Raw genomic sequence first — 44,028 nt, 5'->3', positions numbered from 1 at the left:
CCAGCACCACCCGCCACACCCGCCCACCCGGGCACGACAACGCCGCTGCACCCGACCACCCGGTCCGGTCCAGCGGCGTCGTGGCACACCCGGACACCGACGCGGCCCGGTCGCTACCGCGCGAGCCGCCCCAGCAGCCCGGAGGCCGCCGCGATGCCGAGCCCCGAGGCCAGCGTCAGCACCGCGAAGTCCAGCGGAAGGTGCGCGGGGGTGCCGATGAGGAGCCCCCGCAGCGCGTCGACCTGGTAGCTGAGCGGGTTGGCCCGGCTGACCGCCTGCAGCCAGCCGGGCATCAGGTCCACCGGGTAGAGCGCGTTCGAGGCGAAGAACAGCGGCATGGTGATCGCCTGGCCGATGCCCATCAGCCGGTCCCGGGTGAGCACGAGGCCGGCGATGGCCATCGACAGGCACGAGAAGAAGGCCGACCCGAGCACCACCGCGACCACGACGCCGAGCAGCCGCAGCGGGTTCCAGGTCATCGCGACCCCGAGCGCCGCCGCGAGCACCACCACCACGGCGGCCTGCAGCACCGCCTTGACCCCGGCGGCGAAGGCCTTCCCGGTGACCAGCGCGGCCCGCGGGGTCGGGGTGACCAGCAGCTTGGTGAGCACGCCGGAGTCCCGCTCCCAGATGATCATGATGCCGTAGAAGATCGCGATGAACATCGCCGACTGGGCGATGATCCCGGGCGCCAGGAAGTCCAGGTACGGGATCCCGCCGGTCGGGATCGCCTTCAGCCGGGTGAAGGTCTCGCCGAAGACCAGCAGCCAGAGCGCCGGCTGGACCGCCCGGGTGTACAGCTCGGTCCGGTCGTGGCGCAGCTTCTGCAGTTCGACCACGCACATCGCGGCCACCCGGGCCGGCACCACCCGCCACCCGGTGCGGGCACGCGGCGGGACCAGCAGCAGAGCGAGGTCGGGCAGGTCGGCGGCCGGGGCGGGGCCGGCGGGTTCAGCCGACACGGCCGGCCGTGCGACGGGTTCGGCGGACATCGCTGAAGTCTCCTTCCGTGGCCTCGCCACGGCCCAGGCCGCGGCCCGAGAAGTGGCGGAACACGTCGTCCAGACTGGGCTCGGACTGCCGCGGGTCCTGTTCCCGGACCCGGTCCTTGAGCTCTCCCGGGGTGCCGAGCGCGCGGATCCGGCCGCGGTCCATCAGCGCGATCCGGTCGCAGTGCCGGTCGGCCTCGTCCATGTAGTGGGTGGTCACCAGGACGGTCATCCCGGTGGCCCGGCGGATCGCGTCGACGCGCTCCCAGACGCCGGCCCGGGCGATCGGGTCCAGGCCGATCGTCGGCTCGTCCAGGACGAGCAGGCGCGGGGCGCTGACCAGGGCCTGGGCGAGTTCGAGCCGGCGCACCATGCCTCCGGAGAAGGTGCCGGCCATCCGGTCGGCGGCCTCGGTGAGGTCGACGGCGGCCAGCGCCTGGGCGACCCGCTCGGACCGCTCGGACCTCGGCACGTCGAAGACCCGGGCGAACAGGGCGACGTTCTCGCGACCGGTCAGCCCCGCGTCGGCGGACAGCTGCTGCGGGACGTAGCCCAGCAGCCGGCGCACCTGCGTCCGCTGCCGGGCCGCGTCGTGGCCGAAGACCCGGACCATGCCGGCGGCCGTCGGGAGCAGGGTGGTGATCGCCCGGATCGTGGTGGTCTTGCCGGCGCCGTTGGGGCCGAGCAGGCCGAACACCTCGCCGGTGCGGACCGTCAGGTCGACCCCGTCGACCGCCTTGGTGGCACCGTCCTTCCCCCGGCCGCGATGGAAGGAGTACTCCAGGCCGCGGCAGACCACCGCCTCGTCCTCGCCCGACGTCATCGCCGCACCCTCCCCTTCGTCGCCGGCTTCTCCGGCTTCGTCGTCTCCGGCCTCGTCTCCGCTCGGGCGCGCAGACCCACCGCGACGCCGCGCAGCGCGGGCAGCGCGGCGTCCAGCGCCGTCCGCTCCTCGGCGGACAGCCCCGCCACGACCTCGCCGACCAGCGCCGACCGCCGGGCCCGCCAGGCCGCGAGCCGTTCGACCGCCTCGTCGGTGACGTGGAGCAGGGCGGCCCGGCGGTCGGCCGGGTCCACCTCGCGGCGCAGCAGGCCCAGCGCGACCAGTTGGTTGACCAGGGTGGAGACCGAGTTGCCGGCCAGGCAGAGCTCCGCGGCCGCGTCCGAGACCCGCAGGCCCGGCGAGTCGGCCACCAGGCGCAGCAGTTCGACCTGCGCGCCGCGCAGCCGGGGCTCGGTCAGGCCCTCCCGCAGCCGTCGTCGGACCAGGCGCTGGATCCCGACGAGGAGGGTGGAGAACTCGTCGCCCAGGGCGGTGTCGGAGGTGTCCGTGACATCCGCGGTCATGCCTCCATTTTAGCTCTCAGTGAGAGCTATCCGTCCAGGGCGCGGGCGGTGGAACGCCGCTCGGACCGGACGTCCACGTCGGATTCACGCCACCGCCCCGGGGGCTCCGAACGGCCGGTAGACCCCGGCCCGGCGCGCACCCGCCGGGCCGGGCCGCCACTACGGGACCGGCTGCGGTCGGGTGACGCAGTGGATGCCGCCCCCGCCGAGGCCGATGCGGTCGATGTTCAGCTGCTCGACGACCCGGCCGGGGAAGAGCAGACCGGAGCGTCGCCTTCGCCGCGGCGTCGGAGGGGGGAATCCCCGAACTGGGCGGCGCGGAACGTGGGGCCGGGGCCGCTGCTACGGGAGCGGCCCCTGCATCGTGGAGCAGTGGATGCCGCCGACCCCGGCCACCAGGCGGTCGACGTCGAGCTGGACGACCTCGCGCCCGAAAAACGCCTCGGCGAGTGCCCAACGGGTGACCGGTGGCCCGGCCGTGGGCGGTCGGGCCGTCGTACCCGGCGCCACAGCCCCGCTCTCAGTCTGACTGAAAGTTCGATCAAGACCGCGGACACGGGTGTGACCCGCCGAGTCGGGCCCGCTTCCCCGGGCACGAACAGGTCCGGACCGGTCCGGTCCGGACCTCGGCGCCTAGCGGCGCAGCCGCTCCAGCTCGATGTCGATCGCACCGGCCATCAGCTCACGCGCGTGCTCCCCCGGCAGGCTGCCGCTGAGCCACCGGACGCTGAGCCCCTCCATGAGCGCGGTCAGCCGCTCGGCGGAACTCGCCAGCGCGGCGGCCCCGTTCATCGGCCGCACCTTGCCCAGCAGGTCGGCGACCTCCTGCACCCACACCAGCGTCGCGCGGGCTAGGTCCTCCCGCAGGTCCGGGTCGAACACCGCGCTCGCCCGCAGCTCGCCCCAGGCCGTGCTGTTCTCCCGCACCTCGGGGGTGTCCTGGAGCTCCAGCAGCAGGGTCTGCTCCAGCTCGCTCCGGGCGTCCAGCGGCGGGGCGTCCGGAGCGCGCTCGGTCGTGTAGCGACCGGCCCGGTCGTTGATGAACTCCAACGTCGCCCGGAGGATCCCCGCGCGGTCCTTGAAGTGGTAGTAGATCAGCGCGGTGGAGACGCCGGCTTCGGACGCCAGCTCCTCCACCCGCAGCCCGCGGACACCGCGCCGGGCGATGACCCGCGCGGCCGCTTCCATGATCAAGCTTCGACGGTCAGCCACGGGGGATCATCCTATCGGGAGGTCCGCCCGGTGGCTGCCTCCAACCCGAACCTGACTGAAACTACAGTCGGGGGGGATGATCCGGTGCGATTCCGGACACCGGCGCAGCCGTGGGCCCTCCCACCGGGCCGGCGCCGCCACCCCACTCGATCCGCCTCACCCGCTCCGCCTGAGCCGCGGGGCCGGGCCCGGCGGCCCTTCGCGTCACCCGGCCGACCCGAGCACGACCGGGTCCCGGGCGAGGTCGGCCAGCAGGGCGTCCAGCTTCGCCCGGTCGACCGAGGGCATCACGAAGACGTGCACGTAGCTGCGGCGGGTGGTCTCGTCGCCCGGGACCATCAGCACGTCCTGGGAGGACAGCGACCACTTCGCCACCAGCTCGGGGCTCGGCTTGCGGAACCGCACGGTGACCGCGCCCGGGGTGCGGGCCGGCCAGAGTTCGACGCCCGTCTCCCGCTCGATCCCCCGCAGCCGCCGCTCCAGGTACCCGGCCAGCTCCTGGGCCCGGCGTATCCGGTCCACCTGGTCCTGGTAGGAGTGCCGGGACAGGTGGTCCCAGATGACCAGCGGGGAGAAGCCGTTGCGGGAGCCCGCGAAGGTGGTGTCCGGCGCGCCGATGTACTCCGGCTGGGACGGCGGCGAGATCTGGTACTTGACCTTCGTCATGTAGATGCCGCAGGGCCAGGGCGCGCCGGGCCACTTGTGGCCGCTCATCGCGATCGAGGAGACCATGTCCAGCTCGCCGTGCTCCCGGGTGGGCAGCCTCAGGCCGAAGTCGTACTCGGGCAGCTCGACGTCGGGGGTCCAGCCGTACGCCGGGTCCTGGTCGGCCAGCCGCAGGAATGGCGCGTAGCCGGCGCCGAGCGCGCCGTCCACGTGGATCCAGAAGCCCCGGCGCAGGTCGACCAGCGGCTCCCCGGTCCGCGGGTCCGTGCCGTAGACCACCTGGCGCTCGACCAGGCCGTACCGCTCGAAGATCGGCAGCAGCCGCTCGCAGACCTGCCGGACGTCGTCGTGGGCGCCCTTGAAGGTGCTGCCGAGGTTGAGGTTCACGAAGACCGGGTGCCCGTTCGCGGCGAAGAACTCGACCAGCACCGCGAGGGCGTCGACGTCGATCTCGCCCGGGCCGTCCCAGGAGAGGCCCGAGGGGCCGGGGCGGGAGGGCACCTCGGTGGGCCACTCGCGGCGCCCCGTGGAGGGGTCGACCAGCGGGCACCGGTCCGCGTACTTCTCCAGGCCCACGGCGTGGAAGGTCTCGACACCCAGCACCCGCACCGCCTTGGCGAACGAGTAGTGGGTGTCCTCGGAGTAGAAGGCCACCGGCCGGTGCGCGTTCGGGTTGTCCCGGTCGGGCGCGGCCTGCACGTACCGAAGGGCGTCGAACGGGGCCGTCGGCGGCTGGATCAGCGCCTTGCCGCTCAGGTAGTCCCGGGCGTTCCAGAGCGCGTACATGTTGCCCTCGGTCGAGCCCATCGAGAGCATGTAGCCCCAGTAGGACTCGGGGTCGGCGGGGTCGTGCGGCCGCTCGGCGTTCCACAGGGCCGCGTAGTAGTCGAGCACCGCGCGCTCGACCACCTTGGTGTTCGGCTTGTAGCCGCCGCTCTGGAACGGGTCGCCGAGGTTGTTGATGTTGTTCGGCATGAACCGGGCCAGGTCCAGTGCGCAGCCCTGCATGTCCTGGGTGGCCTGGTAGCCCACCAGGTGCCGGCGCTTGCGGGTCAGGTACTCGTCCACGGTGTCCAGGGCGCGCAGGCGCCGGTCGTCGTCCAGCCCGCCGGTGGGGAGCACGAAGTCGCGGCCGTCCAGCTCCGCCCCCGGGTCGACGGCGGTCGCGGCGGCGAAGGTGGCGGTCGGGCTCATGGGCGCGGCACTCCAGGGTGTTGGTGTGGGGGGCGACGTGGGGGTCGCGGTGGGGGCCGCACGGGGTCGCCGCGGGCCGTCCACCGGCGGGGAACGCCGCAGGGGCGTTCGACGCTCGCGGTCAGGATGGAACTTCCCGGCGCCCGGGGGAAGTTCCTCCGCACAAGATTCGGTGGCACGGCCCGAGATCTTGCGGATCGGCGGAGACAGCTGGAATCCTGCCCGGCATGCCGAACATTCCACCGCCCCGCAGAGCGCCCGTCGACGACGTGGACCGGGCCATCCTGCGCGTCCTCTCCGAGCACGCCCGGCTGCCCAACAACGCGCTCGCCGAGGCGGTGGGCATCGCCCCCTCCACCTGTCTGGCCAGGGTCCGCGCCCTCCAGGAGCGCGGGATCATCCGGGGCTTCCGGGCCGACGTCGACCCCGCCGCGATCGGCCTGCCGCTGCAGGCGATGATCTCCGTCCGGCTGCGCGCCCACACCCGGGAGCAGAACGAGAGCTTCCGCGGCACCGCCCCCGACCTGCCCGGCGTCCTGGCGGTGTTCCACATGGCGGGGTCCGACGACTACCTGCTGCACGTCGGCGTCGCCGGGCCCGAGGGCCTGCGCGACTTCGTGGTGGACCACCTCACCACCCACCCGGCGGTGGCGCAGACCCGGACCAACCTGATCTTCGAGCAGATAGCCGGCCGCCGCTACCTCGGCGACCCGCTCCCGTCGACCGGCTGAGCGGCCGAGCCCCCGGCGAGCGGCGGACCGGCCGGTCCGCCGGAGCAGCGGGGTACCGGGGTACCCGGGCCCCGCCGGTGCGGCACGTCCGGCCGAATCGGAGGAGCATCGAGTGCGGGGGCGACCGCGGCGGCCGCGCCCGCCGGTGCGGCGGCACTCGGCGCGGTCGGCCGGGCACGAGGAGGAAGGCCATGATCGTCGACTGCGCGCACTACCGCGACGGACGCCGCCAGCACGAGGGCCCCATGCCGCTGGAGGAGGCGGCCGCGCGCTGCGCGCAGGGCGGGTTCGTCTGGCTGGGCCTGTTCGAACCGGCTTCCGAGGAGCTGGCCACCGTGCGCGAGGGCTTCGGACTGCACGAACTCGCCGTCGAGGACGCCCAGGCCCACCACCTGCGGCCCAAGGCCGAGCGGTACGAGGACGGCACCGAGCTGATCATCCTGCGCACCGCGCGCTACGACGACGACCGCGAGGAGGTCGACTCCGGCGAGATCAGCGTCTTCCTCGCCGAGCACTTCGTGATCACCGTCCGCCAGGGCATCGCCAGCGAGCTGGCCGGCGCCCGCAACCGGCTCGAACGCAGCCCCGAACTGCTGCGGACCGGCAGCGCCTCGACCCTGTGGGCGATCCTCGACCAGGTGGTCGACAGCTACGCGCCCGTCGTCACCGAACTCGAACGCGACATCGAGGAGATCGAGGCCACGGTGTTCTCCGGCACGGTCGCCCCGACCGAACGGATCTACTTCCTGCGCCGCGAGGCCACCGACTTCTACCGGGTCGTCCACCCCCTGCTCGCCGTGCTCGCCCGGCGGCTCCAGCCCGGCCGGTCGGCGCCCGAACTGCTGCCGTACTTCCGGGACGTGCACGACCACCTGCTGCTGGTCAACGAGGAGGTCGCCGCCCAGCGCGACCTGCTGGCCACCGTCCTGGAGGCGAACATCGCGGTGATCTCCGTCGAGCAGAACCGGATCAACCTCCGGCAGACCGCCACCATGGAGCGGCTCACCATCGTCGCGACCGTCTTCCTCCCGCTGTCCTTCGTGGTCGGCTTCTTCGGCCAGAACTTCGGCTGGCTGGTCGACCACATCGGCAGCCTCACCGCGTTCGTCGCGCTCAACGTCGGCGGCCTGCTGCTGCCGTGCCTGCTGCTGTACATCTGGCTGCGCCGGCGGCGCGCCCGCCCGGCACCCCCGGTCCCGGGGGCGAACAGCGCCGTCCGGCACACCCCGAGAGCCCCGATGGGGTAGGGCGGCCCACCGCCCGCGGCGGATACCGGCCACCTGACGCGCGGCCTGTTCCCCACCCGCCCGCCGAGGCGTAGCGTGACCGCGTGAACGCGGACCCGCTCTCCCGGCACGACGTCGTGATCGTCGGCGGCGGCCACAACGCCCTGGTGGCGGCGGCCTATCTGGCCCGGGCCGGCCTCCGGGTGCTGGTGCTCGAACGGCTGGCGCAGGTCGGCGGGGCGGCGGTGTCGGCCCGGGCGTTCGCGGGCGTGGACGCCCGGCTGTCGCGCTACTCGTACCTGGTGAGCCTGCTGCCGCGCCGGGTCGTCCGGGACCTCGGGCTCCGGCTGGACCTGCGGCGGCGCCGGATCTCCTCCTACACGCCCACCGTCCGGGACGGCCGGCCGACCGGTCTGCTGGTGGACGCCGCCGACCCCGCCCGGACCGCGGCGTCCTTCCGGGCGCTGACCGGTGACCCGCGCGAGTGGGAGGCCTGGCAGAGCTTCTACGCGGCGACCGGGAAGCTCGCCGAGCGGGTGTTCCCGACGCTCACCGAGCCGCTGCCCGCCCGGGCCGGGCTGCGCCGGCGGGTCGCGGACGACGCCGTCTGGGAGTCGTTCTTCGAACGCCCGCTGGGCGAGACGATCGAGCGGACCTTCACCGACGACCTGGTCCGCGGCGTGGTGCTGACGGACGCGCTGATCGGCACCTTCACCCACGCCCACGACCCCTCGCTGCTGCAGAACCGCTGCTTCCTGTACCACGTGATCGGCAACGGGACGGGCGACTGGGACGTCCCGGTCGGCGGGATGGGCGCGGTGACGGGCGCGCTGGCCGAGGCGGCGCTGGCGGCCGGCGCGGAGATCCGGACCGGCTGCGAGGTCACCGCCGTCGCCACCGACGGCACCGGAGAGGCCGAGGTGTCCTACCGCCACCGGGGCGGCGAGGCCACCGCGGTGGGCCGCCGGGTCCTGGCGAACGCCGCTCCGGCCGTCCTGGCCCGGCTGCTGGGCGAGGACCCCGGGCCCGCCCCGGAGGGCGCCCAGCTGAAGGTCAACATGGTGCTGCGCCGGCTGCCACGGCTCCGGGACCCGGCCGCGGATCCCCGCGACGCCTTCGCGGGGACCTTCCACATCGCCGAGGGGTACCGGCAGTTGGAGACGGCCCACGCCGAGGCGTCGGCCGGCCGGATGCCCTCGGTGCCGCCGTCGGAGATCTACTGCCACACCCTCACCGACCCGTCGATCCTCGGGCCCGAGGCGCTCCGGCAGGGGCTCCAGACGCTCACCCTGTTCGGACTGCACATGCCCGCGCGGCTGTTCACCGATCCGGCGGCCAAGGAGCTCGCGCTCGCGGCGAGCCTGGCCCGGCTCGACGAGGTGCTGGCCGAGCCGCTCGCCGACTGCCTGGCCACCGACGCCGCCGGGCGGCCGTGCGTGGAGGTCAGGACGCCGCTGGACCTGGAGCGGGAGGTCGGCCTGCCGGGCGGTCACATCTTCCACCGGGACCTCGCGTTCCCCTACGCGACCGGGGAGCCGGACGGCGCCGCCGCCCGCTGGGGCGTGGCGACGGCGCACCCGAACGTGCTGCTGTGCGGCGCGGGGGCGGTCCGCGGCGGTGGTGTCAGCGGCATCCCCGGCCACAACGCGGCACAGGCCGTCCTGGAGGACCTCGGGCCGTAGCCGCCGAACGGCCGCCGGCTCAGCGCACCGGCAGGTCCAGCACGGCCGGGTCGGCCGGCGTGGAGCCGAAGGTCACGGTGGAGCCGGACGGCGTGCGACCGCCGTAGAGGGCGTCCCGGGTGCCGAGCACCAGCGCGAGCCGGTGACCGGCGGGCAGGTCGTAGGCGGTGGCGAAGAGCGTGACGTCCAGCGGGAACGGCTGCCCCGGCGTCCGGTCGGACCAGCTCTGCGGGCCGTGCGAGATCAGCCGGCCCACGCCCAGCGCGTCCACGTCGTAGAGGTAGGCGACGGCCGTGCCCTGCGGGGCGGAGGCGGTCACCGTGGTGTGCACCCGGGCCGCTCCGCGCACCGCCAGGCCCTGCGGCCGGGGCGGCGACTGCCGGACGACGGCGGCGGAGCGGTCCAGCAGCGGGACGGCCGCGGTCGGCGCCCGGTGGAGCACCTGGTCCGCCAGCCCGGACAGCAGGGCGACGCCGCCGCTCGCCCCGAAGGCGTTGCCAGTAGCCGTCGATGGATCACCCCGCCGCCCCGCCCCACCCCCGCCGATCGGCAGGGTCGCCGACCCGCCGAACGTCCGCAATGCGGCGTCCGGTGCCCGGTCATCGGGCATGATCACTTACGCTACTGAGCAGTCATCAGTTCGACGGATGACCGAACAGCACATGAACCATCGAACAACCAGGGGGGAAACCATGCTCCGTCGCATGTCCGCACTGACCGTCTCGGCCGTTCTCGCCGGTGGCCTGCTCCTCGCCGCCGCGCCCGCCCAGGCCCGCGCCTCCGTCTCGGTCAACATCGGTGAGCTGCAGGTCCAGGCCGCCAAGCTGCGCCAGCAGGCCCAGCGCCTGCGCAGCCAGGGCCACTTCCAGGAGGCCAACGTCACGGACGCCCGCGCGGCCGCCATCGAGGCGCAGATCCGCCGCTACGAGGAGTGCGAGCGCAGCGTCCACTGCTGACCGGTCCACCCGGGAGACCCCCGCGACGCGGCGCCCCGGCGCTGCGACGCGGGGGTCTCCCCGCGTTCCCCGCTACGGCCGGCCCGGGGCGGCGGGGCCGCCCGGCCGGCGGGTGTGGGCGAGGAGCGCCGGGACGACGACGTCCCACGTCCCCTCGGGAAAGACCTCGTGCCCGGTGCGTTCGAGGGCGATGAAGCGGGCGCCGGGAATCTCCGCCGCCAGGGCGCGCCCGTGCTCGACCGGGAACAGCGGGTCCTCGTCGCCGTGGAGCACCAGGGTGGGCGCGGTGATCCCGCCGAGCCGGTGGCGCCAGGGGCGGCCGGCATCGAGGAGGTAGGGGTTGGTCGACTGGGCGGCGATGTCGGCGGCGTGGTCCACGACCCGGGCGGCCAGCCGGCGCGCGGCGTCCTCGTCGAACGGCCGCGAGACGGCGGCGAAGGGGCGCTCGCCCTCGACGATCGAGGCGATGACGGCGTCCCGGTCGGACCAGTCGACCCCGCCACCGCCGTCCGCTCCGGCCTCGCCGTCACCGTCCTCCACTCCGGGCCCGGACCCGGCCCCGGAACCGGCCTCGGACTGGGCCTCGGACTGGGCCTCGGACCGGGCGAAGAAGGCCGCGAGCCGGTCCGACATCGGCGGGAGGTCCGCCTGCTCCTGTCCGGGGATGCCGGGCGTGGACGACGCGCAGGTGAGCGTGGCCACCCGGTCCGGATGGTCGAGGGCCAGCAGCTGGCCGACCGCGGCGCCCTGCGACATGCCGACGACGTGGGCCGCGCCCAGGCCGAGGGCGCCGATCAGGACGGCGGCATCGTCGGCCAGGTCCGGCAGCCCGTACGGCGGGGCGCCCACCTGGTAGGTCGTCGATCCCCCCGCGTCGCGGCTGTCGTACCGGATGACGAACCTGCCCCCGTCGGCCAGCCGCCGGACGAAGCCGTCGCTCCAGTTGAGCGCGCAGTGGCCCGCGCCGTGGATCAGGAGGACGGCGGGATCGGCGGGATCGCCGAGGAGGTCGGCGCTCAGCTCCGCGCCGTTGACCTTGAGGATGCGCCGGCCGGTCGCCATCGGGCCGCTCCTTCGCGGATTTCCGTCACGTGTCACGACGACCCTACGGCCAGGCGGGTCGTTCCCCGGCGAACGTCCGCACCCGACCGGTGGGTGGTGCGCTTCGGTCCCGTCGCCCGTGGGCAGCCTTCCCGGGCGGGGACACGGATGCGAGGAGGACGGCATGCGCCAGGACGAGGCCAAGCACTTCGACGAGCGGACGGCGGCGGGTGACACCGCCGCCGAGCCCGGCGGCGCGGCCGATCCCGAGGCCCGCTACCGCCGTTCCTCGGCCTTCCTCATCGACGAGGCCCTCGGCTTCCTCTTCCCCGCCGCCCTCCGCGCCGCCGCCGACGTCGGCGTGGCCGACCACCTCGCGGACGGCCCCCGCACGCCCGCCGAACTCGCCACCACGACCGGCCTGGACGCCCGCAGCCTGCACCGGGTGCTGCGCCTGCTCGCCACCCGGGGCGTGGTGGCGGAGGACGACGCGGGCCGGTTCACGCTGACCGACGCCGGCCAGGCGCTGCGCAGCGACGTCCCCTGCTCGGCCCGGACGGCCGTCCAGATGCTCACCGACCGCACCATGTGGCAGCCGGCCGGCGAGCTGACGAGCTGCCTGACCGAGGGCACCGCGTCGTTCGAGGCCATCTTCGGCATGCCGTTCTTCGACTGGTTCGCCCAGGACGCGCGGACCGCCGCCGTCTTCCACGGCGGCATGGCGGCGATGTCCGACGCCGAGAACGCGGTCATCGCGGCGGCCTACGACTTCCCGGAGACCGGCACCGTCGTGGACGTCGGCGGCGGCCACGGCGGCCTGCTGCTGGAGGTGCTGCGCCGCAACCCGGGCGTGGCGGGCGTCCTCTACGACCGCGCCCACGTCCTGGCCGGCCATCGTCTCGACACCGACAAGGAGATCGCGGGCCGCTGGACCCTCGCGGAGGGCGACTTCTTCGCGTCCGCACCGCCCGGCGACATCCACCTGCTCAAGCGCATCACGCACGACTGGGACGACGAGACCTGCGTGACCCTGCTGACCAGCTGCCGCCGCTCGCTCCACCCGGGCGGCCGCGTCCTGGTCCTGGACGCGGTGGTCCCCCGGGGCAACGCCCCGCACCAGTCCAAGACCCTGGACCTGATGATGATGGCCTCCCTCACCGGCCGCGAACGCACCGAGGCGGACTTCGCCGCCCTCTTCGACCGCGCCGGCCTACGCCTCTCCCGCGTCCTCCCCACCCCCACCGTCCTTTCCGTGGTCGAGGCCGTTCCGGCCTGACGGATCATCATGTACTGCTCGAAGGTGGTGGTCCCGGCTCCCGGGTCGAGTCGGCGGGGAGGAGTTCGGCGGTGCGGTGGGCGACCTCGTGGTGGAGGGCGTCGCGGACGACCCGGACGGCGGGGTGGGTCACCGCCTCGCGCCGTACGGCCAGCGTGATCGGCAGCCGGATGTCGACCTCGTCCGGCAACAGCCTTCGCAGCAGGGCCCGTTCGGCGAGGAAGGCCGGCAACACGCCGATCCCGGCGCCGAGTCGGGTGGCTTCGACCTGGGCGAAGACGTTCGTGGAGGAGAACGCGGGTGTGACGCCCGGCAGATGGCGTTCGATGTCGAGGTCGCCGACCTGGAGCATCGAGTCGATGTAGAAGATCAGCGGATGCTCCCGCAGCTCGGCGACCGAGCCGGGCGGACCGGACCGCGCGAGGTACTCGTCGGCGGCGTACAGGCCCAGCGCGTAGTCGGTCAGGTGCTCGGTGACCAGGCGGCTGCGCGGTGGCCGGCCGATCGCCAGGGCGAGGTCGAAGCCGGTCGGGCGCAGATTCAACTGCCGCGTGGCCGTGATGAGTTCGACGCGCAGTCGGGGGTGGCGCCGGCGTACCCGAGCCAGTGCCGGGGTGGCGAAGACGGTGCCGAAGCCGTCCGGGGCGCTCACCCGGACGGTGCCGTGCAGGGACGGCGCGTCCTGACCGGAGACCGCGTCGACGACCCTGACGAGGGCGTCCTCGATCGCGCGGGCGCTGTCCGCGACGGACCGGCCGGCGTCGGTCAGGCCCCAGCCCTCCGTGCCGCGTTCGATCAGCCGTACCCCGAGGCTCTTCTCCAGCGCGGTGATCCGGCGGGACACCGTGGTGTGGTCCACGCCGAGCGCGTCGGCCGCGCTGACCAGCCGGCCCGTGCGGGCGACGGCGAGCAGGTACCGCAGGTCGTCCGCGCGGAGTGCGCGCGGGTCGGGGCCGCCGTGCTCCGGCCGCGGCGGCGGCTCCGGGTCGTCGCCGACCGGGCGGGTACGGGAGGGCACCGGGGCAGCGTATCTGCATTCGCGCACACCCCGTCTGCACGATTGGTGCTTGAGCGCACGACTCGGGGGCGGCAGAGTCGGGGCACCGTCGGCCGGCGCACCCGGCCGCCGTTCCTCCCCGCGTCGAGAGGGTCCCCCAATGGTCGCCGGCCTGTCCCTGCCCCGGATCGTGCGCGTCGGCCGCGGCGCCGTCGAGGAACTGGGCGACGTCGTCGCCGGACTGGGGCTGAGCCGGCCCCTGCTCGTCACCGACGCGTTCCTGGTCGGGACGGGCGCGGCGGAGCGGGTGACCGCGACGCTGGCCCGGGCCGGGCTGAGCCCTCGCCTGTTCTCCGGCACCGTGCCCGACCCGACCACCGACTCGCTGGCCGCGGGCCTGGAGGCGCTGCACGGGCACCGGGCGGACTCCGTCATCGGGTTCGGCGGCGGCAGCCCGATGGACAGCGCCAAGGCGCTCGCCCTGCTGGGCGTTCAGGGCGGTCGGATGCGCGACTACAAGGCGCCGCGCGTCAACCACGGGCCGGCGCTCCCGGTGATCGCCGCCCCCACCACCGCCGGCAGCGGCTCGGAGGCGACCCAGGTCACCGTCATCACCGACAGCGGCACGGACGAGAAGATGCTCTGCCTGGGCCCGGCGTTCCAGCCGATCGCCGCCGTCGTCGACGCGGACCTGACCCTGTCGATGCCGCCCCGGCTGACCGCCGACACCGGCGTCGACGCCCTCACCCACGCCGTCGAGGCGTACGTCAGCCGCAAGGCCAACGCCTTCTCCGACGGTCTGGCCCTCACCGCGATCGCCACCATCGGCCGCCATCTGCGCCGCGTCTACGCGGACGGTTCGGACGCCGTGGCGCGCGAGGCCATGATGCTGGCCGCGACCCAGGCCGGGATGGCCTTCTCGAACTCCAGCGTCGCCCTCGTACACGGCATGAGCCGTCCGATCGGCGCCCACTTCCACGTCGCCCACGGCCTGTCGAACGCGATGCTGTTCCCCGCGGTGACCGCCTTCTCGGTGGCCGCGGCCCCCGGCCGGTACGCCGACTGCGCCCGCGCCCTGGGCACCGCGAGCGTGACGGACGCCGAGGGCGCGGCCGCCGCCAAGCTCGTCGACGCCCTCCACGAGCTCTGCCACGACCTGGCCGTCCCCACCCCCCGCGCCCACGGCATCGACCCGGCCGCGTGGGCCCGGCTGACGCCCCTGATGGCCGAGCAGGCCCTGGGGTCGGGCTCCCCCGCCCACAACCCCGTCGTGCCCACCGCCGAGCAGATCCAGGAGCTCTACGCCCGGATCTACGCCTGATCACCGCCGACGCCCGCCGGGCTCACCCGTCCGCACGGTGCGGTGGCGCCGGGTCGGCCCAGCCCGGGCGGCCGGTCGAGGCGGCACGGCCGCGTGGTGCCGGCCCCCGGCTCAGTTCGGCGCCGCGGCCACGGCCACCGGCGACGAGCCGCCGGGCACCAGCAGCCGCGGCGCCCCGCCGCCGTCCGCCGGCACGCTCCAGACGTCGGTGCCCTTGCCGCCCTGGCCGGGCAGCGCGTACCCGAGCGTCTCCCCGTCGAGCCAGACCGCCTGGTCGTCCACGCTGCGCGACTCGGCCAGCGGGTGCTCGCCCATCCCCGCCAGCTCCAGCACGTGGAGCCGCCAGGGCGCCGCCGGGTCGGTCGAGACCTTCTTCTTGAAGGCGATCCGGGTGCCGTCCGGCGAGAGCGAGGGGCACTCCACGTTCTCCCGCAGGGTGCGGGCCGACCAGGCCCGGAGGTCCCCCTCGACCAGGTGGGTCCGGCCGCCGGTCGAGACGGTGGCGTAGAAGCGGTTGTCGTCGGCGGCGAAGCTGACGCCCCAGTAGTTGACGTCGGCGGCGTGGTAGCGGGCGCCGTCGACGGTCAGCGGGATGGACTCGATGGACTTGACCAGGTAGCCGGTACGCAGGTCCAGGACCGACGTCCGGGTGGAGAAGGTGCCCGCCGCGTAGGAGTCCCCCACCGCGAAGGCGGTCCAGGCGAGCAGGTGGCCGGAGGCCGACACCCGGGCCCGGTTCGGGATCCCGGGCACCGTCACCGACTGGAGCTCGGTGAACTTCCGGTCGTACACCACCGCCTGGGTCCGGGCCGGGGTGCCGGGCAGCGCGCGCAGGCACAACGCCCGGTCCCCCGCGGCGTGGAAGCGGACGCAGGACGGGCCGTCCGCCACCCCCGGACCGCGGGCGACCCGCCCGGTGGCGGAATCCCGGTAGTAGAGCCCGGGCTCGTCCAGGGTGAACGAGCTCGCGGCGGCCACCAGCCGCTGCCCGCCGCCGCGTTCCCTGGCGTGCAGGACGTACCCCAGGGAACCGCCCAGCAGCACCAGGGCCGCGGTGATCAGCACCAGCGAACGCGCTTTCACGAGACCTCCCTCTCCGGCCGCTCCGGCAGGATCCGCCGTGCCGCGACGAGTGCGGCGGCCAGCGCGAGCGCGGCCGCCGCCAGGGCCGGACGCGGCCCCCACCACGTCCAGGCCGCACCGAAGCCCGCCGCGCCGACCAGCCGGGCCAGCGCCTGACCGGTCTGCAGCACCGCGAGCCCGCTCGCCCGGCCGTCGAGCGGCAGGACCGGCCCGGCGAGTGCCATCAGCACACCGTCCGTGGCGGCGTAGAAGACGCCCAGGAGGACCAGGACGAGTACGGTGGCCGGCCAGCCCGGCGGGGCCATCACCACGAGGTAGGCCGCGAGCAGCGCACCGTGCCCCCAGAGGAACGGGGTGCGCCGCCCGGACCGGTCCGCGATCCGGCCCGCCGGTACGGCCAGCAGCAGGTAGCACGCCGCGGCGCCGAGCGGCAGCAGCGGGAAGAGCAGGGCCGGCAGGTCCAGGCCGCGCTGGAGCAGCAGGTAGAGGAAGGAGTCGCCGATCGTCGCGGCGCCCAGCAGCACGGCGGCCGTGACGACCCGCCGGAACACCGGGTCGCCGAGTGCCCTGGGCTTCTTCCCCGTCCTGCCGCGCTCGCCGGTCCTCCCGCCGGCCGGCCTCGGCTTCACGCCGACCGCCGGCTTCACATCGGCCACCGGCTTCACGCCGACCGCCGGCCTCGCCCCGGCCGGGACGAAGAGCACCAGCACCAGCACGCCGAACAGCCCGGTGGCGAAGCTGACCACGAAGACCGCGTCGTACGCGTCCGCCGTCGCCCACAGCACCACGAACGCGACCAGGGGGCCCAGCAGCGCCCCCGTGGTGTCCATCGCCCGGTGCACCCCGAACGCCCGCCCGAGCTCCTCCGGCGGCGCGCTGAGCGAGATCATCGCGTCCCGCGGCGCGGTCCGCACGCCCTTGCCGAGCCGGTCGGCGGCCAGCGCGGCGGCGATCCCGGCGGCCGCGCCGCCGGCCAGCAGCAGCCCGAGCCGGGAGAGCGCCGACAGCAGGTAGCCGACCCCGGCGACCGTCCGGTGCCGGCCGCCGCCGCGGTCGGCGAGCTTGCCGCCGAGCAGCCGGACCAGTGCCGTCGCCCCGTTGAACAGCCCGTCGAGGAACCCGAATTGAAGCGGCGAGAGGCCGAGCCCCAGCACCAGGTAGAGCGGCAGCACGGCGGTGACCATCTCCGAGGAGACATCGGTGACCAGGCTGACCGCGCCGAGCGCGACGACCGTGCCCGGGACGCGCCGTCCCGCCCCGGCGGGGCGGGACGGCGCGTCCGGACGGCGGCCCGTGGTGGCGAGGTACATCATCAGTGGCAGCTGTACTTCGGGCTGGTGTCCTTGACCTGGCCGTCCGTCCCGACGTAGCTCCAGCCGTAGCCGGAGTCGGTGAAGTCCAGCTTCAGCACGCCGTAGTCACCGCTGATCCGCTTCTGGCTGTTCGGCTGGACCTGCTCGATCGGGTAGGGCTCGGCGCCGCCCATCCCGCCGACGATCTCGACGATCCCGTCCGCGGTCGCCTTCCCGTCCGGGTCCTGCGGGGCGAACCGCTCGTAGTGGTGGTCGTGCCCGTTCAGCACCAGGTCGGCCTTGGCCCCGTAGAGGATCTTCCACACCGGCCGGGAGACCGGGTCGTTGCCGTGGCCGCCGGAGGAGTACAGCGGGTGGTGCCAGTAGGCGGCGATGCACTTCTTCCCGTTGGCCGCCAGGTCGGCCTTCAGCCAGTCGATCTGGGCGCTCTGGTCGAAGGCGTTGGAGTCCAGCGCGACGAAGTGCCAGTTGCCCTCGTCGAAGCTGTAGTAGCTCTTCCCCTGCGGGTAGGCGATGCTGCCGAAGTACGCCTTGTACCCGGCGAGCGACCCGGCCGGGTCGTAGGTCTCGTGGTTGCCCGGCACCGGGTGGGTCTTCGCCTTGAACGCCCCCCAGGTCTTGTCGTAGTAGGCCTTGAAGTCCGCCAACCGGGCGTCGTCGTACTGGCTGTCACCCATCGTCAGGTAGAACTTGGGGTTGATCTGCTGGGCCAGCGCGGCCGTCTTCGGGTGCGCGCAGCCGCTGTCCGCGGCGGTGCACTGGGCGGCGATGTCGCCCGCCGCCACCACGGTGAACGCCCCGCCCGGCGCGGTACCGGTCGGCGAGGGGGTGCCGGTCGGCGACGGAGTGCCGTCCGGTACCCCGTACACCTGCATCTCGAACAGCGAGTACCCGTACGACGTCCCGCGCGCCGTCCCGTACATCCGGACGTAGCGGCCCTTTCCGGCCAGCCCCGTCCAGTCGTCCGTCCCGCCGTTACCGGCCTTCTCCTCGGCCACCGCCGTCCAGGTCACCCCGTCCGCCGACACCTCCAGCCGGTACGCCTTCGCATAGGCGGCCTCCCAACTCAGTTTCACCCGCGAGACGTTGGCGCTCATCCCGAGGTCGACCCGCAGCCACTGCGGGTCCTTCCCCTCCACACTGGCCCACCGGGTGGAGGTACTCCCGTCGAACGCCTTCCCCGCCGCGTACGACGACCCCTCGGTGGAGGAGGCCGTCGCGGCCTTCCCCTGCGAGAGGAGCGGGTCGACCGCCGCCCCCGCCTGCCCGGACCAGCCGAGCAACAGGCCGCCGAGCAACGTGATCACAGCGGCGAACACTCCGACACGAACAGGTCTTGCCGAGACACCCAGACGCATCCCTGAACTCCATGACCTTGAGTAGATGGCGAGAGCTGGACTCCGGTCCACAGCACACGAACTCACCGGGCGAGCGGCAACCGCGCCACCGCAGCGGCCGGGTCAGAGCTCTCGCTGAGCACGTCACACCCCCTTCGAGCCGGGGTGCCGTGCCAAGCCGCCGACCGACAGCCTAATGGATAGTAAAGTTCCCTACCAATAGTTCGGCAGCACCGAACTTCCGCCCGCCCAGCGGATCGTGGCCCTGTCCGAACGCCTCGCCGGACCCGTCTCCACGGCCCCGACCGACCGCCGGAATGCCCGCTACCGCCTCGGACCTGCGGCCGCGTACGCCGCGGCGCCGGTCGCGAACAGGGCCCACGCCGTCCCGGTGGACGCCGCCGTGCCGGGCAGAACGGCCATCCAGTGGAGCACCTGCCCCGCGGTGCCGCCCGGCGGCGGTACGAGGAGGGTGAACGCGAGCCAACCGGCCGGCGGGGTCCAGGCGAACGACGCCCCGCACGGCGCCGCGCCGAGCGCCGCCAGGCCGACCAGGCCGACCAGGCCGACCAGGCCGACGCTGTCCCTGACGACCACCCCGACGAGGCCGGACGCGCCGTCAGCAGCACGTGCACGACCCGGCGGGACAGCCGGCGGATCGCCGCCGTCCGCTCCAGCACCACGTCCTCGTCCGAGCCGCCCGGTGCTCTCCCCCGTGCTCTCACACCAGCCGGACACCCGAAGCCGCAGCCAGGTGCCACCTCCGCCATGACCTGCGTCACCGTTCGGCGCGGGAGTGCGAGGCCCCCGGCCGCCGAGGGAGCGCCGCCGGGCCCCGTCCCGCCGGGAGCGCCCTCGCGCGCCGGCCGGTCAGGCCGTGGCGGCCAGCCCGCGGCCCTGCTCCAGGAACGCCATGGTGCCGATGACGCCGCCGAGTTCGCGGATCGGCCGGGCGGCGCCGAACGGCGCGTTCCAGAACTCGCCCCGCCGCGGGGTGGGCGGGCCGACGTACGCGTACGGCTCCGCCTGGAACGCGTCGCCGGGTGAGACGCCGTAGTTCACGCCGTCGACGGTCACCCCGATGTCGAAGTGCTCGGGCCAGATGACCGGGTCCGCCCCCGCGAACAGCCCGCGCAACGCGGCGTCCCCGAGCGCGAAGCACCGCGCGAGCCGGCGGGCGGCGGACGGGTCCGCCTCGACGGCGTCGTCGGCGGCCACGACCGGTCCGTCCCCGTACAGCCCGGCCGGGGCACCGACCGCGAGTCCGAGGGCCGCACCGAGCGCCGTGCAGGTGGTCCATTCGAGGGACAGCGCCTGCCCGGGCGCGACCAGCTCCGCGCCGATCACCCACAGCCGCGGTTCGGCCGTGGTGGCGAAGCCCCCCGCGCAGGCGCGCAGCCTGATGGTTCCGCTGTCCCGGTACTGCGGCCCGGCCAGGACCAGCTCGGCCACCGCGTGCAGGGCCCGGCGGGTGCGTACGAGAGTCTCGGTGTCCATGAGGGCATGCTCCCGCAGCCCGAGGCACCGCGCACAGCCTGCCGCCGGGCGGCCGCACAGGCCGGCCCCGCCGGTCGTCGCCGGCCCTCGCGCCGCACGCGGTGGCCCCGGTGTGCCGGACCCGTGCGACGGCAGCGGGGCGCGTCCTCAGGCCCGGCCGGTCGGCCGCAGTTCGCGTTCGAGCGCGGCCAGCGCGAAGGCGTGCGCCGAGGCGTGCTGCCAACGGGCCCGCCCGAACATCACGTCCCCGGAGAGCCCGTTGAGCATGGCCACCGCCCTGATGACGAACTCGGTAGGGTCCACGTCGGCGAACTGCCCCAGCGCCCGCCCCTCCCGGAGGACGGCTTCCAGCCGCTCCTCCCAGACGTCGGACAGGTCGGTGAGAACCTGCCGGCCGGCGTCGTCGTGGCACTGGGCCAGCACCTGCGTCCACAGCGCGTAGCGTTCGTCGCCCGGGTGGCGGGGCAGGTAGTAGCGGACGAACAGCGCCAGTTTCTCGGCGGGGGACGCGGCCTCGTCCGCGGCCCGCTCGAACCGGGTGCCGAGGTCCGCCTCGCTCCACGCGAGGACCTCCAGCAGCAGCCGGTCCTTCTTGCCGAAGTGGTAGAGGATGTGCCCGGTGCTCATGCCGGCCCGCGCGGCGATGTCCGACATCCGCACGGCCGCGGTGCCCTTCTCGGCGATGACGCTGATGGCGGCCCGCATCGCCCGCCCCCGCGCTTCGTCGCCGCTGGGCTGGCGCTTCCGGTCGACCGAGGTCGGGGAGGGCTGGGGAGCGGCGCCCGGTTCAGTGCCCGTCCCAGCGCCCGACGCGCCGCCCGCCTCGGCACCCTGCGCGGCACCCGTCACCGGCTCGGTCTCTCGCGTCGACATGGCCGCACCTCGATCCTGGGGGTCTAGATCCGTAGTCTAGACTGAAATTCTAGTCAGTGCGCCGGAGGCGTGGTGGGCCGCGTACGCGCGACCGGCCCGCCGCCCGGCGATCCACCTGCCCGACCCCCACCCAGGAGGCACCCGCATGACGCGCGGATTCGACGTTGTGGAGACCTGTATCGCCGACCTGCGCGAGGCACTGGAGAAGGGCCGGACCACCGCGGTCGAGCTGCTCGACGCCTACCTCGCACGGATCGACGCGTACGACCGGCCCGGCACCGCCACCGCCCTCAACGCGATGGTCGTGATGAACCCGGACGCCCGCGCCGAGGCCGAGGCCTCCGACGCTCGCCGCGCGCGCGGCGAGACGCTCGGCCCGCTGGACGGCATCCCGTACACCGCGAAGGACAGCTACCTCGCGAAGGGGCTGACGGCCGCCGCCGGTTCGCCGGCCTTCGAGCACCTCGTCGCCCAGCGCGACGCCTTCGCCATCGAGCGGCTGCGCGCGGGCGGCGCCGTCCTCATCGGCCTGACCAACATGCCGCCGATGGCGAACGGCGGCATGCAGCGCGGCGTCTACGGCCGCGCGGAGAGCCCGTACAGCGCCGACTGGCTCACCAGCGCCTACGGCTCCGGCTCCTCCAACGGCTCCGGCACCGCGACCGCCGCGTCGTTCGGCGCGTTCGGCCTCGGCGAGGAGACCTGGTCCTCGGGCCGGGCCCCCGCCTCCAACAACGCGCTGTGCGCCTACACGCCCAGCCGCGGCGTGATCTCGGTGCGCGGCAACTGGCCGCTCGTGCCGACCATGGACGTCGTGGTCCCGCACACCCGCACCATGGCCGACCTGTTCGAGCTGCTCGACGTCATCGTCGCCGACGACCCGGAGACCCGCGGCGACCTGTGGCGCGCCCAGCCGTGGGTGCCGCTGCCCGCCGCCTCCCGGGTGCGGCCCGCCTCCTACCCGGCCCTCGCCCCCGCCGACGCCGGGGCGGCGCGGGCCGCGCTCGCCGGCAAGCGCGTCGGCGTGCCCAGGATGTACATCAACGCCGACCCCGAGGCCGGGACGAACCCCGAGGGCGGCATCGGCGGCCAGACCGGACAGCGGATCGACACCCGCCCCTCGGTGATCGCCCTGTGGGAAGCCGCACGTCGCGACCTGGAGGCCGCCGGCGCCGAGGTCGTCGAGGTCGACTTCCCCGTCGTGTCGAACTACGAGTCCGACCGCCCCGGCACGCCCTCGCTGCTCACCCGCGGCCTGGTCGGCCGTGACTACCTCACCGTCGAGATCGAGGACCTCTCCGCCTGGGCGTGGGACGACTTCCTGCGCGCCAACGCCGACCCCGCGCTCGCCACCCTGGCCGAGGTCGACGGCGACCGCATCTGGCCCAAGCAGCAGGGCGAACTCCCCGACCGCTACGACGGCTTCGACGACACCATCGGCGACTACCCGCGCTTCGTCCGCGAGCGCCCGTACGCCTCCTTCACCGACATGCCGCACCTCGAAGCGGGCCTGCGCGGACTGGAGGAGACCCGCCGGGTCGACCTGGAGGAGTGGATGGACGAACTGCGCCTGGACGCCGTCGTGTTCCCCGCGGTCGCGGATGTCGGCCCCGCCGACATGGAGGTCTCCGAGGCGTCCGCCGACCTCGGCTGGCGCAACGGCGTCTGGGTCGCCAACGGCAACCTGGTCCCCCGTCACCTCGGCATCCCCACGGTGACCGTGCCCATGGGCACCATGACCGACACCGGCATGCCCGTCGGCCTCACCTTCGCCGGCCGCGCCTACGACGACAACGCGCTCCTGACCCTCGGCGCCGCCTTCGAGGCGACGGCCGCCCGCCGCACGGAACCGCCGCGCACCCCTCGACTGCCCGCCGAGTGACGTGACGTGACGTGACGTGATGTGACGGGGCGGAGCGGGGCGGGGGCCGGGGTCTCCCCGCTCCGCCCCGCCGCTGGCGTGGGACGCGAGGGCGCGCCGCCCGACATCTCCGCCGACGTCCGAATGTGTCCCGATCGATCAGGAATCGAGAAGCGCGGGCCACGGCGTTGCCCCTAGCCTGCACGCCATGGACATCAGCATTCACACCACCACCCTTCCGCACGACGACCCGGATGCGTCGCTGGTCTTCTACCGCGACGTCCTGGGCTTCGAGGTCCGCAGCGATGTCGGGCAGGGCAGGATGCGCTGGATCACGGTCGGCCCGGCCGGGCAGCCGGGCACGTCGATCCTGCTGGCGCCGCCCGCCGCCGACCCCGGCATCACCGAGGACGAGCGCCGCACGATCACCGAGATGATGGCCAAGGGCACCTACGGCTGGATCCTGCTGGCCACCCCGGACCTCGACGCCACCTTCGAGAAGGTGCAGGCCGGTGACAGCGAGGTCGTCCAGGAGCCGACCGACCAGCCGTACGGCGTCCGCGACTGCGCGTTCCGCGATCCCGCGGGCAATCTGATCCGCATCCAGGAACTGCGCTGAGCCGTACGGGTACCGGCGCGGCTGTGCGAGCCGCCGCGGGACCACCCGGGAGGGGTGCCGGCGGCACGTGGACACGTCCGGGGGGCAGCCGTCTCGGCCACCCCCGGTCGCTCGAAGACGCCGATGGGCAGGGCAGACGGACAGGGCAGACGGAGAACGAGGGGGTTCCCATGTGCAGGCCGGAATGGCGGCGAGCGCTCGTCCAGGCGCAGCGCCTGGCCGACTTCGCGCGGTTGCGCCGCGTCCGCGATCGGATCGACCGGGAGTACGCGCGGCCGCTGGACGTGGCGGCGCTCGCCCGCGACGCGAACACGCCCGCCGGGCAGCTGAGTCGGGAGTTCCGCGCCGCTTACGGCCGGTCGCCGTACGCGTATCTGATGGCGCGTCGCATCGAGCGGGCGGCGGCGCTGCTGCGGCGGGGCGACCTCGGCGTCACCGAGGTCTGCCGCGCGGTCGGCTGCGCGTCGCTGGGTACGTTCACCACCCGCTTCACCGAGCTGGTCGGCATGCCGCCAGGAGCCTTCCGGCGCCGGGCCGCGGACGCGGCGGGTGCGGCGAGTGCGGCGGACGCGGCGGACGGCCGTCCCGCTCCCGCGGCGGGGCCGGCGATCATCCTGGACGGGATGCCCGTGTGGGTGGTGAGGCGGGTCGCGAGACCGGTCAGGAATCGAGAAGCCCCGGCCGCCGGGCAGCGCCTAGCGTGATGGTCATGGCAACCACCGCTTCCACCGCAGCCCACACGTCCCTCTCCTCCGTCACCCTTGAGGTGGCCGACCCCGAGGCCGCCCTCCGCTTCTACCGCGCCTTCGGCGTGGACGCGCACATCCGCCTGCGGGCGTCCGGGGCGCACTCCTCCGGCTTCCGCGGCTTCACCCTGGCGCTCACCGTGTCCGGGCCCGCGACCGTCGACGGCTTCGTCGGCGCCGCCGTGGACGCCGGGGCGACCGTCCTGAAGCCCGCCGCGAAGTCGCTGTGGGGCTACGGCGGCGTCGTCCAGGCCCCGGACGGGACGATCTGGAAGATCGCGACCTCCGCGAAGAAGGACAGCGGCCCCGCCACCCGCGAGATCGACGAGGTCGTCCTGCTGCTCGGCGTCGAGGACGTGAAGGCCACCAAGCAGGTCTACGTCGACCGGGGCCTGACCGTGGCCAAGAGCTTCGGCGGCAAGTACACCGAGTTCGCCCCCGGTCGGGCCGGCACCGTCAAGCTGGCGCTGTACAAGCGCCGCGCGCTGGCCAAGGACCTCGGCGTCCCCGTCCACGGCACGGGCTCGCACCGCATCGTGCTCGGCAGCGACGCCGGGGCCTTCACCGACCAGGACGGGTTCGCCTGGGAGGCCGCCGAGGCGCTCGCCCCCACGCCGTCCTGACGACGGGCCGCGCCTCCGACGGGCCACCGGGTCCTGCGCGCCCAGCCCCGCTCGATCGTCCGCGCCGCCGACGACAGCCGGGCCCGGCCCGGATCGCCGACGCGCACACCCCCACACGTCGCGTACACCTCCACCAGTAGCGCACACACATCCACCAGTACAAGGAGTGAGCCATGAAGGCGCACGTCAGCTCCATCCTCCTCGGCGTCCGGGACATGGACCGGGCCAAGCGGTTCTACACCGAGGGGCTCGGCTGGAAGATCCAGAACGACTACGGCGTCTCGGTGTTCTTCGCATCGGACGGCGCCTCGCCGGTCGGCTTCTACGGCCGCGAGGGCCTGGCCGACCTGGTCGGCACGGACCAGGAGGGCAGCGGCTTCAGCGGCCTGGTCCTGACCTACGTCGTCCGTAGTGAGGCACGGGTCGACGAGATCATGACGGAGGCCCAGCAGGCCGGCGCCACCGTCCTCAAGCCCGCCGGCGCTCTGCCGTGGGGCGGGTACGGCGGCACCTTCGCCGACCCGGAGGGCTACGTCTGGAGCCTCGGCTACAGCGCCCAGGGAACCGACCAGCCCTACGCCGAGTAACCGCGATCGGGCAGGACCCACGAGCGGGTCGCGAGCCCCGTGACCCGCGCCCGCTCGGACGCCCCGCGGCGACCGCTACCGCCGGGACGGCCGCCCCACCCCCGGCGCCTCACGTGATCCGTCTGCCGGTCGGCCCAGACGAGGGACCCGCCGCCGTCGAGCGTCAGCACGGAGCCGGTCGCGAAGGCCGACGTTCCAGCCCCTGGTCTTGGGCGCTCCCGCCTCATGACGGGAGCGCCCAAGACCAGGGGTATCCACTGGGGTCCGGGCCCGACGGTCGCCTCTCGCGCCGCGGTGGGCGGCGCCCTTCGTGGCTACGTGTTGTTGAGGCTGGTGTGGTCCCAGCAGCCCTGGCGCCCGGCGGTGAAGCTGACCCGCGGCTGCCGGATGGAACTGCCCCTGCATCGGCTTCGGCTTCTCGGGATCGATGTAGTCGGAGTCGGGTTTGAAGGTGAGGATGGTCCTTCCGCAGAACGTCCGGTACGGGGCTCCTGCGATGCGCCGGGCCGCGTAGCCGCCGACGGGGCGGACCGCCGATGCCGAGTCGCGGCGGCCGGCAACCACTCGACCCGTCGGACGGGCTGACTTCTGTACGGCCCCATCCGAGCGCCCGCCGGCGACGGGCTCGACCCCCGGCTCGACCCCGGGAGCGACGCCCCGCGCGACTCCGGACGCGTCTGCGCGGGGCCCCCGGTCCGGCCGAGGCGGGTTTCTTCCGGCGGCTGAACATTCGTTGACCTGGTTCGGGTCAGCTGCCAGGCTGTCGGACGTGAGCCAATCCGAGCGCCTTGTGGGCCGCCTGCACGTCGATCTACGACGACACGCGAGCGCCATCTGTGCTGTCTGCCACTGACCGGCGCCCCTTGGCGCTGACGCGCTCCTCTCACCTGTCGGCCTGAACCGGCACGGTCGCCCTACCGGCACGGTTGCCCTGACGTCGCGGCCGCAGTTCCGGGCTGTCGCCGTACCTCGCCGTGCCGTCCTGCGCGGCCTCCGCGCCCTAGGCGCCCCGCCCCGGCCCTGTGCGCCGGGTGCTCCCCTGTTCACCACCAGCCGTTCACCCGCCTCGCCGCGTGACGCGCAGCCCTGCCGCGCGTCCCCGTCGGCGTACCCAGCCGACCCCGCAAAGGACCTCCCCATGCCCGTGACCTCATGGCCCGCTCCCCCACCCACCTCCCGACGCCGGTTCCTCACGCTGGCCGCGGTCGCGGCGGCGGCCGCCGCCTGCGGCCGGGCGACGGCGGCCGGCGGCGCCGAGACGAAGAAGCTCCGCTACCAGGGCTGGGTCGGGCAGGTGACGTTGCCCGAACTCGCCGAGGATCTCGGCTACTTCGGCGACGTGAAGCTGGAGTGGGTGGGTAACACGATCAGCGGCCCGCAGGACATCCAGTCGGCGGCGACCGGGCAGACGGACTTCGGCGGGGCGTTCAACGGCGCCGTCGTCAAGCTGATCGCGGCCGGGGCCCCGGTGAAGGCGGCGATCAGCTACTACGGCGTCGACGCCGCCTCCTACAACGGCTACTACGTGCTGGAGGACAGCCCGATCCGCTCCGCCCGGGACCTGGTCGGCAAGAAGGTCGGGATGAACACGCTCGGCGCCCACGTCGAGGCGGTGCTGGACACCTACCTCCAGCGCAACGGCTTCGCCGCATCGGAGTTGCGCCGGGTCGAGCGGATCGTCGTGCCCCCGGTCAACACCGAGCAGGCGCTGCGCCAGAAGCAGATCGAGGTCGCCTCGCTGGGCGGCATCCTGCGGGACAAGGCGCTGGCGGCGGGCGGGATCAGGCCGCTGTTCAGCGACTTCGACCTGCTGGGCGCCTTCAGCGCCGGCACGTACGTGCTGACCGACAGGTTCCTCACCCAGAACCCGACCACGTCGAGGGTCTTCGTCACGGGGGTCGCGAAGGCGATCGAGTGGGCCCGGACGACGCCGCGCGAGGAGGTGATCGCCCGGAGCACGGACATCATCAAGCGCCGTGGCCGCAACGAGGACGTCGCGGCGCTCCAGTACTGGAAGTCCTTCGGCGTCGCCGAGCCCGGCGGCCGGATCACGGACCAGACCTTCCAGCTCTGGATCGACTGGCTGACCGCCCACGGTGACATCAAGGCCGGGCAGGTCAAGGCGGCCGACCTCTACACCAACCAGTTCAACGGCTACTCGGCCGCCTCGCCCACTCCCACCGCCGGGAGCTGAGCCCGCGATGACCGATCACATCAGCCTCCGCCAGGTCACCAAGACGTTCCCGGTCCGGGGGCGTGCGGGAGACCGCCCACCCTCCGGGTTCATCGCCCTCGATTCGATCGAACTCGACGTCGCCAAGGGCGAGTTCCTGACGGTCGTCGGACCGAGCGGCTGCGGGAAATCCACCTTGCTGGACCTCCTCGGGGGACTGACGGCGCCGACCTCCGGCGAGATCCTGCTCGACGGCCTGCCGGTCACCGGCCCGGGGATCGACCGCAGCATCGTCTTCCAGCAGTACGCACTGCTGCCGTGGCGGACGGCCCAGGGCAACGTGGAGTTCGGCCTGGAGGCCACCGGCGTGGCGAGGCGGCAACGGGCCGCCAGGGCACGGGAGTACCTCGACCTGGTCGGTCTCACCGGCTTCGAGGACCGCCACCCGCACGAACTCTCCGGCGGCATGAAGCAGCGGGTCGCGATCGCCCGCAGTCTCGCGTACGACCCGGCCGTCCTGTTGATGGACGAGCCGTTCGCGGCGCTCGACGCACAGACCCGCGAGTCGCTCCAGGACGAACTACTGCGGATCTGGCGGCGGACGGGCAAGACCGTCGTGTTCATCACCCATGGCATCGAGGAGGCGGTCTACCTGGGCGGTCGCGTCGCGGTGCTCACGTCGCGGCCGGGCCGGGTGAAGGAAGTCGTCCCGATCGACCTGGGTGAGCGTGCGGCCGGTCACGACCTGCGATCCAGCCCGGAGTTCGCCCGCTACCGCCACCGGATCTGGAGCCTGCTGCACGACGAGGTCAGCCGTGCGCAGCAGTTGGAGAGAGAGGTCAGCCGCATATGAGCACCGATCTGAACCCGCGCGCGGCGGTGGACGTGCGGACGCTCCCCGTCGAACCCCGGCCTACGGTCGAACCGCCCCCGGGCGGGGTATCAGCCCCGAGCAGTGCATCACCCCCGAGCAGTGCATCGACCCCGCCACCGGCCCCGGGTGGGACGCCGGCCCGGGGTGGGACGGCGGCCCGGGGTGGGACGGCGGCCCCGGCGCCGGCCCTCCGGTCGAGGGTGCCGCGCCGTCTGCTGCGGCTACTGCTGAGCGGCGCCACGAAATCCGTGGCGATCGTCGCGCTGCTGCTGCTCTGGGAGCTCGCCCCGCGGTTCGAGCTGGTGGACCCGACCTTCCTGCCGCCGTTCAGCGAGGTGCTGGGCGCCTGGTACGGGCTGCTGCAGAACGGCCAGCTGGCCGACAACACGCTGGCCAGCCTGACCCGTTCGCTCAGCGGCTTCGGCCTGGCGGTGGTGATCGGTGTGCCGCTCGGCCTGCTGATCGGCTGGTACCGGCCGGTGGCCGACCTGCTCAGCCCGCTGCTGGAGCTGTTCCGCAACACGGCGGCGCTCGCCCTGCTCCCGGTGTTCGTGCTGATCCTCGGCATCGGCGAGACGTCCAAGATCTCGATCGTGCTGTACGCCTGCCTGTGGCCGATCCTGCTCAACACCATCAGCGCGGTGCGCAGTGTGGACCCGACGCTGATCCGGCTCGCCCGCTCGCTGGACCTCTCCGCGCCCCGGCTGTTCCAGAAGGTGATCCTGCCCGCCTCGGTGCCGGTGGTCTTCACCGGCGTCCGGCTCGCCGGGGCGGTGTCGATCCTGGTGCTGGTGGCCGCCGAGATGGTGGGGGCGAAGGCGGGACTCGGCTATCTGATCAACGCGTCGCAGTACAACTTCGCGATCCCGCAGATGTACGCGGGGATCGTGACGATCTCCGTCATCGGGCTGGTCTTCAACCAGCTGCTGGTCGCGCTGGAGCGCCGGTTCACCGCCTGGCGCGCCCCGCTGGGCGGTTGAGAGGCCTGACATGAGTACACGACAGGAGCTCACGGCCGACGTCCTGGTGGTCGGCGGCGGCCCGGCGGCCACCTGGGCGGCGCTGGACGCGGCCCGCGCGGGCGCGGACGTCGTCCTGGCCGACAAGGGGTACTGCGGGACGAGCGGCTCGACGGCGGCAGGCGGCACCGGTGTCTGGTACGTCGACCCGGAGCCGGTGCGGCGCGAGGCGGCGATGGCGAGCCGGGAGGCGCTCGGCGGCTACCTGGCCGACCGTCGCTGGATGGCCAGGGTCCTCGACCAGACCTACGCCAACATGAACGAGCTGGCGGAAAGCGGGAGTTATCCCTTCCCGACCGGTCCGGACGGCCGCCAGCTGCGGAACGGTCTGCAGGGCCCCGAGTACATGCGCCGGATGCGGATCCGGGTTCGGCGGGCGGGTGTCCGCATCCTCGACCACAGCCCCGTCACCGAACTGCTCACCGCCATCGACGGTTCGGTCGCCGGTGCCGCGGGCCACCGCCGGCAGGCCGGGCACCCCTTCCTGGTGCGGTCGGGCGCCGTGGTGCTCGCCACCGGGGGCTGCGCGTTCCTCAGCAAGGCACTCGGCACCAACACCAACACCGGCGACGGCGCCCTGTACGCGGCCGAAGTCGGCGCCGAGCTCTCGGGGATGGAGTTCTCCAACGCCTACGGCATCGCGCCGGAGCACACCTCGGTGACCAAGACCGCCTTCTACTCGTACGCCAGTTTCACCACGGCGGACGGTGCCCCGTTGGAGGGCGCGGCCAGCCAGGGCGGCCGTTCGGTGATCGCCCGTTCACTGCTGGCGGGGAACAAGGTGTACTGCCTGCTGGACCGCGCCGACGAAGCGGCCCGACGCGCGATGCGCCTGGCCCAGCCCAACTTCTTCCTGACCTTCGACCGGCTGGGCATCGACCCGTTCACCGACCGGTTCGCCGTCACCCTGCTCGCCGAGGGCACCGTGCGCGGCACCGGCGGCATCCGGATCGCGGGCGACGACTGCCGCACCACCGTCCCCGGCCTGTACGCCGCCGGGGACGCCGCCACCCGTGAGGAGATCTGCGGGGGCTTCACCGGCGGCGGCAGCCACAACGCGGCATGGGCGATGTCCTCGGGCACCTGGGCCGGGCGAGGCGCCGCCGGGTACGCGCGTGCGCTCGGGCCCGGTGCCCGTCGTCGTACGCTCGCCCCGGCCGGCCGGGCCGGGCTGCGCCCCACCGGGACGCCCGGCGGGGACGCCCGCGAGATCGTCACCACCGTCCAGCACGAAGTGCTTCCGTACGACAAGAACTACCTCCGGCACGGGGACGGCCTCACCGGGGCGCTCACCGTGCTCGACGACGCCTGGGCGCGGCTGCGGGCCGGGTTGCGGGCCACCGGTGCTGACGCGATCCGGGCCCGGCAGGCGGCGGCGCTCGCCGCGAACGCCCGCTGGATGTACCGCTCGGCGCTCGCCCGTACCGAATCCCGGGGGATGGCCCGCCGGCTCGACCACCCCGACCAGGATCCGGCGCAGCACCACCGGATCGCCACCGGCGGCCTGGACGAGGTCTGGACCCGCCCGCTGCCCCGCACCACCACGGAGGTCACCGCATGATCGAACTCGTCTCCCCGGAACGCTGCATCGCCTGCGACAAGTGCATCAAGGTCTGCCCGACCGACGTCTTCGAGCGGGGCACCGACGGCATCCCGTCGATCGCCCGGCAGGACGACTGCCAGACCTGCTTCCAGTGCGAAGCCAACTGCCCGGTCGACGCGCTGTTCGTCGCCCCGTACACCCACCCGCAGCCGCAGGACCCGGCCGTCCGCGACGAGCGGCGGCTGACCGAGGCCGGGCTGCTCGGCAGCTATCGCGCGCAGATCGGCTGGGGCCGGGGCCGGACCCCGGGCGCGCTGCGCGCGATCGGCCCGACCCTGGGGCCGGCCGCTTCGGCCGCCCCCATCACCTCCTGACCGTCCGTACCGTACCCACCGTCCGAAGGAGATCCCCATGACCAGCACCTTCGAGATCCGCAAGATCGGCGGCCGGATCGGCGCCGAGATCCTCGGCGTCGACACCGCCGCCGCACTCGACGCGGAGACCGTCGAGAAGCTCAACGCCGCGTTGGTGGAGCACAAGGCGCTCTTCTTCCGCGCCCAGCAGCTGGACGACGACGGCCAGACCCGCTTCGCCGCCAACTTCGGCACCCTCACCACCGCGCACCCGACCGTCCCCGCGCTCGACGGCCAGCCGAACGTCCTGGCGGTGGACAGCGAGGACGGCGGCCGGGCCAACCGCTGGCACACCGACGTGACCTTCGTCCGTACGCCTCCGAAGGCCAGCACCCTGCGCAGCCTGATCGTCCCGCCGTACGGCGGCAACACGCTGATCGCCAACACCCAGGCCGCGTACCGGGACCTTCCGGAGCAGCTGCGCGAGTTCGCCGACCGGCTCTGGGCCGTGCACACCAACGACTACGACTACGCGCAGGGAAAGGAGCTGGACGCCGCGGACCAGGAGCGCCGCCGGGTCTTCACCGCCCGCAAGTACCGCACCGTCCACCCGGTGGTACGGGTGCACCCGGAGAGCGGTGAGCGTGGGCTGTTCATCGGCGGCTTCGCGCAGTCGGTCGTCGGCCTGCCGACCGCGGAGTCCCACGACCTGCTGCGCAGCCTGCAGGCGTACGTGACCCGGCCCGAGAACGTGGTCCGCTGGCGCTGGGAGCTGGGGGACGTGGTGCTGTTCGACAACCGCGCCACCCAGCACTACGCGCCGGACGACTACGACGACCTGCCGCGCCGCCTGCACCGCGTCACCGTCGCCGGTGACGTCCCGGTGGGTGTGACGGGCGAGCCCAGCCAGGTGTTGGAGGGTGACGACGCCTCGCACTACACCTCCTGACCGGCAGCCCGGCCGCGCGGAGGACTCCGTGCGGCCGGGCCGAGGGCTGCGGGCTGCGGACCGAGGGCGGCCGACGCCATGGGGGAAGGCCCGGACCGAGTGGTCCGGGCCTTCCCCCATGGCGTCGGTCCGGGTCTTCCCCCGTGCAGCCGGGCGCCGGGCCGACGTGCGGGCCGGCGCCCGACCCGACGCGCGACCGTTACGACGCGCGACCGTTACGGCGCGGTGTACCGCCCGGCCGGGCGCGGCAGGCCGTAGTGCTCGCGCAGGGTGTTCCCGGTGTAGCCCTCGCGGAACAGGCCGCGTGCCCGCAGGATCGGGACCACCTGCTCGACGAAGTCGTCCAGGCCGCCGGGCAGGACGGGCGGCATGATGTTGAAGCCGTCGGCGGCGCCCTGAGTGAACCAGGTCTCGATGTGGTCGGCGAGTTGCTCGGGGGTGCCGACCACGACCTGGTGGCCACGGCCGCCGCCGAGCCGTCCGACGAGTTGGCGCAGGGTCAGCCGGTCGCGCTCGGCGAGGTCGCGGATCAGCTCGAAGCGGCTCTTGGCACCGTTGATCCGGGTGACCGGCGGCAGCGGCGGCAGCGGTTCGTCCAGTGGGTGGTCGGTGAGGTCGACGCCGAGCACCGTGGAGAGCACGCCGACCGCGCGGGCCGGGTTGATCAGGGCGTCCAGTTCCTCGTCCAGGGCACGTGCCTCCGCCTCGGTGGAGCCGAGGACGGGGACGACGCCGGGCAGGATCTTTACCCGGGCCGGGTCGCGGCCGGCCTCGGCGGTCCGTCGCTTGAGGTCGCCGTAGAAGGCCTGCCCCTCGGCCAGCGTCTGCTGCGCGGTGAACACCGCCTCCGCCCAACGGGCCGCGAAGGCCTTGCCGTCGTCCGAGGATCCGGCCTGCACGAGCAGCGGGTGGCCCTGCGGGCTGCGCGGGATGTTCAGCGGCCCGCGCACCTGGAAGTGCTTTCCGACGTGGTCGATGTCGTGCACCCGGTCCGGGGCGGCGAAGGCCCCGTTCGCACGGTCGAGCAACAGCGCGTCGTCCTCCCAGCTGTCCCACAGGGCGGTGACCACGTCGAGGAACTCGGCGGCCCGCTCATACCGGACGGCATGGTCCTGGTTGGCGCTGCGGCCGAAGTTCTGGGCGGCGCGGTCGCCGGCCGAGGTGACGATGTTCCAGCCGGCCCGCCCGTGGCTGATGTGGTCCAGTGAGGCGAACTGCCGGGCCAGGTTGTAGGGCTCGGAGAAGCCGGTGGAGACGGTGCCGATCAGGCCGATCCTCGTGGTCACCGCGGCCAGCGCGGTGAGCAGGGTGAATGGTTCGAAGTGGCTGATCAGGCCCCATCCACCGTCGGAGCGGGCCTCGACGCCGTCGGCGAGGAACACCGAGTCGAAGGCGGCCGCCTCGGCCGTCCGGGCGAGCCTCTGGAAGTGCGCGACGTCACCTGCGGCGGACGGGTCGGTGCGGGGGTGGCGCCAGGCGGCCTCGTGGTGGCCCACTCCCATCAGGAAGAGGTTGAAGTGAAGTTGGCGATCGGCGGGACTTTCGGGCATGGCGGAACGCTCCGGGGCTCGGCAGGCGGGCGGGAGAAAGGGGATTGACCCGATTCTCCGACCCGCCGTCCGGCCGTTCAACGATTCGCCTGGCGGTGGAATTAATGCGCCGTTGACGAGGGCTCAACGCATCGCCCGGGCGGTCGAGCTCCCGGCCGTCCGCAGCTCCATCGGCCGCTGGTAGACGCTGTCGAGCACCCCGGCGCAGGCCGCGACCGCCAGCACGTCGACGCCGAAGGCAGTGGCGGTGACCAGCTGCTCGGGTGCGGCGTTGGAGTGCAGGCGGATCTGTTCGGCCAGGTAGGGGTGCAGGCAGGGCGCCACCGACAGCCCCGCCTCACTGACCACCAGGACTTCGGGGTTGAGGACGTCCAGCAGCAGGCCGGCGGCGGGCGCGACGAGCCGGAGCCGCTCCTCGAAGAGGCGGATCGCGGCGCGGTTCCCGGCGCCGGCCAGGTCCAGCAACAGGCCGAAGTCGGGTTCGGGGACGAGGCCGAGGGCGTGGGCCCGGCGGGCCAGGGTCCGATCCGCGACGGCGGCCTGGAGGCAGCCCGTCCGTCCGCAGGAGCAGGGCTCGGTGGAGGCGGGTACGGCGAGGTGGCCGATGTCGCCCGCGCGGGACCGCCTCCCGCGCAGCACGCTGCCGCCGGTGGCGATGGCCGCGTCGACGACGTTGCCGACGAACAGCTGGACCAGTTCGGTGGCCGTGCTGCCGGCGCCGAACAGCAGCTCCGCCTGGGCCAGCGCCCGGGCGTGGCTGTCGACGTGCACGGGCAGCCGGGTGGCGTCGGCCAGGACGTCGCGGACGGGGACGTCGTACCAGCCGAGCGGGCCGTGGGCGACGACGCGGCCGGTCTCGGAGTCCACCCAGCCGCCGGTGACCACTCCGAGGCCGAGCACCGAGTGGCCGGTGGCCCGGCGGCCCAGGAAACCCGGTAGGTACGCCCTGATGGTGCCCAGGACCGCGGCGGCGTCGCCGCGCCGGGGCAGGCGTTCGTGGGCGACCACCCGTCCCCGCAGGTCCAGCAGGGCGAAGGTGATCCACGGCACCCCGATGTGCACCCCGCAGGCGAGGTGGTGACGGGTGTCGATGTCCAGCGGCAGCTGCGGGCGCCCCGCCCTGGGCGGACCGTCCGGCGGTGGCAGGACGCGCAGCAGCCCGAGTCCGGTGAGGTCGGCGGTGTGCCGGGAGACGGCAGCCGGGCTGAGGCCGGTGGCCCGGCCGACGGCGCTGCGGGTCAGCGGGCCGGCGGTCAGTACCGCGCGCAGCACGGCCCCGGCCCCGCCGCCCTCGGTGGGCGACGCGGTCCTGCCGTGCGTGGGCGGGGCGACCAGGGAGAGCATGCGGTCGATGCTCCCAGCAACGTGTTGCACAGGCGTGGCGCGAGCGTGAAGCAGCCCCGCCCGGTGCCCGACCAGACCGGCCCGCCTACCTCGCGGACCGCTTCCGCTGGGCGGCGATCACGTCCCGATACCAGCCGTACGAGGCCCTGGGGGTCCGCTTCTGCGTCTCGAAGTCGACATGGACGAGACCGAATCTCTGACTGAACCCCTCGGCCCATTCGTAGTTGTCGAGCAGTGACCAGGTGTAGTAGCCGCGCACGTCCACGCCCTCGGCGACCGCTGCGGCCACCGCGTCGAGGTGGCCGGCGAGGTAGTCGACGCGGGGCTGGTCGTCGAGGGTTTCGGTGGTCGAGCAGCCGTTCTCGGTGATGGTGACGGGCGGGAGGGCGGCGCCGTAGCGCTGGCGGAGGCCGACGAGGAGTTCGCGCAGGCCGTCGGGGACGACGGGCCAGTCGAAGGCGGTGCGGGGGACGCCCTCGATGGGGGCTTCGGTGAAGGGGAGGCCGGGGTCGGCGGGGGCGGCGATGCGGGTGGGGTTGTAGTAGTTGACGCCGAGGCCGTCGAGGGGCGTCCCGGCGATCAGCTTCAGGTCGCCGTCCCGGACGCTGCCGCCGAGATCGGGGCCGACGCCGTAGGCGGCGAGGTCGGGGTAGCGGCCGAGCAGGAGCGGGTCGGCGAACAGGCGGTTGTGCAGGGCGTCGTAGGCCTGCGCGGCGACCAGGTCGGCTTCCGAGGAGGAGGCGGGCCAGACCGGGGTGAGGTTGTTGGCGATCATCACCTCCAGGCCGCGCTCGCGCAGGGCGGCGGCGGCCAGGCCGTGGCCGAGCAGCTGGTGGTGGGCGGCCGGGAGCGCGTCCAGCATCAGGGTCCGGCCGGGGGCGTGGATGCCCATCGCGTAGCCGTAGACCATGTGCACGAAGGGCTCGTTGAGGGTGATCCAGGCGGGTACCCTGTCGCCGAGCCGGTCCGCGGCCACCGCCGCGTACTCGGCGAACCGGTACGCGGTGTCGCGGTTCAGCCATCCGCCGGCGTCCTCCAGGGCCTGCGGGAGGTCCCAGTGGAAGAGCGTGGGCAGCGGGGTGATCCCGGCATCGAACACGGCGTCCACCAGCCGGTCGTAGAAGTCGAGCCCGGCGCGATTGACCGGGCCCGCGCCGGTGGGCTGCACGCGAGGCCAGGCGATCGAGAACCGGTAACCGTCCAGCCCGAGGCCCCGCATCAGCGCGACGTCCTCGGGATACCGGTGGTAGTGGTCGCAGGCCACCGCCCCGGTGTGCCCGTCCCGCACCGCGCCGGGCCGGGCGGCGAACACGTCCCAGACCGAAGGCCCGCGGCCGTCCTCCTCGACGGCCCCCTCGATCTGGTAGGCCGCCGTGGAGACGCCCCAGCGGAACCCGGACGGCAGTTCGAGTCGAGCCTGCATGACAACCTCCTACAGAAACGCGAGGAGAGCTCATGTTACTGGCCGGACGCCGAAGCACCAGAGGTGGACGGCCAGGACATCCGGAGGTTGACGTGCCACCGCGGACACGTCGACATCGGCGCCCCCGCGCCGACATCGCCCCGGAAGCCTGACCAAGCCCCGGGCGCGGGCGAGTTGCGCCGACCGCACCCGTCCGGCAAGGGTGGCCACCCGGCCCGGCGGAAGCGCCGGGCCGGTCGCCGAGCAACGACGATCTCTCCGCGCACGACGCCGAGTTGCTCGCCACCGCCGTTCGTCGGGGCGGCTTCACCGGCGGGCTCGGCCCCCTCTCCGGGGCCGCCTCCTGGCCCGAAGGCCTACGCACCGGGCCGCCCGTCGACGCCCCCCGGGGCTCGGCGGTCTCTGACGCGACGCCGGGCCCGGCGCCCGACCTGGCACCCGGAACGGCGCCCGGCCCGGCCCCCGGGGCGGGCGCCAGGAGGTCGCCCGCCGCCCCTCCCCCGTCGGACGACGGGTGCCACCGGGATGCTACCCGTCGGTAGGATGCCACCCCTGCACGGAACAGGCACAGCACAGCACAGCAGGGGCACCGCAGGGCGCGGCACAGCAGGGCCCAGCACGGCACAGGCGGGACGGGGACGATGGGGATACGGCTGCTCGGACCGGTCGAGCTGTGGCGCGCGGACGGCGAGGCCGCCGCGGTCGGCGGTGCGAAGCGGCGGGCGGTGCTCGCCCTGCTCGCGCTGGAGCTGGGCCGGACGGTGGCGGTCGAGCGGCTCTTCGAGCTGATGTGGGGCGACGAACCGCCGCTCCAGGCGAAGGCGGCGTTGCAGGGGCACGTCGCGGCGCTGCGCAAGGTGCTGGCCGGCTCGGGGTTCACGCTCACCACCCGCGCGCCCGGCTACCGGCTCGACGGCGACCCCGGGGCGGTCGACGCCCTCGCCGCCGGGGCACTGGCCGCGCGGGCCGCCGAGACAACCGACGACGCCACCGCCGCCGGGCTGCTCCAGCGGGCGCTCGGGCTCTGGCGCGGCGCCGCCCTGGCCGATCTTCCGGCCACCCCGCTCTGCACCGATCTGGCCGGCCGGCTCGACGAGGGCCGGACCGAGGCCCTGACCGCGTGGGCGCGGCGCCAGCTGCGGCTCGGCCTGGGCCACGCGGCCGTCCCCGTCCTGGAGCAGAGCGTCCGCGCGGACGGACTGCGGGAGCCCACCGCGGCCCTGCTGATGCGCTGTCTGCACCAGAGCGGTCGCGGTGCGGACGCACTGCGCGTCTACCACCGGGCCCGTGCCCGGCTGGACGAGGAACTGGGCGTCGCACCGGGGCCCGCGCTGCAGGAGGCCCTGGCCGAGCTGCCGGCCACCGACCGCCCCGGCCGGGGCGCCCCTTCCCGTCAGGCCCCCGACACCCCCGACACCTCCGACAACACGGCCGTCGTCGAGCCGCCGGTGGCCGTCGGGGACCTGCCCGGGCCGCCCCGGGGCTTCGTCGGGCGCTCGTCGGAGCGCCACTGGCTCGACCGGCAGTGCGGGCCCGACCGGACCGGGGACGGCCTGGCCGTGGTGACCGGCCCCGCCGGGGTGGGCAAGACCGCGACGGTGCTCCACTGGGCCCACCGCGTCGCGGCGGGCTTCCCGGACGGCGTCCTCTTCGCGGACCTGCGCGGCTTCGACCCCGCCGGTCCGGGCGACCCGGCCCAGGCCCTGGGCCGCTTCCTCCGCGCGCTCGGCCTCCCCGAGCAGGCGATCCCGGAGGACCGGGCCGCGCGCGCGGCACTGTTCCGTGACCGCACCCAGGGGCGCCGGCTGCTCGTCGTGCTGGACAACGCGCGGTGCGCCGCCGAGGTGGCCGACCTGCTGCCGTCCGGGCCCGGCTGCGCCACCGTGATCACCAGCCGGAACAGCCTGGAGGACCTGGTCGTCACCGACGGCGCCGCGCTGCTCCAGCTCGCCGCCCTGCCGTCCGCCGACGCGCACCGCCTGCTGGAGCGCCTGCTCACCGCCGAGCGCGTGGCGGCGGAGCCGGAGCCGGCCGGGCGGCTGATCGGTCTCTGCGACCGGCTCCCGCTGGCGCTGCGGATAGTGGCCGCCCGGCTCGCCGCCCGCCCGGGCTGGCGGATCGCCGACCTGGTGGACGAGCTGAGCGACGAGGGCACCCGGCTGGCCGCGCTCGGCACCCAGGGCGGGGCGGTCAGCGTCCGGGCCGCGCTCACCCTGACGCACCACCATCTCCCGGACGGCGCGCGGAGCCTGCTCGCGCTGCTGACCGTGCACCCGGGCAGCACCACCGACCCGTACGCGGCCGCCGCGCTGCTGGACACCGACGCCGAGGGCGCCCGGCACGCGCTCGGCCCGCTCACCGCGCACCACCTACTGGCGGAGCAGACGCCCGGTCGCTTCGGCCGGCACGACCTGGTCCGGCTCTACGGTTCGGAGCTGTTCGCCCGCTTCGCCCCCGAGCGGCAACGGGCGGCGTTCCGGCGCCTGGTCGACTACGAGCTCGTCGCGACCGGCCTGGCGGTCCGGCGGATCAACCCGTACCACGAGCCGTTCCGGCCGGCCGGGCCCGGGCCGCGCGCGCTGCCGCGGCTCGGCGACGTCCGGTCCACGCTCGCCTGGTGCCACGCCGAGGAGCCGGTGCTCCGCGCGCTGGTGACGGCGGCGACCGATCGTGGCGAGTACGAACGCGCGTGGCGCCTGGCCCGGTCGGCCTCGATCCTCTACTACGGCGCCGGGCGGGTCGCCGACCGGCTCGACTGCCTTCGGGTCGGGCTGCGGGCCGCCCGGCTGGACGGCGGCCGGGAGGGGCTGGCCGCCATGGAGGCGGCGACGGCCTGCGCCCTCGGCTCCAGCGGACGCGTCGCCGAGGCGCTGCCGCTCGCCGGGCGGGCCGTCGGCCGGACCACCGCGGACGACGGCGAACTGCACATCCACGCCCTCTCCGTACGGTCCTCGATGGCCGCCCTGTCCGGCGACCCGGCCGAGGGGGACCGGATCGCGCGGGCCGCCCTCGCCCTCATCCGGGCGAGCGGACTGCGCGAGCACGCCGCCACCGTGCTCAGCAACGCGGCGGCGATCAAGGTGGTGCTGGGCGAGCCGGTGGCCGCGCTGGAGCACGCCCGCGAGACGCGCGCGCTGCTGTCCGACCGTCCGACCGCCAACGCCCACCTGTGGGCGATGGTCAGCGAGGCCCTCGCCCGGCAGGCGCTGGGCGAACCGGAGGCGGCCGAACGGGTCTGGCGGGAGGCGCTGCACCTGTGCGGGTCGAGCGGCAACGTCCGGCTGCACGCCCTGGCGCGGCGTCACTTCGCCGACTTCCTGGCGGGGACGGGACGCACCGAGGAGGCCGGCGACCAGCTCCGGGCGGCGGGCGAGCTGTACACCGCGCACGGGGACGTCCGGCTGGCCGAGGACCTGGACGGGCGGCTGGCCGGACCGGCGGGCCGCCGGACCCCGGCGGGCCCGACCGCGATCGCGCCCACCCCCCGGGCCCGCCACGGCCTGCGACTCGCCTAGCACGGGACACCGGAGACGAGATGACCATCCATCACCTGAACTGCGCCACCATGTGCCCCGTCGGGGGCCGGCTGCTCCTGGGCAGCGGCGGACCGCTGATCGGCCGGCTGACGGCCCACTGCCTGCTGGTGGAGGGCGCGGACGGACTGGTCCTGGTCGACACCGGGTTCGGGACCGCTGACGTCGCGGACCCGCGGCGGCTCGGGCGGTCCTTCCTGCGGACGGTCCGGCCCCGGCTCCGGCCGGCCGCCACCGCGGTGCACCGGATCCGCGCGCTCGGCCACGACCCGCGCGACGTCCGCGACATCGTCCTGACCCACCTCGACCCCGACCACGCCGGCGGGATCGGCGACTTCCCGCACGCCCGGGTCCACGTCCTGGCCGACGAGCTCCGGGCCGTCGAGGCCCTGGCGACCCGCGGGGAACGCGACCGCTACCGCCCGGTCCAGTGGGCCCACGGTCCGCGCTGGGTGGAGCACCGACCGGACGCCGCCACCGAGAACTGGTACGGCTTCCGCGCGATCCCGGCACCCTGGCGCGGGGGCCCCGACCTGCTGCTCGTGCCCCTGCCGGGGCACACCCGCGGCCACTGCGGCGTCGCCGTCCGGGAGGCCGACCGCTGGCTGCTGCACTGCGGCGACGCCTACTTCTCGCAGACGGACGTCGACCCCGCCGCACCCCGCCGCCCGCCCGGACTGACGGCCTTCCAGCGCATGATGGCGTTCGACAACGGCGCCCGCCTGCAGAACCGGGAACGCCTGCGCGAACTGCGCCGCGCGCACCACGACGAGGTCCGACTGATCTGCGCCCACGACCCGGCCGACTTCCCCCACCACCCGGCACCGCACCCGGGACGGCCCTGACCGGCGGGTGGGTCCGGGCGCCGGCGGGTGCGTCGGGGTACCGGCGGGTGCGTCGGGGTACCGGCGGGTACGGCGGGGCACGGCGGGTACGGCGGGGCACGGCGCCCCGACGACGGCCCCGGACCGCCGGGTCGCTACTCCGGGGAGCCGCCACCGGCCGCCACCGGCCGCCGCGTGGCGGCGACGGCGCCCCCGACCGCCTTCAGCGCGTCGACCTCGCCCTTGCCGAAGAAGCCGTTGTCGCCCTCGGTGCCGACGCAGCGGGTGTCCGAGGCGGGGCACGGCTGCGGGTCGGCCTGGGCTGCGAGGCGCTCGCGGATCCCGGCCGGGGTGAGCGACGGGTCGGTGCTCGCGATCAGCGCGGCGACACCCGTGACGTGCGGGGAGGCCATCGAGGTGCCGCTCATCATGCCGTAGCCCCCGCCGGGCACGGTCGAGTACACGTCCGCGTCACCGTCGCCGCCCGGCGCCGCGAGGGCGATGACGCCCTCGCCGTAGTTGGAGTAGGACGCCCAGCCGCCGCCGACGGCCGTGGAGGCGACGGCCACCACGCCCGGAAGCTCGGCGGGGACGTCGAGGCAGGCCTTGGTGACGGTCCGTTCGAAGGGCTCGGAGTCGCTGGGGCTCGACGTGTCCGTCGGCGTTCCGGCGAAGTCCTGGTTGGCGTTGCCGGCGGCGGCGACCTGGAGCGATCCCCGGCTCTCGGCGTACTCCTGGGCGCGCCTGACGCCCTCGATGATGGCGGCCTGGTCCGGGTTGTCCGGGCAGTTGAACAGCCACGGGTCGGTCTCGTTGCTGCTGTTGGTCACCCGGAAGCCGTGGTCACCGGCCCAGACGAGCCCGCACACGGCGTTCTCGGCGTAGGTGAGGCTGCCCGGCTCCGCGGTCCGGACCGAGGCGATCTCCACGCCCGGGGCGACACCGACGACGCCCACGCCGTTCCTGGCCGCGGCTATGATCCCCGCGACGTGGGTGCCGTGGGAGCCGATGGCGCGCCAGGATCCGGCCCGGGTGTCGGTCCTGCCGTAGGCGCAGGAGACGGAGTCGGCGGCGTCGAAGTTGGGCGCGAGGTCCTGGTGCAGGTCGTCCACACCGGTGTCCAGCACGCCGACCTTGACGGTGCGGGAGCCGGTGGTCACGTCCCAGGCCTGGTCGGCCCTGATCTGGCTCATGTTCCAGCCGACGGTCTCGTCGGGGGCCTCGTCCGACTCGTCGGGGGCGGCCGGCACCGCCGGGGCGTAGGCGTCGGCCGGCACGTCGGCGGTGCGGGTGGCGCCCACCTGCTGGATCCCGGGCACCCCCCGCAGCGTGGTCGCGAAGTCGCCGGTGGTCGAGTGCGCGACGACCACGCCGATCGCGTCGTAGGAGGCGAAGACCGTGCCCCCCTTCGCCACCACGGCGGCCTTGGCGGAGTGGACGTCGGCGGGTGCGCTGATCACCAGGTACGAGCGGATCCCGGCGGACCAGCCGGGCGGGGCCGCCTCCGGCGTGGAGGCGGGGATGGCCGTGAGCACCGCGGGGACGCCGACCGCCACCGCGGTCAGGGCGGCGACAGCGAGGACCCGACGACCGGTCCGCCGACGTACCAGGGGTGACATGTGTTCTCCGATCAGCCCGTCTGCAAGGCGTTCGCACGAGGTCTCGACGCAACGTGCCAGGGCAATGATCCCTTGAACCGGGGACCGCTCACGACACCCCCCTGTCACCCGCCTGAACAGCACCGGTCTCCGGCCCCGCGGCCGGCCCTCTCCCACGGCCGGCCCTTCCCGCGGGCGGCCGCGCGCCGGTCAGGGCTTGACGGCCACGGCGGCGTAGGCGGAGGCCTCGGCCTCGGTGATCTCCGGGCCGGAGCCGTCCGGATCGGGCCGCCAGCGGTGGGTGGCCACCACACCGGGGTCGCGGATCTCCCAGCCGTCGAGGAAGCTCCGGACCTCCTCCCGGCCGCGCATCCGCACCGGGGTGCCGGCGGCGGCGTACACCTGGCTGACGCGCTCGGCGGCGGCGGGCGCGAAGTCCGCCGTGCCGTGGCTGATCACGAGGGCGCTGCCGGGGGCGAGCGCGCTCTTGAGCCGGTCCACCACGGCGTGCGCCTGCCGCTCGTCCGGGATGAAGTGCAGGAGCGCCACGAGGCTGAGGGCCACCGGCCGCGCCAGGTCCAGGGCCTCCCGCAGCTCCGCGGACTCCAGGATGGCCTCGGGCTTGTGGACGTCGGCCTGGAGGTAGACCGTGCGGCCCGCCGGGTTGGAACGCAGGAGGGCCTGGGCGTGGGCGAAGACGATCGGGTCGTTGTCCGTGTAGAGCACCCGGGCCTGCGGATTGACCTGCTGGGCGACCTCGTGGAGGTTCGGGCTGGTCGGGATGCCGGTACCGATGTCCAGGAACTGGTCGATCCCCGTACCGGCCAGGAAGCGGATGGACCGGTGCATGAACGCCCGGTTCGCCCGGGCCGCGACGGGCGCCCAGGGAAAGACGGCCAGGGCCTGCCCCGCGGCCTCGCGGTCGGCCGCGAAGTTGGTCGTCCCACCGAGGTAGTAGTCGTACATCCGGGCCGAGTGCGCCCGGTGCAACTGCAGATCGACCTCGACGCCGTCGTGACTTCCCCTGCTCCCCGCCATCTGTCTCCCCCGCCTTGTCGGCCCGTGGGCCGCGCCACCCCCATGCGCCATGCGGCGCGCGCTCAGGCGCGCCAGGGCGCACCTCTCAGTGGAGACATCTGCCCACGACCGATGCCGGTCAACCGGCGCGGCGGCCGCTGCGACCGGCGCCTCACTGAACCGGTCCAACCTATGCCACCGGCATGTGACGATCCATCAGTATCGTCTGCGTATTCATCATATTACTTTCAGTCAGTATTCTTGATTCTCTCTTTGCACACAGCCGCCCCTGCTGCGCTTGCATGTTCCACGGGGGCCTCAACCGTTCCCTCGCTCAGGCTCGGTGGCCCCACACCGCAGACACGAGGAGGACCGACATGACGATCGACCGGCAGGCGCCGCCCCCGACGGGCGGGCGCAGGGGAGGGCAAGCCATGAACGACAGCAGCGCACCGGACGGTCCCCGCCTGCGGCTCACCTTCGAGGCGTTCTGCGCCACCCACGAGCGGGCCTGGTCGGGCTTCGCCCGCACCCAGGTCGGCGCCGACCACGGCGCCGCCGAACTGATCGTCGCCGAGATGAAGGCCCACCTGCGTCGCAACTGGTCCCTCGCCCTGCGCCAGGAGATCCCCGCCGCCTACGCCTGGCGCC

The 44,028-nt window shown here is 74.2% G+C and carries 40 protein-coding genes and 1 pseudogene; 21 read left to right on the top strand and 20 right to left on the bottom strand.

From position 1 onward, the window contains the following. Positions 1–113: 113 nt before the first annotated feature. The 6 genes from ACZ34W_RS33650 to ACZ34W_RS33625 form a co-directional block, all read right to left on the bottom strand. Positions 114–992, bottom strand: a complete 879-nt coding sequence (locus ACZ34W_RS33650) for an ABC transporter permease (protein WP_465609595.1) — start codon at positions 990–992, stop codon at positions 114–116. Beyond that, a complete protein-coding gene (locus tag ACZ34W_RS33645; RefSeq protein ID WP_329491075.1) occupies positions 952–1,812 on the bottom strand; it encodes an ATP-binding cassette domain-containing protein in 861 nt (286 codons plus the stop codon). Before ACZ34W_RS33645 ends, ACZ34W_RS33650 begins: the two co-directional genes overlap by 41 nt. Then, the gene (locus tag ACZ34W_RS33640) at positions 1,809–2,336 is read right to left on the bottom strand and encodes a MarR family winged helix-turn-helix transcriptional regulator (protein WP_465609593.1); all 528 of its coding nucleotides are present in this window, start codon (positions 2,334–2,336) and stop codon (positions 1,809–1,811) included. Before ACZ34W_RS33640 ends, ACZ34W_RS33645 begins: the two co-directional genes overlap by 4 nt. A 342-nt stretch (positions 2,337–2,678) precedes the next feature. After that, entirely contained in the window at positions 2,679–2,846 is a 168-nt protein-coding gene (locus ACZ34W_RS33635) for an agmatine deiminase family protein (RefSeq protein WP_329491072.1), read from the bottom strand. Between the two features lie 123 nt (positions 2,847–2,969). Beyond that, the gene (locus ACZ34W_RS33630) at positions 2,970–3,524 is read right to left on the bottom strand and encodes a TetR/AcrR family transcriptional regulator (RefSeq protein WP_465609600.1); all 555 of its coding nucleotides are present in this window, start codon (positions 3,522–3,524) and stop codon (positions 2,970–2,972) included. 228 nt (positions 3,525–3,752) lie between these two features. Next, positions 3,753–5,408, bottom strand: coding sequence for a PLP-dependent aminotransferase family protein (locus tag ACZ34W_RS33625; RefSeq protein WP_465609590.1), 1,656 nt, complete (start codon positions 5,406–5,408; stop codon positions 3,753–3,755). 227 nt (positions 5,409–5,635) lie between these two features. On the opposite strand from ACZ34W_RS33625, the gene ACZ34W_RS33620 reads away from it, so the two are divergent. The 3 genes from ACZ34W_RS33620 to ACZ34W_RS33610 all read left to right on the top strand — a co-directional run bounded on the left by ACZ34W_RS33620 (position 5,636) and on the right by ACZ34W_RS33610 (position 9,047). Further along, a complete protein-coding gene (locus tag ACZ34W_RS33620; RefSeq protein WP_329491069.1) occupies positions 5,636–6,139 on the top strand; it encodes an Lrp/AsnC family transcriptional regulator in 504 nt (167 codons plus the stop codon). Positions 6,140–6,330: 191 nt separating this feature from the next. Further along, a complete protein-coding gene (locus tag ACZ34W_RS33615) occupies positions 6,331–7,386 on the top strand; it encodes a magnesium and cobalt transport protein CorA (protein ID WP_465609588.1) in 1,056 nt (351 codons plus the stop codon). 83 nt (positions 7,387–7,469) lie between these two features. Beyond that, positions 7,470–9,047 (top strand): phytoene desaturase family protein, encoded by a 1,578-nt coding sequence (locus tag ACZ34W_RS33610; protein WP_465609586.1) that lies wholly within the window; start codon positions 7,470–7,472, stop codon positions 9,045–9,047. 19 nt (positions 9,048–9,066) lie between these two features. On the opposite strand, the gene ACZ34W_RS33605 is transcribed toward ACZ34W_RS33610, so the two are convergent. Then, positions 9,067–9,657, bottom strand: coding sequence for a CocE/NonD family hydrolase C-terminal non-catalytic domain-containing protein (locus ACZ34W_RS33605; RefSeq protein ID WP_465609584.1), 591 nt, complete (start codon positions 9,655–9,657; stop codon positions 9,067–9,069). A gap of 94 nt (positions 9,658–9,751) precedes the next feature. On the opposite strand from ACZ34W_RS33605, the gene ACZ34W_RS33600 reads away from it, so the two are divergent. Beyond that, the gene (locus tag ACZ34W_RS33600) at positions 9,752–10,003 is read left to right on the top strand and encodes a hypothetical protein (RefSeq protein WP_465609582.1); all 252 of its coding nucleotides are present in this window, start codon (positions 9,752–9,754) and stop codon (positions 10,001–10,003) included. Between the two features lie 72 nt (positions 10,004–10,075). On the opposite strand, the gene ACZ34W_RS33595 is transcribed toward ACZ34W_RS33600, so the two are convergent. Then, on the bottom strand, positions 10,076–11,065 hold the full coding sequence (locus ACZ34W_RS33595; protein WP_465609580.1) for an alpha/beta fold hydrolase: 990 nt from the start codon (positions 11,063–11,065) through the stop codon (positions 10,076–10,078). A gap of 163 nt (positions 11,066–11,228) precedes the next feature. Between ACZ34W_RS33595 and ACZ34W_RS33590 the strand changes: the two genes are divergently transcribed. Continuing rightward, the gene (locus ACZ34W_RS33590) at positions 11,229–12,320 is read left to right on the top strand and encodes a methyltransferase (protein WP_465609578.1); all 1,092 of its coding nucleotides are present in this window, start codon (positions 11,229–11,231) and stop codon (positions 12,318–12,320) included. Between the two features lie 7 nt (positions 12,321–12,327). On the opposite strand, the gene ACZ34W_RS33585 is transcribed toward ACZ34W_RS33590, so the two are convergent. Further along, a complete protein-coding gene (locus ACZ34W_RS33585; protein ID WP_465609576.1) occupies positions 12,328–13,338 on the bottom strand; it encodes a LysR family transcriptional regulator in 1,011 nt (336 codons plus the stop codon). A gap of 139 nt (positions 13,339–13,477) precedes the next feature. Between ACZ34W_RS33585 and ACZ34W_RS33580 the strand changes: the two genes are divergently transcribed. Continuing rightward, positions 13,478–14,638, top strand: coding sequence for an iron-containing alcohol dehydrogenase (locus ACZ34W_RS33580; RefSeq protein ID WP_465609574.1), 1,161 nt, complete (start codon positions 13,478–13,480; stop codon positions 14,636–14,638). Between the two features lie 111 nt (positions 14,639–14,749). Here ACZ34W_RS33580 and ACZ34W_RS33575 read toward each other — a convergent pair whose 3' ends face one another. The 6 genes from ACZ34W_RS33575 to ACZ34W_RS33550 form a co-directional block, all read right to left on the bottom strand. Continuing rightward, positions 14,750–15,721 carry a TolB family protein gene (locus ACZ34W_RS33575; protein ID WP_465609572.1) on the bottom strand — a complete coding sequence of 324 codons (972 nt, stop codon included), beginning with the start codon at positions 15,719–15,721 and terminating at the stop codon, positions 14,750–14,752. Beyond that, positions 15,718–17,031, bottom strand: a complete 1,314-nt coding sequence (locus ACZ34W_RS33570; RefSeq protein WP_465609597.1) for an MFS transporter — start codon at positions 17,029–17,031, stop codon at positions 15,718–15,720. The genes ACZ34W_RS33575 and ACZ34W_RS33570 overlap by 4 nt, the downstream gene beginning before the upstream one ends. Before the next feature lie 2 nt (positions 17,032–17,033). Beyond that, positions 17,034–18,341 carry a discoidin domain-containing protein gene (locus tag ACZ34W_RS33565; RefSeq protein ID WP_465609570.1) on the bottom strand — a complete coding sequence of 436 codons (1,308 nt, stop codon included), beginning with the start codon at positions 18,339–18,341 and terminating at the stop codon, positions 17,034–17,036. Between the two features lie 354 nt (positions 18,342–18,695). Further along, positions 18,696–18,968, bottom strand: a complete 273-nt coding sequence (locus ACZ34W_RS33560; protein WP_465609568.1) for a hypothetical protein — start codon at positions 18,966–18,968, stop codon at positions 18,696–18,698. A gap of 273 nt (positions 18,969–19,241) precedes the next feature. Continuing rightward, complete coding sequence (locus ACZ34W_RS33555) at positions 19,242–19,868, bottom strand: hypothetical protein (RefSeq protein WP_465609566.1); 627 nt, start codon at positions 19,866–19,868, stop codon at positions 19,242–19,244. 147 nt (positions 19,869–20,015) lie between these two features. Beyond that, positions 20,016–20,741: a TetR/AcrR family transcriptional regulator gene (locus ACZ34W_RS33550; RefSeq protein ID WP_465609564.1), complete on the bottom strand. Its 726-nt coding sequence runs from the start codon at positions 20,739–20,741 to the stop codon at positions 20,016–20,018. A 145-nt stretch (positions 20,742–20,886) separates the two neighbouring features. Here ACZ34W_RS33550 and ACZ34W_RS33545 point away from each other — a divergent pair, with 145 nt between their 5' ends. The 12 genes from ACZ34W_RS33545 to ACZ34W_RS33490 all read left to right on the top strand — a co-directional run bounded on the left by ACZ34W_RS33545 (position 20,887) and on the right by ACZ34W_RS33490 (position 32,088). Continuing rightward, positions 20,887–22,623, top strand: coding sequence for an amidase (locus ACZ34W_RS33545; protein WP_465609562.1), 1,737 nt, complete (start codon positions 20,887–20,889; stop codon positions 22,621–22,623). Positions 22,624–22,810: 187 nt separating this feature from the next. Continuing rightward, a complete protein-coding gene (locus ACZ34W_RS33540; protein ID WP_359811412.1) occupies positions 22,811–23,221 on the top strand; it encodes a VOC family protein in 411 nt (136 codons plus the stop codon). Between the two features lie 170 nt (positions 23,222–23,391). Continuing rightward, positions 23,392–23,925 carry a helix-turn-helix transcriptional regulator gene (locus ACZ34W_RS33535; RefSeq protein ID WP_465609559.1) on the top strand — a complete coding sequence of 178 codons (534 nt, stop codon included), beginning with the start codon at positions 23,392–23,394 and terminating at the stop codon, positions 23,923–23,925. Further along, the gene (locus tag ACZ34W_RS33530) at positions 23,925–24,590 is read left to right on the top strand and encodes a glyoxalase (RefSeq protein ID WP_465609557.1); all 666 of its coding nucleotides are present in this window, start codon (positions 23,925–23,927) and stop codon (positions 24,588–24,590) included. The genes ACZ34W_RS33535 and ACZ34W_RS33530 overlap by 1 nt, the downstream gene beginning before the upstream one ends. A 173-nt stretch (positions 24,591–24,763) precedes the next feature. Beyond that, on the top strand, positions 24,764–25,177 hold the full coding sequence (locus ACZ34W_RS33525; RefSeq protein WP_465609555.1) for a VOC family protein: 414 nt from the start codon (positions 24,764–24,766) through the stop codon (positions 25,175–25,177). 769 nt (positions 25,178–25,946) lie between these two features. Then, positions 25,947–26,030 (top strand): putative leader peptide, encoded by an 84-nt coding sequence (locus tag ACZ34W_RS33520; RefSeq protein ID WP_352296006.1) that lies wholly within the window; start codon positions 25,947–25,949, stop codon positions 26,028–26,030. A gap of 285 nt (positions 26,031–26,315) precedes the next feature. After that, complete coding sequence (locus ACZ34W_RS33515) at positions 26,316–27,371, top strand: ABC transporter substrate-binding protein (RefSeq protein WP_465609553.1); 1,056 nt, start codon at positions 26,316–26,318, stop codon at positions 27,369–27,371. 7 nt (positions 27,372–27,378) lie between these two features. Further along, complete coding sequence (locus ACZ34W_RS33510) at positions 27,379–28,203, top strand: ABC transporter ATP-binding protein (RefSeq protein WP_465609551.1); 825 nt, start codon at positions 27,379–27,381, stop codon at positions 28,201–28,203. Positions 28,204–28,472: 269 nt separating this feature from the next. Next, the gene (locus tag ACZ34W_RS33505) at positions 28,473–29,204 is read left to right on the top strand and encodes an ABC transporter permease (RefSeq protein WP_442906894.1); all 732 of its coding nucleotides are present in this window, start codon (positions 28,473–28,475) and stop codon (positions 29,202–29,204) included. 10 nt (positions 29,205–29,214) lie between these two features. Next, positions 29,215–30,804 carry an FAD-dependent oxidoreductase gene (locus ACZ34W_RS33500; RefSeq protein WP_465609548.1) on the top strand — a complete coding sequence of 530 codons (1,590 nt, stop codon included), beginning with the start codon at positions 29,215–29,217 and terminating at the stop codon, positions 30,802–30,804. After that, positions 30,801–31,160 carry a 4Fe-4S dicluster domain-containing protein gene (locus ACZ34W_RS33495; RefSeq protein ID WP_329491045.1) on the top strand — a complete coding sequence of 120 codons (360 nt, stop codon included), beginning with the start codon at positions 30,801–30,803 and terminating at the stop codon, positions 31,158–31,160. Before ACZ34W_RS33500 ends, ACZ34W_RS33495 begins: the two co-directional genes overlap by 4 nt. A gap of 37 nt (positions 31,161–31,197) precedes the next feature. Continuing rightward, positions 31,198–32,088 carry a TauD/TfdA dioxygenase family protein gene (locus ACZ34W_RS33490; protein ID WP_329491044.1) on the top strand — a complete coding sequence of 297 codons (891 nt, stop codon included), beginning with the start codon at positions 31,198–31,200 and terminating at the stop codon, positions 32,086–32,088. Between the two features lie 215 nt (positions 32,089–32,303). Here the strand turns inward: ACZ34W_RS33490 and ACZ34W_RS33485 are convergent, their stop codons facing one another. The 3 genes from ACZ34W_RS33485 to ACZ34W_RS33475 form a co-directional block, all read right to left on the bottom strand. Next, positions 32,304–33,638 carry an LLM class flavin-dependent oxidoreductase gene (locus tag ACZ34W_RS33485; RefSeq protein ID WP_387895373.1) on the bottom strand — a complete coding sequence of 445 codons (1,335 nt, stop codon included), beginning with the start codon at positions 33,636–33,638 and terminating at the stop codon, positions 32,304–32,306. 123 nt (positions 33,639–33,761) lie between these two features. Beyond that, positions 33,762–34,982, bottom strand: coding sequence for an ROK family protein (locus ACZ34W_RS33480; RefSeq protein ID WP_465609545.1), 1,221 nt, complete (start codon positions 34,980–34,982; stop codon positions 33,762–33,764). A gap of 85 nt (positions 34,983–35,067) precedes the next feature. Then, positions 35,068–36,405, bottom strand: coding sequence for a GH1 family beta-glucosidase (locus ACZ34W_RS33475; protein ID WP_465609543.1), 1,338 nt, complete (start codon positions 36,403–36,405; stop codon positions 35,068–35,070). Between the two features lie 641 nt (positions 36,406–37,046). Here ACZ34W_RS33475 and ACZ34W_RS33470 point away from each other — a divergent pair. Together ACZ34W_RS33470 and ACZ34W_RS33465 are read left to right on the top strand one after the other, a co-directional pair. Continuing rightward, positions 37,047–39,920, top strand: coding sequence for an AfsR/SARP family transcriptional regulator (locus ACZ34W_RS33470; RefSeq protein ID WP_465609541.1), 2,874 nt, complete (start codon positions 37,047–37,049; stop codon positions 39,918–39,920). Between the two features lie 20 nt (positions 39,921–39,940). Then, a complete protein-coding gene (locus ACZ34W_RS33465) occupies positions 39,941–40,783 on the top strand; it encodes an MBL fold metallo-hydrolase (RefSeq protein ID WP_465609539.1) in 843 nt (280 codons plus the stop codon). Between the two features lie 134 nt (positions 40,784–40,917). Here ACZ34W_RS33465 and ACZ34W_RS33460 read toward each other — a convergent pair whose 3' ends face one another. Together ACZ34W_RS33460 and ACZ34W_RS33455 are read right to left on the bottom strand one after the other, a co-directional pair. Then, positions 40,918–42,381, bottom strand: a complete 1,464-nt coding sequence (locus ACZ34W_RS33460; RefSeq protein WP_465609537.1) for a S8 family peptidase — start codon at positions 42,379–42,381, stop codon at positions 40,918–40,920. Positions 42,382–42,570: 189 nt separating this feature from the next. Next, positions 42,571–43,398, bottom strand: a complete 828-nt coding sequence (locus ACZ34W_RS33455; RefSeq protein ID WP_465609535.1) for an SAM-dependent methyltransferase — start codon at positions 43,396–43,398, stop codon at positions 42,571–42,573. Between the two features lie 413 nt (positions 43,399–43,811). On the opposite strand from ACZ34W_RS33455, the pseudogene ACZ34W_RS33450 reads away from it, so the two are divergent. Beyond that, a pseudogene (locus ACZ34W_RS33450) lies at positions 43,812–44,028 on the top strand (hypothetical protein); the annotation flags it as partial.

The organism is Kitasatospora sp. NPDC022856, assembly GCF_055561235.1.
This window is presented reverse-complemented; position numbering and strand designations above follow the sequence as displayed.

What these genes read in the sequence shown, in the direction of transcription:
- ACZ34W_RS33650 (WP_465609595.1), bottom strand. Translation starts at nt 992, where the DNA reads ATGTCCGCCGAACCCGTCGCACGGCCGGCCGTGTCGGCTGAACCCGCC.
- ACZ34W_RS33645 (WP_329491075.1), bottom strand. Translation starts at nt 1,812, where the DNA reads ATGACGTCGGGCGAGGACGAGGCGGTGGTCTGCCGCGGCCTGGAGTAC.
- ACZ34W_RS33640 (WP_465609593.1), bottom strand. Translation starts at nt 2,336, where the DNA reads ATGACCGCGGATGTCACGGACACCTCCGACACCGCCCTGGGCGACGAG.
- ACZ34W_RS33630 (WP_465609600.1), bottom strand. Translation starts at nt 3,524, where the DNA reads ATGGAAGCGGCCGCGCGGGTCATCGCCCGGCGCGGTGTCCGCGGGCTG.
- ACZ34W_RS33625 (WP_465609590.1), bottom strand. Translation starts at nt 5,408, where the DNA reads ATGAGCCCGACCGCCACCTTCGCCGCCGCGACCGCCGTCGACCCGGGG.
- ACZ34W_RS33620 (WP_329491069.1), top strand. Translation starts at nt 5,636, where the DNA reads ATGCCGAACATTCCACCGCCCCGCAGAGCGCCCGTCGACGACGTGGAC.
- ACZ34W_RS33615 (WP_465609588.1), top strand. Translation starts at nt 6,331, where the DNA reads ATGATCGTCGACTGCGCGCACTACCGCGACGGACGCCGCCAGCACGAG.
- ACZ34W_RS33605 (WP_465609584.1), bottom strand. Translation starts at nt 9,657, where the DNA reads ATGCCCGATGACCGGGCACCGGACGCCGCATTGCGGACGTTCGGCGGG.
- ACZ34W_RS33600 (WP_465609582.1), top strand. Translation starts at nt 9,752, where the DNA reads ATGTCCGCACTGACCGTCTCGGCCGTTCTCGCCGGTGGCCTGCTCCTC.
- ACZ34W_RS33595 (WP_465609580.1), bottom strand. Translation starts at nt 11,065, where the DNA reads ATGGCGACCGGCCGGCGCATCCTCAAGGTCAACGGCGCGGAGCTGAGC.
- ACZ34W_RS33590 (WP_465609578.1), top strand. Translation starts at nt 11,229, where the DNA reads ATGCGCCAGGACGAGGCCAAGCACTTCGACGAGCGGACGGCGGCGGGT.
- ACZ34W_RS33580 (WP_465609574.1), top strand. Translation starts at nt 13,478, where the DNA reads ATGGTCGCCGGCCTGTCCCTGCCCCGGATCGTGCGCGTCGGCCGCGGC.
- ACZ34W_RS33570 (WP_465609597.1), bottom strand. Translation starts at nt 17,031, where the DNA reads ATGTACCTCGCCACCACGGGCCGCCGTCCGGACGCGCCGTCCCGCCCC.
- ACZ34W_RS33555 (WP_465609566.1), bottom strand. Translation starts at nt 19,868, where the DNA reads ATGGACACCGAGACTCTCGTACGCACCCGCCGGGCCCTGCACGCGGTG.
- ACZ34W_RS33550 (WP_465609564.1), bottom strand. Translation starts at nt 20,741, where the DNA reads ATGTCGACGCGAGAGACCGAGCCGGTGACGGGTGCCGCGCAGGGTGCC.
- ACZ34W_RS33545 (WP_465609562.1), top strand. Translation starts at nt 20,887, where the DNA reads ATGACGCGCGGATTCGACGTTGTGGAGACCTGTATCGCCGACCTGCGC.
- ACZ34W_RS33540 (WP_359811412.1), top strand. Translation starts at nt 22,811, where the DNA reads ATGGACATCAGCATTCACACCACCACCCTTCCGCACGACGACCCGGAT.
- ACZ34W_RS33535 (WP_465609559.1), top strand. Translation starts at nt 23,392, where the DNA reads ATGTGCAGGCCGGAATGGCGGCGAGCGCTCGTCCAGGCGCAGCGCCTG.
- ACZ34W_RS33530 (WP_465609557.1), top strand. Translation starts at nt 23,925, where the DNA reads ATGGTCATGGCAACCACCGCTTCCACCGCAGCCCACACGTCCCTCTCC.
- ACZ34W_RS33525 (WP_465609555.1), top strand. Translation starts at nt 24,764, where the DNA reads ATGAAGGCGCACGTCAGCTCCATCCTCCTCGGCGTCCGGGACATGGAC.
- ACZ34W_RS33515 (WP_465609553.1), top strand. Translation starts at nt 26,316, where the DNA reads ATGCCCGTGACCTCATGGCCCGCTCCCCCACCCACCTCCCGACGCCGG.
- ACZ34W_RS33510 (WP_465609551.1), top strand. Translation starts at nt 27,379, where the DNA reads ATGACCGATCACATCAGCCTCCGCCAGGTCACCAAGACGTTCCCGGTC.
- ACZ34W_RS33500 (WP_465609548.1), top strand. Translation starts at nt 29,215, where the DNA reads ATGAGTACACGACAGGAGCTCACGGCCGACGTCCTGGTGGTCGGCGGC.
- ACZ34W_RS33495 (WP_329491045.1), top strand. Translation starts at nt 30,801, where the DNA reads ATGATCGAACTCGTCTCCCCGGAACGCTGCATCGCCTGCGACAAGTGC.
- ACZ34W_RS33490 (WP_329491044.1), top strand. Translation starts at nt 31,198, where the DNA reads ATGACCAGCACCTTCGAGATCCGCAAGATCGGCGGCCGGATCGGCGCC.
- ACZ34W_RS33485 (WP_387895373.1), bottom strand. Translation starts at nt 33,638, where the DNA reads ATGCCCGAAAGTCCCGCCGATCGCCAACTTCACTTCAACCTCTTCCTG.
- ACZ34W_RS33480 (WP_465609545.1), bottom strand. Translation starts at nt 34,982, where the DNA reads ATGCTCTCCCTGGTCGCCCCGCCCACGCACGGCAGGACCGCGTCGCCC.
- ACZ34W_RS33475 (WP_465609543.1), bottom strand. Translation starts at nt 36,405, where the DNA reads ATGCAGGCTCGACTCGAACTGCCGTCCGGGTTCCGCTGGGGCGTCTCC.
- ACZ34W_RS33470 (WP_465609541.1), top strand. Translation starts at nt 37,047, where the DNA reads ATGGGGATACGGCTGCTCGGACCGGTCGAGCTGTGGCGCGCGGACGGC.
- ACZ34W_RS33465 (WP_465609539.1), top strand. Translation starts at nt 39,941, where the DNA reads ATGACCATCCATCACCTGAACTGCGCCACCATGTGCCCCGTCGGGGGC.
- ACZ34W_RS33460 (WP_465609537.1), bottom strand. Translation starts at nt 42,381, where the DNA reads ATGTCACCCCTGGTACGTCGGCGGACCGGTCGTCGGGTCCTCGCTGTC.
- ACZ34W_RS33455 (WP_465609535.1), bottom strand. Translation starts at nt 43,398, where the DNA reads ATGGCGGGGAGCAGGGGAAGTCACGACGGCGTCGAGGTCGATCTGCAG.